At 58.7% G+C, this 40,617-nt stretch carries 36 protein-coding genes and 3 pseudogenes; 23 read left to right on the top strand and 16 right to left on the bottom strand.

The window, feature by feature from the left end:
- Positions 1-194: 194 nt before the first annotated feature.
- The 5 genes from AB9K37_RS02155 to AB9K37_RS02135 form a co-directional block, all read right to left on the bottom strand.
- Entirely contained in the window at positions 195-830 is a 636-nt protein-coding gene (locus AB9K37_RS02155) for an AIR synthase related protein (RefSeq protein ID WP_369835333.1), read from the bottom strand.
- The gene (locus AB9K37_RS02150) at positions 827-1,372 is read right to left on the bottom strand and encodes an MSMEG_0567/Sll0786 family nitrogen starvation N-acetyltransferase (RefSeq protein WP_369835332.1); all 546 of its coding nucleotides are present in this window, start codon (positions 1,370-1,372) and stop codon (positions 827-829) included. The genes AB9K37_RS02155 and AB9K37_RS02150 overlap by 4 nt, the downstream gene beginning before the upstream one ends.
- Positions 1,369-2,472, bottom strand: a complete 1,104-nt coding sequence (locus AB9K37_RS02145) for an MSMEG_0568 family radical SAM protein (RefSeq protein WP_369835331.1) — start codon at positions 2,470-2,472, stop codon at positions 1,369-1,371. Before AB9K37_RS02145 ends, AB9K37_RS02150 begins: the two co-directional genes overlap by 4 nt.
- On the bottom strand, positions 2,465-3,427 hold the full coding sequence (locus AB9K37_RS02140) for a Nit6803 family nitrilase (protein ID WP_369835330.1): 963 nt from the start codon (positions 3,425-3,427) through the stop codon (positions 2,465-2,467). The genes AB9K37_RS02145 and AB9K37_RS02140 overlap by 8 nt, the downstream gene beginning before the upstream one ends.
- A 91-nt stretch (positions 3,428-3,518) precedes the next feature.
- Positions 3,519-4,001 (bottom strand): MSMEG_0572/Sll0783 family nitrogen starvation response protein, encoded by a 483-nt coding sequence (locus AB9K37_RS02135; RefSeq protein WP_369835329.1) that lies wholly within the window; start codon positions 3,999-4,001, stop codon positions 3,519-3,521.
- A 278-nt stretch (positions 4,002-4,279) separates the two neighbouring features.
- On the opposite strand from AB9K37_RS02135, the gene AB9K37_RS02130 reads away from it, so the two are divergent.
- The gene (locus AB9K37_RS02130) at positions 4,280-5,647 is read left to right on the top strand and encodes a PLP-dependent aminotransferase family protein (protein ID WP_369835328.1); all 1,368 of its coding nucleotides are present in this window, start codon (positions 4,280-4,282) and stop codon (positions 5,645-5,647) included.
- 9 nt (positions 5,648-5,656) lie between these two features.
- Here AB9K37_RS02130 and AB9K37_RS02125 read toward each other — a convergent pair whose 3' ends face one another.
- Together AB9K37_RS02125 and AB9K37_RS02120 are read right to left on the bottom strand one after the other, a co-directional pair.
- Positions 5,657-6,031: a DUF983 domain-containing protein gene (locus AB9K37_RS02125; protein WP_369835327.1), complete on the bottom strand. Its 375-nt coding sequence runs from the start codon at positions 6,029-6,031 to the stop codon at positions 5,657-5,659.
- Positions 6,032-6,739: 708 nt separating this feature from the next.
- Positions 6,740-7,909 (bottom strand): LacI family DNA-binding transcriptional regulator, encoded by a 1,170-nt coding sequence (locus AB9K37_RS02120; RefSeq protein ID WP_369835326.1) that lies wholly within the window; start codon positions 7,907-7,909, stop codon positions 6,740-6,742.
- 124 nt (positions 7,910-8,033) lie between these two features.
- On the opposite strand from AB9K37_RS02120, the gene AB9K37_RS02115 reads away from it, so the two are divergent.
- The 9 genes and pseudogenes from AB9K37_RS02115 to fba all read left to right on the top strand — a co-directional run bounded on the left by AB9K37_RS02115 (position 8,034) and on the right by fba (position 16,939).
- Positions 8,034-9,068 carry a TRAP transporter substrate-binding protein gene (locus AB9K37_RS02115; RefSeq protein WP_369835325.1) on the top strand — a complete coding sequence of 345 codons (1,035 nt, stop codon included), beginning with the start codon at positions 8,034-8,036 and terminating at the stop codon, positions 9,066-9,068.
- Positions 9,069-9,148: 80 nt separating this feature from the next.
- Positions 9,149-9,712 (top strand): annotated as a pseudogene (locus tag AB9K37_RS02110) (TRAP transporter small permease subunit); the annotation flags it as partial.
- Positions 9,713-9,886: 174 nt separating this feature from the next.
- Positions 9,887-11,164 (top strand): TRAP transporter large permease subunit, encoded by a 1,278-nt coding sequence (locus AB9K37_RS02105; protein WP_369835335.1) that lies wholly within the window; start codon positions 9,887-9,889, stop codon positions 11,162-11,164.
- Position 11,165: 1 nt separating this feature from the next.
- Positions 11,166-12,083, top strand: a complete 918-nt coding sequence (gene ltnD / locus AB9K37_RS02100) for an L-threonate dehydrogenase (RefSeq protein WP_369835324.1) — start codon at positions 11,166-11,168, stop codon at positions 12,081-12,083.
- Positions 12,080-13,351: a 3-oxo-tetronate kinase gene (otnK, locus tag AB9K37_RS02095; RefSeq protein ID WP_369835323.1), complete on the top strand. Its 1,272-nt coding sequence runs from the start codon at positions 12,080-12,082 to the stop codon at positions 13,349-13,351. Before ltnD ends, otnK begins: the two co-directional genes overlap by 4 nt.
- On the top strand, positions 13,348-13,998 hold the full coding sequence (locus tag AB9K37_RS02090) for an aldolase (RefSeq protein ID WP_369835322.1): 651 nt from the start codon (positions 13,348-13,350) through the stop codon (positions 13,996-13,998). The genes otnK and AB9K37_RS02090 overlap by 4 nt, the downstream gene beginning before the upstream one ends.
- Positions 13,995-14,753 (top strand): hydroxypyruvate isomerase family protein, encoded by a 759-nt coding sequence (locus AB9K37_RS02085; RefSeq protein ID WP_369835321.1) that lies wholly within the window; start codon positions 13,995-13,997, stop codon positions 14,751-14,753. Before AB9K37_RS02090 ends, AB9K37_RS02085 begins: the two co-directional genes overlap by 4 nt.
- A 44-nt stretch (positions 14,754-14,797) precedes the next feature.
- Positions 14,798-15,805 (top strand): class 1 fructose-bisphosphatase, encoded by a 1,008-nt coding sequence (locus AB9K37_RS02080; RefSeq protein ID WP_369835320.1) that lies wholly within the window; start codon positions 14,798-14,800, stop codon positions 15,803-15,805.
- Positions 15,806-15,871: 66 nt separating this feature from the next.
- The gene (gene fba / locus AB9K37_RS02075) at positions 15,872-16,939 is read left to right on the top strand and encodes a class II fructose-bisphosphate aldolase (protein WP_369835319.1); all 1,068 of its coding nucleotides are present in this window, start codon (positions 15,872-15,874) and stop codon (positions 16,937-16,939) included.
- Positions 16,940-17,405: 466 nt separating this feature from the next.
- Here the strand turns inward: fba and AB9K37_RS02070 are convergent, their stop codons facing one another.
- Positions 17,406-18,038 (bottom strand): tyrosine-type recombinase/integrase, encoded by a 633-nt coding sequence (locus AB9K37_RS02070; RefSeq protein ID WP_369835318.1) that lies wholly within the window; start codon positions 18,036-18,038, stop codon positions 17,406-17,408.
- A 239-nt stretch (positions 18,039-18,277) separates the two neighbouring features.
- On the opposite strand from AB9K37_RS02070, the gene AB9K37_RS02065 reads away from it, so the two are divergent.
- Complete coding sequence (locus AB9K37_RS02065) at positions 18,278-18,718, top strand: hypothetical protein (protein ID WP_369835317.1); 441 nt, start codon at positions 18,278-18,280, stop codon at positions 18,716-18,718.
- 252 nt (positions 18,719-18,970) lie between these two features.
- On the opposite strand, the gene AB9K37_RS02060 is transcribed toward AB9K37_RS02065, so the two are convergent.
- Both AB9K37_RS02060 and AB9K37_RS02055 read right to left on the bottom strand, forming a co-directional pair.
- Positions 18,971-19,522 carry a recombinase family protein gene (locus AB9K37_RS02060; protein ID WP_369835316.1) on the bottom strand — a complete coding sequence of 184 codons (552 nt, stop codon included), beginning with the start codon at positions 19,520-19,522 and terminating at the stop codon, positions 18,971-18,973.
- A 130-nt stretch (positions 19,523-19,652) separates the two neighbouring features.
- Complete coding sequence (locus AB9K37_RS02055) at positions 19,653-22,535, bottom strand: Tn3 family transposase (protein WP_369835315.1); 2,883 nt, start codon at positions 22,533-22,535, stop codon at positions 19,653-19,655.
- Positions 22,536-22,945: 410 nt separating this feature from the next.
- Between AB9K37_RS02055 and AB9K37_RS02050 the strand changes: the two genes are divergently transcribed.
- The 5 genes from AB9K37_RS02050 (at position 22,946) to AB9K37_RS02030 (ending at position 26,903) form a co-directional block, all read left to right on the top strand.
- Positions 22,946-23,809, top strand: a complete 864-nt coding sequence (locus tag AB9K37_RS02050; RefSeq protein ID WP_369835314.1) for a hypothetical protein — start codon at positions 22,946-22,948, stop codon at positions 23,807-23,809.
- A 235-nt stretch (positions 23,810-24,044) separates the two neighbouring features.
- Positions 24,045-24,347 carry a helix-turn-helix domain-containing protein gene (locus tag AB9K37_RS02045; protein ID WP_157063830.1) on the top strand — a complete coding sequence of 101 codons (303 nt, stop codon included), beginning with the start codon at positions 24,045-24,047 and terminating at the stop codon, positions 24,345-24,347.
- Positions 24,340-25,560: a type II toxin-antitoxin system HipA family toxin gene (locus tag AB9K37_RS02040; RefSeq protein WP_369835313.1), complete on the top strand. Its 1,221-nt coding sequence runs from the start codon at positions 24,340-24,342 to the stop codon at positions 25,558-25,560. Before AB9K37_RS02045 ends, AB9K37_RS02040 begins: the two co-directional genes overlap by 8 nt.
- A 132-nt stretch (positions 25,561-25,692) precedes the next feature.
- Entirely contained in the window at positions 25,693-26,067 is a 375-nt protein-coding gene (locus AB9K37_RS02035; protein WP_369835312.1) for a hypothetical protein, read from the top strand.
- Positions 26,068-26,145: 78 nt separating this feature from the next.
- Positions 26,146-26,903, top strand: a protein-coding gene (locus tag AB9K37_RS02030) for an IS5 family transposase (RefSeq protein ID WP_369835311.1) whose coding sequence is annotated in 2 segments (ribosomal slippage) — positions 26,146-26,467 and positions 26,467-26,903 — 759 coding nt in all. Because the reading frame shifts where the segments join, the coding sequence is not laid out codon by codon here.
- A 136-nt stretch (positions 26,904-27,039) separates the two neighbouring features.
- On the opposite strand, the gene AB9K37_RS02025 is transcribed toward AB9K37_RS02030, so the two are convergent.
- The 4 genes and pseudogenes from AB9K37_RS02025 to AB9K37_RS02010 form a co-directional block, all read right to left on the bottom strand.
- Positions 27,040-27,831: a TniQ family protein gene (locus AB9K37_RS02025; protein WP_008335465.1), complete on the bottom strand. Its 792-nt coding sequence runs from the start codon at positions 27,829-27,831 to the stop codon at positions 27,040-27,042.
- Positions 27,828-28,751 carry a TniB family NTP-binding protein gene (locus AB9K37_RS02020; protein ID WP_235872058.1) on the bottom strand — a complete coding sequence of 308 codons (924 nt, stop codon included), beginning with the start codon at positions 28,749-28,751 and terminating at the stop codon, positions 27,828-27,830. The genes AB9K37_RS02025 and AB9K37_RS02020 overlap by 4 nt, the downstream gene beginning before the upstream one ends.
- The gene (locus AB9K37_RS02015; protein ID WP_024099411.1) at positions 28,711-30,345 is read right to left on the bottom strand and encodes a Mu transposase C-terminal domain-containing protein; all 1,635 of its coding nucleotides are present in this window, start codon (positions 30,343-30,345) and stop codon (positions 28,711-28,713) included. Before AB9K37_RS02015 ends, AB9K37_RS02020 begins: the two co-directional genes overlap by 41 nt.
- A gap of 142 nt (positions 30,346-30,487) precedes the next feature.
- A pseudogene (locus AB9K37_RS02010) lies at positions 30,488-31,054 on the bottom strand (DUF1403 family protein); the annotation flags it as partial.
- A 126-nt stretch (positions 31,055-31,180) separates the two neighbouring features.
- Here AB9K37_RS02010 and AB9K37_RS02005 point away from each other — a divergent pair.
- From AB9K37_RS02005 to AB9K37_RS01995, 3 genes are all read left to right on the top strand, one after another.
- A complete protein-coding gene (locus AB9K37_RS02005; protein WP_369835310.1) occupies positions 31,181-32,320 on the top strand; it encodes a tyrosine-type recombinase/integrase in 1,140 nt (379 codons plus the stop codon).
- Between the two features lie 302 nt (positions 32,321-32,622).
- Positions 32,623-33,702: a tyrosine-type recombinase/integrase gene (locus tag AB9K37_RS02000; protein WP_083698016.1), complete on the top strand. Its 1,080-nt coding sequence runs from the start codon at positions 32,623-32,625 to the stop codon at positions 33,700-33,702.
- 117 nt (positions 33,703-33,819) lie between these two features.
- Complete coding sequence (locus AB9K37_RS01995) at positions 33,820-34,035, top strand: hypothetical protein (RefSeq protein WP_076626040.1); 216 nt, start codon at positions 33,820-33,822, stop codon at positions 34,033-34,035.
- 502 nt (positions 34,036-34,537) lie between these two features.
- On the opposite strand, the gene AB9K37_RS01990 is transcribed toward AB9K37_RS01995, so the two are convergent.
- Positions 34,538-34,735: a hypothetical protein gene (locus AB9K37_RS01990; protein WP_369835309.1), complete on the bottom strand. Its 198-nt coding sequence runs from the start codon at positions 34,733-34,735 to the stop codon at positions 34,538-34,540.
- Between the two features lie 117 nt (positions 34,736-34,852).
- Between AB9K37_RS01990 and AB9K37_RS01985 the strand changes: the two are divergent.
- The 4 genes and pseudogenes from AB9K37_RS01985 (at position 34,853) to repC (ending at position 39,333) form a co-directional block, all read left to right on the top strand.
- Positions 34,853-35,191: pseudogene (locus AB9K37_RS01985) on the top strand (DUF736 family protein).
- Between the two features lie 228 nt (positions 35,192-35,419).
- Complete coding sequence (locus tag AB9K37_RS01980) at positions 35,420-36,775, top strand: ParA family protein (RefSeq protein WP_172839586.1); 1,356 nt, start codon at positions 35,420-35,422, stop codon at positions 36,773-36,775.
- A complete protein-coding gene (locus AB9K37_RS01975) occupies positions 36,772-37,815 on the top strand; it encodes a ParB N-terminal domain-containing protein (RefSeq protein WP_076626038.1) in 1,044 nt (347 codons plus the stop codon). The genes AB9K37_RS01980 and AB9K37_RS01975 overlap by 4 nt, the downstream gene beginning before the upstream one ends.
- A gap of 234 nt (positions 37,816-38,049) precedes the next feature.
- Positions 38,050-39,333 (top strand): plasmid replication protein RepC, encoded by a 1,284-nt coding sequence (gene repC / locus AB9K37_RS01970; RefSeq protein ID WP_369835308.1) that lies wholly within the window; start codon positions 38,050-38,052, stop codon positions 39,331-39,333.
- 8 nt (positions 39,334-39,341) lie between these two features.
- Here the strand turns inward: repC and AB9K37_RS01965 are convergent, their stop codons facing one another.
- Positions 39,342-40,451, bottom strand: coding sequence for a tyrosine-type recombinase/integrase (locus AB9K37_RS01965; RefSeq protein ID WP_369835334.1), 1,110 nt, complete (start codon positions 40,449-40,451; stop codon positions 39,342-39,344).
- Between the last annotated feature and the right edge of the window lie 166 nt (positions 40,452-40,617).

The following is a 40,617-nucleotide window of genomic DNA, read 5'->3' as shown; positions in this document are numbered from 1 at the left end:
GCCCCCACCTCCAAAGCGCAGAGGGCGACCACCCAAAATCAAAAATGGAGCTGCCAGTCTATAATCCCGCTGACAACCGGGACGCCAAACTGGGGAATTTTAACTTGCCCATTCTGGGGATTTTTGACCTGCCATTGACAGATGCCGACGCCCGAGCATTCTGCCAACATCAGAGCGGTTCCAACGATACCGCCCTAGCTGATGTCCTTCCCCGCACGCACGAGACCCGCCTCGGCGACGGCCGGCAGCAGCGCCAGGTCCCCCCTCAACCGTTCGGCGGGCGCGTCCAGCGCGGCGCAGAAATTGTCGAAGTTGCGATAGCTGCCGCGATGGTCGATGGCGGCAATGAGCAGGTCTCCGGGGGTGGCATCGAAACTGGTGACAAGCCGTTGCGCCCGACCAAAGACCGAGGCCGCGATGCTGAGCTGCGGCGCATTGTAATTGGTGTGCCCGCCCACCACCGGCACCCCGTAGGCGGCAGAGGCGTCGCGCAGGCCATGCAGAAGCGGCGCAGCGGCATCCTCGTCGGGGGCCCAGACCTGATCGACCAGCGCAACCGGACGCCCCCCCATCGCAGCGATATCCGAAAGATTCACCATCATCGCGCACCAGCCAGCGAACCACGGATCGTCGGCCACGAAAGCGGGAATGAACCCTTCGCCCGCCAACAGGTCGAAGCCCCCATCGCGCGGCAGCGGCGCGGCGTCGTCACCGGGGCGGCCATCGGAGGCGGCGCTCAGCCCCAGCGCCTGCGTCGCCTTCGCGATGCCCAACTTGGAGCGGATCGAGGGATGGTCCCGCAGGCCTTGCGCCAGATCTTCGAGGCTCATGCGGTCACCTTGCGGGGCCTATGATACCAGCCCGCCACCGGATCGGCGCAGGGCGGATAATGCGCAAGGTCCGCCTCCATCTTCATGTGGGCTGCGCCGTGCAGGCTGACCTCCTCCAGTGGATGCCAGTGCAGGCGGCGGAAGAGCACCACGTTTTGCATCTGCACATGCGCATGGAAGCGCACGCAGCCACGGGCATTGGCGGTGCAAACCGCCAGCCGGATCAGTTCGGCGCCAAGCCGCCCGACGTTGCGAAACCCGCTGTCCACCGCCAGGCGCGATCCCCACCAGTGGCCGGGACGCTCTTCGTGGATGCGCACCGTGCCCACCACCTGGTCCGCCTCGTGCGCCAAGGTCGACAGCGCAACCAGATGCGTCGCGATGAGGTCGATCCCGTCGCGATCATGGTCCGCGAATATACCCTGTTCCTCGACAAAGACACGGTGTCTGAGGGCCTGTGCCCCCTCCGCCTCGAACCGTTTCGAGGCGGCGCGGATGTAATAGCCCGGGCTGTGATATTCCTTCGGGTCCAGTTCGATCATGCGGGCACCTTCAGCTTCTCGTAGGTGGCCAGCGCCGAGCAGGCACCGCATTTGGCACATCCCGCCTTCTGGTCTTCCGAGCGGATTCCCGCGAGCGCGATCATGTTGCCCAGCGGGCGCAGGATCGTGGCCATGAACTCCGATGTCGGAGCCGGATGGCTTTCGAGCGGCGTGCCCGAAATCGGCACGAAAGGGACCACGAAGGGATAGACCCCCATCTTGCAGAGCCGTTCCGACATCGTGAGGATCGCCTCAGGTGTGTCTCCGAGCCCGGCGAGGATGTAGGTCGAGACCTGCCCGCGCCCGAAGACCTTCACCGCCGCTTCGAAGCTGGAAAAGTACTTCTCCAGAGGCACCGACGCCTTGCCCGGCATGATGCGCGCCCGCACCTCCGGCGTGACGGCCTCGAGATGCATGCCAAGTGTATCAATGCCCGCCTGATGCATGCGCTGGTGCCAGGCGTCGTCATCGGGAGGCTCGCACTGGCCCTGAAGCGGCAGGTCCACTGCTGCCTTGATCGCCTCGGCACTCTCGCACAGGACCTGAGCGCCGCGATCTTTTCCCGCGGGCGTGCCGGTGGTCAGCACCATGTGGGTGACACCGTCAAGCTCCACGGCGGCCTTGGCCACCTCGGCAAGCTGCTGCGGCGTCTTATGTGCGATAGTGCGCCCTGCGGCGAGCGATTGCCCGATGGCGCAGAACTGGCAGGTTTTCTTTCGGCTCTCGTACCGGATGCAGGTTTGCAGAACCGTCGTCGCGAGCACATCCTTGGAATGCAGCGTGGCGATGTGGCTGTAGGGGATGCCGTTCGCTGTCTTCAGCTGGTAGAATTTCACCGGCGTCGGAAACCGGACCACGGCCACCTCTTCACCATGCTTGGTGACCCGCGCCGCGCCAGTGGCGTCCGGCGCTTCGACAAGGAATGGGCTGTCGAAGCTGGGCGCGGTATGAACCGGGATCATCACGGTACGCGCTCCGATGGTGATCGCCTTGTGGTCGGACGGGCCGGCGCCACCGCGTCGGCTCTCCTGCCCGGCGCGGGAATCGACAAGGCGCATTCCATGGGTCTGCAAGTCGTTGATAAGCTGGGCTTCAGACATACTGCTCTTCCTCTTCTGCGGGGGCCTCTGTGACGTGGCGGGTGGGGGCAGGGCGCGCGTCATGGTTGAGCGACAAGAGCTCGGGGCGCGCGTAATGGCCGACGCTGTCCATCATGCGCTTTCGCTTCGCGATCAGGCGCATGTCGAGATCGGCGATCAGTATGCCCTCGCCCTCCGTCAGCGGCTCGACAAGGTGGCGGCCCTCGGGCGAGATGATGCAGGTCATGCAGCCCGAGCGCATCGCGCCTTGCAGCTTGGGATCGGGATGGATCTGCGCGATCTGCTCCTCGGTAAGCCAGCCTGTCGCATTCACCACGAAGCAGCCCGATTCCAGCGCGTGGTGGCGCATGGTGACCTCGATCTGGTCGCGGAAGATGTCGCCCACGAGGCTGCCGGGGTAATGGCCCGCATGGATTTCCTCGGCCTGCGTCATCAGCGCGTAGCGGGCGAGCGGGTTGTAATGCTCCCAGCAGGCCAGCGCGCCGACGCGGCCGACCTTCGTGTCGACGACCTTGAGGCCCGCGCCGTCGCCTTGCCCCCAGACCATGCGTTCATGGTAGGTGGGTGTGATTTTGCGCCGCTTCAGCAACAGAGTACCGTCGGCGTCGAAGATCAGCTGCGCGTTGTAGAGCGAGCCGTGATCGCGCTCATTCACCCCAAGCACGACAACGACGCTGCGTTTGCGGGCGGCATCGGCCACGGCCTGCGTTTCTGGCGAGGGCACGACCACTGCCTCCTTCATCAGCTCCAGATGCGGCGCGCCTTGCTGCACCGGCGGCAGAACAAAGCTGAAATAGGGGTAATAGGGCACGAAGGTCTCGGGGAAGACGATGAACTCCGCGCCCTTGTCCGCGGCCTCGGCGATGGCATTGAGCACGCGCTCGATTGTGCCTGCGCGGCCTGAGAGGTCGGGCGCGATCTGCACGGCTGCGGCCCGGATGGTGTCGGTTCTCATGTCTTTGCCTCTGCTCGTGTTCTGGGGCCGGACCGACATGCAGTGACGTCGGTCCGGCTGACCGGGGGAATGGACCCCCGGCGGGAAGGGATCACACCGTCCAGGTGTCGAGGATCACGGCGTCCGCCTTCTTGTGCAGAAGAATGCAATCCAAGACGTCCTGCGGAGCGATCGGCGTGATGCCGGGCAGCAGCGAGGGTTCGCCATGTCCGTAAAGGGCCTGCAGCGCGAAGCGGCAGGCGTAGACCTTGCCGCCCTCCGCCATGAATTTCTTGAGATTCACCGCAAAGTTCTGATGACCCGGGAAGGCCTCGTCCCCCAGCGTCGGGAAGCCGCGCTGAATGCCCAGCGTGACGCCCGGTCCGTAGAGCAGGATCGAGGTTTCGTATCCCTTGCGGTTCAGGCGGATCGCGTTGAGGATGTTGACCAGACCGATAGAGCCCTCGAAGGCCACGGTGTGGAAGGTCACGAGCGCCTTCTCGCCCTCGTCTGCCTTCACGTCCTCGAAGACCTTTTCCTCGTAGTTGACGAAGAAATCCCCGTCCTTGTGCGCTTCCTTGGTGACTTCAGGCATCGTGCCCTCCTTGTTGAAGATGACACAGGTGTGCAGCAGTCAAATTGATTGCATCAATAGCCAGTTCAATGTGCATACAAAAAAAGCAACATTGATCCGACTACTTTGGAAAAAACGCACTAATACTGAGCGAAAACCGGGCCTGCAGAGCAATTATCGGGCGCAATCCGAACCCGGACGGCAGGTGGAGCGTCGTCCGATTCTGCCCGAGCCATACAATCTTTGCTTCAATTGCCTGGCGCGCCGACATACACATTCCGAAACATGAAAGCAGACCGATGATCGACTGGATCCCCGACACCCTCGAAAACGGCAAGCCGCGCTACCAGGCGATTGCCGACGCCATCGCCAAGGACATCCGCAACGGACGGCTTGGCGACGGGATGCGCCTGCCGCCGCAGCGCACACTTGCTGCCGCCCTAGGGATCGACTTCACCACCGTCAGTCGCGGCTATGCCGAAGCGCAGGCACGCGGCCACGTGGAAAGCCATGTCGGGCGAGGCACCTTCGTAAAGGGCCGCGTGGTGACCGACCACCCCGACCCCTCGCGCACCGCCGAGGCCGATCTGTCGATGAACATGCCACCGGAACCGCAGGATCCCGAGCTGCGCCGCCGCATGCAGGAAGGGCTAGGCTATGTCTCGGCCAATCTCATTGACCTTCTGCGTTACCAAAGCGCCAACGGCTCGCTTCGCGACCGCGTCGCAGCATCAAGCTGGCTATCGATGCGCGGGATGGTGCCCGCGATAGAGCGCGTCGCGGTCACCCCCGGCGCCCATGCCACCATGGCGGCGATCCTGTTGATCATCACGCGCCCGGGCGACACTGTCCTGTGCGAGGCGATCACCTATCCCGGGTTCCGCAATGTGACCGGGCGGTTCCGGCTGAACCTCGTGGGGATCGAGATGGACGAGGACGGCATCTGCCCAGACGCGTTGGAAGCCGCGATCAGCGCACATGGCCCGAAAGCGCTTTACCTCAACCCAACCCTTCAGAACCCCACAACGCTGACGATGCCCGAAGCGCGTCGGCTCGAGGTTGCGGCGGTGCTGCGCCGCCATCAGCTGATGCTCATCGAGGACGACGCCTACGGATTCATTCCCGCCAAATGCCCCGCCCCGATCGCGCTTTCCGCGCCAGACCTGACCTGGCATATCGGCGGGCTGGCGAAATGCATTGGGGCCGGACTGCGTCTGGCCTTCACGATCGCGCCGACGCCGCGCTGCGCCCATCATCTGGCACAGTCGATCCGCGCCCTTTCGGTGATGCCCTCGCCGCTGTCCATGGCTCTCGTGACGCAATGGATCGAAGATGGCACCGCCGACGGGATCCGCCGCTTCGTCCGTGCCGAAAGCGCCGCGAGGCAGGCCCTCGCGCGCGAGGTGCTCAGCAAGATCAGCTACCGAAGCGCCGAGAACGCCTTCAACATCTGGCTAGACCTGCCGGACGGTGTCGGCCGCGCGGACGTGGTGGCGAGGCTGGCGCGCCGCCCCATAGGGCTGATGCCGTCCGACGCGTTCACCGTGCTGGGCGCCCCGCGCGAGCAGTTGCGCGTCAGCCTCGGAGGACCCGCCTCGCACGACACCCTGCGCGAGAACCTGCACCTTCTCGCCAATGCCCTGACGCCTCACAGCTTCATGGGGTAGGCAGGCCTTTCAACCTGCCTTTGCCCCAAACCCGTGCATGCCCTTGGCCCACTGGATTGCAATGACCATGCCCTTGACCGGTGGCAACATCGCCAGTGACAGCACGATCACTCCGGTGCCCAGAATCAAGGCCAGCATCAGCGGGTGATCGAGGAATGACTTGTAGGTGAGGTGAAGCGCGAAGCCGACCAGATGGCAGACGATCAGGATCACGATGTAGGCTGGTCCATCATCCGCACGCTGCGGCGTGAGGTCGAGCCCGCAGTGTTGGCAGGAAGGTGCCACCTTCAGATAGCTGCGAAACAGCTTGCCCTCGCCGCAATGAGGGCAGCGCAGCAGCATGCCCTTGAGGACAGCGTCTTTCGTGTTCCGTTGTTCACACATCACGCGGTTCCCATAGCTTCGCAAGTGTCGAACGGCCTATGTCATGATTCAATGGTGCAATCAATACGGATATTGAATGCATTCAATTCTGCGCCTCGGGGAGGTCCGCTGCCGATGGTCTCGACACCGAGGTATAAACGGGACAGTCGAATGCCGAGCATTGGCCGTTATGCCAGCGGAGGCCACGGTCAACTGCCGTGCAGCTTGCACATATGAACAGCTCGGTGAGGACAGCTGCGCGCTAAGTGATGGTTTTAAATGGCCCGACCGCACCGAACGTGCACAGATGGGGGTTATGAGGAACGCAAAGAGAACACATGATGCAGAGGCCGTTCGCTGCGCGTTGTTCGAACTAGTAATATGCGGACAAAGCCGACCTTGGATTTTAGGCCTTCGCTGACGCAGTATCCCTTCGCGCGTGCGGCGTACTTGTTGCTGCGGTGCAGTGCATTTCACTCGAACGGTCGTTCACAGATATCAGATTTTCCCGTTCCGATATCGTGCTTTCGCGGCTGCTCATTCCGATCATCCAGATGCGGACTATGCGACTCAGTTCTGCCGCGGAGATATACCCTAACCGATCGTATGATGCAGCTCAGATCGGTCGAAACGATTTTGATCTCGCGCAACGGGTCATCTCGACCTCCAAGTCGAGAGGCACCTTTGAAAGTTTGCGAGCAGAGCTATCAAGGTCGTAGCCGGTCAAGGTCAGTCGGGCTTGTCATTGGTCACAGCCAGTTCGCCAAGCGATATTTCTGGCTTCATGATGTGCAGTTTTTCCATTTCGGCAGCAGAGTGTTCCAAAGTCTCAAGGATCGTCCGAGCGGCTTGCTCGCCAATCTGTTTGCGCGCTGTCCGCGAAGTTGCGATCTTGCCGGGAAACCCTTCGATGAGACCCAAACCGTTGAAACCCGCTAGCGCGACGTCACCTGGAACGTCGATGCCTTCGGCAATGCAGTGACAGAGGCCGCCAAACGCAAGATCATCGTTTGAAAAGTAGATGCAATCAAGATCGGGCTGTCGTTTCAGAAGGTCGGCAGTCAAACGGCGACCGCAATCGACAGCTGAAAGCGCAGTCACATCGACCGGCAAATCCGATCCATCAATAATGCCGGCGAAGGCGAGTCCATGTTCGCGCAGTGCGCTTTGGAAACCTTGTTTCCGTTTCGCGGCCCTAAGGTCCTTGTCGAGGTTGCGCCCCACGTAGCCAAAGCGCCGTAAGCCTGTCTCAAACAGGGCGACAGCAATGTCATGGCCGGCCTCGCTATGCGAAAATCCGACACAGGCGTCGACAGGATGGCCGTCGATATCCATGATTTGTACGATCGGAACGCCTGCGTCTTTCAGCAGCTGGCGGGTTTCGGGTGGTTGGTCAATCCCGGTCACGATCAACCCGGCAGGGCGCCAAGACAGCATGTTTCGCAAGGTTTCGTATTCCGTTTCGGGGTCATAGTCGGTGACCCCGAAAACCGGCTGTAGCAAGGTGCCCTTCAACGCATTGGTTACCCCGGACATGACTTGGGGAAACACGATGTTTGACAGGCTGGGCACCACGACGCCGATCAGGTCGGTGTGTTTGCTCGAGAGGGAGGAGGCAAACTGATTCCCATAATAGCCTATCTCGCGCGCAGCCTGTTTTACCCTTTCAATGTTTGCCTGCGAGACGTCCTTGTCGCCACGAAGCGCGCGTGACGCTGTCATTTTACTGACACCGGCAGCGGCGGCGACGTCGGCTAAAGTTTTTCTGCTTTTCATAGGCTTGCCTTCCTTCTGTCTGCCGGCAGGTGGCCCATCGCCAGCAAAATCCGAACCTCTATTCACGCGTCTGTATCGCAAAGTCGACGTCGAAGCATTGACAGAATAGGTCGAATCGGACACTGGTATCAATACCGGTATCGGTACCGGTTGCGATACCGGTGGGTTAATCCGGGCATTGCCGTGGTTTCGGAGGAGGCCACGATCAACTGAAAATTAGCGCTATTTCGGCGCTGTGGGAGGAACCATGACACACTACACTTTCAAATCGCTCGTCCTGAGCGGCATCGCCGCCGCATCAACCCTTGTCGCGACGTCGGCGCTGGCCCAAGACTACCAATGGACGTTCCAGACATCGGCGCAGGCCGGAGACAACTTCTTTCCAATCGAAGAAGCATGGGCGGACCGCGTCAAAGAACTGTCCGACGGGCGCATCGAGATCACTGTTGTTCCGGTTGGGACCGTGGTGGCGCATAATGAAACGCTCGACGCTGTTGGTGCGGGCATCTTGCAAGGCCACATCACCGATCCGTCCTACTTCTCGGGCAAGGATCCTGCATTCGCCATGTTGGGCAACCTCGTCGGCGCATGGTCTGCACCTGAGCAGATGTTCGACTACATGGAAAACGGCGGCGGCAAAGCGCTGTTCAACGAGTTGGTAAACCCCTACGGGCTGCAGTTCCTTGGCGCCTCTGCAACGGGGGTCGAGGCCTTCTTGTCGACAGTGCCGATCTACGGTGTTGATGACCTCAAAGGCATCAAAATGCGCGCACCAGAAGGCATGGTGCAAGAAGTCTTCGCCGCAGCCGGTGCGTCGCCCGTGAACCTGCCCGGTTCCGAGGTCTACACCTCGCTGGAAAAAGGCGTGATCGACGCAGCCGACTACACCGTTTTCTCGACCAACCATGCCCAAGGCATGCACGAGTTCGCCAAATACCCGCTGTATCCCGGCTTCCACTCGATGCCTGTGATCGAAGTGTCAGTAAACAAAGACATCTATGATGGCCTGCCCGAAGATCTTCAGACCATCCTGAACGAGTCTGTTTCCGTCTTTGCGCGCGATATGGTCAGTCAGCTGGACGAGCAGAACGAGGTCGCCGTTGCAGAAGCGATGGCCGATCCAGACATCACCGTGATTAACTGGTCTGACGAAGAGCGTGCCCGGTTCCGCGGTATCGCTAAGTCGCAGTGGGCCAACTGGGCCGAGCGATCTGACATGGCTGGCAAGGCCTATGAAAGCGTTACGTCCTACCTGATCGAAGCCGGTCTTCTGGCCGAGTAAATCCACACCATGAAACGTTGCGAAGGGGCCAGAACCGGCCCCTTCGCCCCACGCATTCGCTCACGTTCCGGGAGGGGACAATGGCACAGTATGAAACGGCGATGACCGAAGCCGAAGTCGAGGCGCAGCTCGAAGCGCTCAAACGGGCGCACGACGAAGACACCGCCGGCCCCCAGAACGTTCTGGATCGCGGTATTGTCTCGCTCGGGACCGTCTTTAGTTTTCTGTTTGCACTCGCAACATTGATTTCACTGTATGAAATCGCCGCGCGGTATTTCTTCAATGCTCCCACGATCTGGGCGCATGAAACCGTGATCGCACTGATCGCCGTTTGTTACCTTTATGGCGGGATGCAATGTCTTGCCGCTGACAAACATATTCGCATCGGGCTGATCTATTTTGGCACCAGCGGCGGCACGCGCAGATTGCTGGACGTGGTCAACGGCATGCTTGCCTTGTTCTTTGCGCTCGCCATTGCCTACGCCGCCTATACCATGGTCGAAAAGTCGTGGTGGACGCCGCAGGGCGACATCCGACTTGAACGCTCGGGCTCGGCTTGGAATCCCATCACACCGGCCCTCATCAAAATGATGCTTTTGATCACGGCGATCGTCTTGGCGGTGCAATCTGTCGGCCATATCTGGACCGCATGGAAGGGCACCGGCTATCGCCAAAGCGCAGGCGAGGCGCCAAGCAAATGGGCCATCATCGGAATTGGCATCGTTTTCGTCATCCTCGCCACTGGCGGCTACCTGCTGTTTTCGCAAGGACGCGGCCTTGGCATTCAAACCGGCTCGCTGCTGCTTGTCGGCTCGATCATGGTGCTCATCTTGACGGGCATCCCGCTGGCCTTTGTCACCGGCCTGATCGCGATCCTCTTCACCATTGCATGGTTCGGCCCGTCCGGCGTGCCGCTGGTATCGAGCCGGATCTATTCCTTCGTCAATGAATACGTCCTTGTGGCCATTCCGATGTTCGTCTTGATGGCGTCGCTGCTGGACCGCTCGGGCATGGCGCGCGACCTCTACGATGCGATGCGCCTTGTGGCCGGTCGCATCAAAGGCGGTGTTGCTGTTCAAACACTGGTTGCAGCCGTGTTCCTTGCTTCCATCTCGGGCATCATCGGGGGCGAGATCGTCCTGCTGGGCCTGATCGCCTTGCCGCAAATGTTGCGGCTTGGGTACAACCGCGCGCTGGCCATTGGGACGGTCTGTGCCGGTGGGTCGCTGGGCACGATGATCCCGCCCTCCATCGTCTTGATCGTCTACGGTCTGACGGCCAGCGTCTCAATTGGCGATTTGTTTCTGGCCACCGTGACACCGGGCCTGATGCTGGCATCGTTTTACATCATCTACATTCTTATCCGCTGTTACGCGAACCCAGAGATGGGCCCGCCCATTTCGGACGAGGAGCTTAACATCCCGATGTCCGAGAAACTGCGCAAGATGCGCGGCGTGATCTTGCCCATCGGCGTCGCGGTCACCGTGTTGGGCTCGATCTATGGCGGCATCGCCTCAGTGACCGAGGCCGCGGCAATGGGCGTGGTCGGCGTGTTCGTCTCGGCCTTGATCCGCCGCGAAGTCACATGGGCCCTGATCCGCGACAGCCTGAAACAAACGCTTGAAACCTGCGGCATGATCATCTGGATCGGCCTGGGTGCGGCAGCTCTGGTGGGTGTCTACAACCTGATGGGCGGCAACCGGTTCATCGAAAGCACCATCCTCGACAGCGGGGCCTCACCCATGGTCATCGTGTTGATCATGATGGGCATCTTGATCGTGTTGGGCCTGTTCATGGATTGGATCGGCATCGCGCTTCTGACCATGCCAATCTTCGTGCCGATCATCATCAAGCTTGGCATGGACCCAGTATGGTTTGGCATCCTCTTCGCTATGAATATGCAGGTCAGCTATCTCTCGCCGCCATTTGGCCCTGCTGCCTTCTACTTAAAATCTGTCGCGCCTAAGGACATGAGTTTGTCCGAGATCTTTCGCGCGCTGATCCCCTTTATCTGCATCCAAGTCGTTGCGCTTGCTATCGTGCTGTTCTTCCCTGACGTTGCACTGTGGCTGCCGAACTGGGTGAAGGGAGGTTAAAATGACCATAGATACCAAGAACTCTACAAATGTCGCGATTATCGGCCTTGGTTCGATGGGGTATGGCATGGCCGCTTCAGCACTGCGTGGTGGGCACAAGGTCTGGGGCGTTGATATCAACCCGGACCAGATCGCCAAGTTTAAAGCCGAGGGGGGGCAAGATGCTCCTCTTTCTGAGGTCGCCGAAACGCTGGATGCCATTGCGGTGGTGGTATTGAATGCCGCCCAAACCGAAAGCGTTCTGTTCGGAGAAGACGGCATCGTTGCGAAACTGAAACCTGGCGCGGTTGTGCTGGCCTGCGCGACCGTCCCTCCGGCCTTCGCTAAAGACATGGCCACAAGGTGCGATGAACGCGGCGTTCACTATCTTGATGCGCCGATTTCCGGGGGGTCGATCAAAGCCGCCAGCGGTCAACTTTCGATTATGGCGTCCGGCTCCGTGCAGGCATTTTCTTCCGCGCGCCCGCTGCTGGACAGCATCGCCGAAACGGTTTTCGAGCTTGGTGACGAAGTTGGGGCTGGTAGCGCGATGAAAGCAGTGAACCAGCTTTTGGCTGGCGTCCATATCGCCACCATGGCTGAGGCTCTGACCTTTGGCATGACCCAAGGCGTGGCTCCTGAGAAGTTTGTTGAAGTTATCAGTAAATGCGCCGGAACCAGTTGGATGCTCGAGAACCGCGCGCCACATATCGTGGCGGGGGACTACACGCCGCATAGTTCGGTCAACATATGGCCCAAGGACCTTGGCATCGTGCTCGATATCGCAAAATCAGCACAGTTCAGCGCACCCATTACTGCGGCGGCGCTACAGCAATTCGTTGCAGCTGCCGGAATGGGACATGGGCAAGAAGACGACGCCGCAGTCGCCAAGGTGTATGCCCGCAACGCTGGATTGACCCTGCCGGGAGAGGACGCATGACCACCATCCTTGGCTGCATCGCCGATGACTTTACGGGCGCAACCGATCTTGCGGGCTTGCTCGCACGAAGTGGTGTACGCGTCTCCCTGCGCATCGGTGTTCCCGATAGCCCGCCTTCTGACACTGCCGCATTCGAAGTCATCGCACTAAAGTCTCGTACTGCACCGGTTGATGAGGCCCTCGCCGAGACCCGAGCCGCGTTGAAGTGGTTGCAGGCAGCAGGGGCGCAGAGGTTTTTCTGGAAATACTGTTCCACCTTCGACTCGACAGCGGAAGGCAATATTGGCCCCGTCGCCGAGGCGCTGATGGCCGACCTTGGCACTGACCAGACGATCTATTGTCCGGCTTTCCCCGAAAACGGGCGCGCCATCTTTATGGGCAATCTGTTTGTCGGACAGCAGCCTTTGGCAGAAAGCCCGATGAAGGATCACCCGCTGACCCCGATGCGTGACAGCAACCTGATGCGGCTTCTGCAGCCGCAGGTCACCCGCCCGGTCGGTCTGGCCGACAGGTTGACCGTGGCGCAAGGAACCGACGCCCTTCGAAATGAACTTGACCAACTCAAAGCCAAAGGCGTGGCGCATGTGGTGGTTGATGCCGTTGCCAATTCGGATCTGGGGATCATCGCCGAAGCCTGTCGTGATATGCCGCTTATGACGGGCGGAAGTGCCGTGGCTATGCCGCTTCCGGCGCTTTATTTGGCCGATGGAACCCTGTCGGCGGACGCCCGCAAGGCGGAGGCGCCTGAACTGGGGGCGGCAACGATTGTGCTGTCCGGCAGTTGCTCCGCCATGACAAACAAACAGGTGGCCGACTACACAAGTCGCGGCGTTCCGGCGTTCCAGTTGGACCCGCTGGCTTTGGCCGAGAACGGCCCGCAAAAAGCGCTTGATTGGTTGTCCAGGCAAGATCTCGACCAAGCTCCGATCATCTATGCAACAGCCAACCCGCAAAGCGTTCGCGCAGCACAGGAAAAACTGGGCGTGGCAGGTGCCGGAGAGATTGTAGAGGCCACCCTATCAGCTTGTGCTGTGGCGGCACGGGATAAAGGTGCGCGCCGTGTCATCGTTGCGGGCGGTGAGACGTCGGGGGCCGTGACCAAGGCGCTTGGTGTGACCCAGCTTGATATTGGGACAGAAATTGCACCGGGTGTCCCTTGGACCTATTGCCAGTCGGGCGGGCATCAGATTGCCCTGACTCTCAAGTCCGGCAATTTCGGGACAGAAACCTTCTTTACCTATGCCCAAGAAAAGCTGGACGCAGTATGACAAGCGAAGCAAAACTGCGCGAGCAAATCTGCCTGCTGGCAAAGTCGATGTTTGATCGCGGCCTGACCGGTGGCAGCACCGGCAACATTTCTGCCCGAACAGAAGACGGCGGGCTTCTGGTCTCCCCTACCGGGACAAGCTTCGGTAGGCTCGATCCTGGTAGACTCAGCCGATTTGACGCGATGGGAAACCACATCGACGGCGACAAGCCGACGAAGGAAATGCCACTTCACACGGCATTCTACGACACACGCAGCACGGCAGGTGCAGTGGTGCACTTACATTCCTGTCACTCGGTCGCGCTGTCGCTTATGCCGGACACCGATGAAGACAATTTCTTGCCCCCATTAACGCCTTACGGAATCATGAAGCTGGGGAAGGTCAAGTTGCTGCCGTTCTTCTTGCCCGGGGATCCGGCAATGGGGGAGGCAGTGCGTGGGCTTGCCGGTAAGCGTAGTGCGGTCATGCTGGCCAATCACGGGCCGGTTGTTGCGGGCAAGGATATCGAAGCCGCCTGCAATGCCATCGAAGAGCTCGAAGACACCGCGCGACTGGCCATGCTCACGCGTGGCATGAACCCGCGGATGCTGACACAGGCGCAGCAGCAGGCCTTGATCACAAAATTTGATGTGGAGTGGGACCAATGAGATTTTCTGCGAACTTGGGGTTTCTGTGGGCGGACCGGCCTTTGCCTGACGCGATCCATGCGGCCAAGGCAGCAGGGTTTAGCGCCGTGGAATGCCATTGGCCCTACGATGTGCCCGCCGGGGATGTGACGGCGGCCCTGCAAGAAACCGGCCTGCGCATGTTGGGGCTCAACACCCGGCGCGGGGATTTAGCGAGCGGCGAGAACGGATTGTCTGCGTTGCCCGGGCGCGACAAAGACGCGCGCGCCGCCATTGATGAGGCGATTGCCTATGCGGTCGCGATCAACACGCCCAACATTCACGTCATGGCCGGGTTTGCGGAGGGCCGCGATGCCCATGAGACCTTCGTCGAAAACCTGCGCTACGCTTGCGAAAAGGCGGCCCCCTACGGGATCACGATCCTGATCGAGCCGTTGAATAGATATGACGCACCGGGCTATTTCCTGACCACGACCGATCAAGCGCTGGCCGTGATCGCCGACGTCGGGACCACGAACCTGAAACTAATGTTTGATTGCTACCACGTGCAGCTGATGGAGGGTGACCTGACCCACCGGATCGAAGCGCTCCTGCCCTCAATTGGTCATATCCAGTTCGCCTCTGTCCCCGATCGGGGGGCTCCGGACAACGGCGAGGTCAACTACGCCCACATCTTCAGCACCATCGCGCGGCTGGGATATGACGCGCCCCTGGGAGCCGAATACAAGCCCGGCGGCGGCACGGATGCGACGCTGAGCTGGATGAACGACGCCTGACACTTGGGCGTCTGTGTCGCCCCTTCAAAGAAAAGGCCTGTACCATGAACGCCAATCAGATCACCTTTCGCGAATTTCTTTTGTCCCAGCGAAGTCAGCACCAACTGGACAAGGATCTGATCTTCCTTATGGAAGACATTGCGACCTCTTGTCGGATCATCTCTCACCAAATTCGCGGCGGGGCGTTCGCTGGCAGGCTGGGAGCTACGAAATCAACTAATGTTCAGGGGGAGACGCAAAAGCAGCTCGATGTGATCGCCAACGATGTCTTCGTACGACACTGTTCGAACTGCGGGCGCGTTGCTGCGCTGGTTTCGGAAGAGGTCGACGAGGTTTATTGGCTGAAAGACAAGCCTGAAGCCGGGGATTACCTCGTCTATTTCGACCCGCTTGATGGGTCTTCAAACCTCGACGTGAACCTCTCCGTCGGGTCGATCTTCTCGATCTCGCAACTTCCCACAGCTATTGATGCCACCGACGACCGGTCCGTGCTGCGCGCCGGCGCGGAACAGATCAGTGCCGGTTATGCGATCTATGGCCCTTCGACGGCTCTCGTCATCACGACTGGCAATGGCGTGCATGGTTTTACGCATCAGCAGGGCACCGGAGAGTTCCGCCTGACCTTCCCTGATATGGTTATCCCCGAGGCCACGGGCGAATTTGCAGTCAACGCCTCTCGTTACTCACTCTGGGATCAGCCGGTGAGGCGCTATTTCGACGAGTGCATCCAAGGTAAAAACGGCCCCCGTGAAAAGACCTTCAACATGCGCTGGACCGCTTCGATGGTCGCTGAAGTGCACCGGATCCTGATCCGTGGTGGCGTATTTCTCTATCCACGGGACGCAGGCAATAATGCCGACGGCGGCAAGCTACGCCTGATGTACGAGGCCAACCCGATGGCGTTGGTTGTCGAACAGGCAGGTGGTTCCGCGTCTACGGGAACCGAACGCATTTTGGATGTGCAACCCAACGCGCATCATCAACGTGTTCCCGTGATCCTTGGTTCGAAAGAGGAAGTAGCCGTTCTGGAGCGATATCACCGCGAGAGCTAACCACAGCCCCCTTGAGCCGCTTTCTTCAATTTTTCTGGCGCGTTGCGCCGCAATGGAGCGCTTGAAATGCCCCTGATTTCCCTTCGCCAACTTCTTGATCACGCCGCCGAGCATGACTACGGCCTCCCGGCATTTAACGTCAATAATATGGAACAGATGCTGGCCATCATGAAAGCGGCCGACAAAGCGAACAGCCCGGTCATTATGCAGGCCAGCCGTGGGGCGCGGGCATTCGCCAACGACATCGTTCTCGCACACCTTATTCGTGCTGCGATTGAGATGTATCCGCATTTGCCGATTTGCATGCACCAGGACCATGGAAATTCTCCGCAAACTTGCCTTTCGGCACTTGTGAACGGCTTTTCCTCGGTCATGATGGACGGGTCTTTGACCGATGATGGCACCACGCCTTCGGACTTCGAATACAACGTAAACGTGACAGCAAAGGTCAGCGAAATGGCCCACCTTGTCGGTGCTTCAGTAGAGGGCGAGATCGGGCATCTAGGCTCTCTGGAAACCGGCAAGGGTGAGGCGGAAGACGGTCATGGATTCGATGGAGAATTGAGTCGGGACCAGCTCGTGACGGATGCAGATGAAGCTGTAGAATTTGTGCGGCGCACCGAGGTCGACGCCCTCGCCGTCGCCATCGGGACCAGCCACGGGGCCTACAAGTTCACCCGCAAACCGGATGGCGATATCCTCGCCATGGACGCGCTCAAGTCGATCCACGCCAAACTGCCGGACACGCACCTTGTAATGCACGGCTCCTCCTCTGTTCCGCAAGAACTGCAGGACATCATCAACGAACATGGGGGTGAAATCGCCCCAACCTGGGGCGTGCCCTTGGAAGAGATAGAACTGGGCATCAAGCATGGGGTGCGCAAGGTGAACATCGACACCGACCTGCGCATGGCCCTCACCGGCGCGATCCGTAAGGTGTTTGCCGAGGACAAGGGGCAATTCGATCCCCGGAAATATCTGGCGCCGGGCGTGGAAGCCATGTCGGCGGTCTGTTTCGACCGGTTTGAACGGTTTGGCTGCGCCGGAATGGCGTCAAAAATCTCGTCCATTCCGCTCTCGGACATGGCCCAACGATACCAATCCGGAAGCATGAAACCCTCTTTAGGACGCTGAGACCTCACCCTTTCGTCTTGATCTCCATTGCCTGCTTCGGGCGCGCAACGACTGCAGGCACGCGACGAGACCATATAGTGCCGCCTATTTTTGTATCAGGATATCCACTCCGTCTGCTTACAACTAATTCGGTATTGTAGGCTGTTTTCGCAAAGAGTTTCGGTTGTCCGCCCTACTTCTAAGTACTTCAGCCGCTGCAGCGATGACCAAGCAGGCACGACGAACGGCAGATTGGTTCGCGACTTGAACTTGGTCGTTTGATATTCACTTCGCCAAGCACGAACAACCGGTGTCCCCCGCCGCTTCGCAGCAGAGAAATTTTTGCACGTGCGGAACCTTTCCTGCCGCGAGCGCATGCAGCAAGATGTCCATAGGTCTGGTATGGGCTCGCTGTCAGCTTTCGCTGCTGCGAGGTCGTAGGTCTGTTCTAAATTGGCGAACGGCGAGTGCCGTCCGCCAACATGGGTCAGATGTCGATCCGCTCAGCGATGCTCAGCGCATCTTCCAGTTCAACACCAAGGTAACGAACTGTGCTATCGACCTTCGTATGGCCAAGCAAAAGCTGCACAGCGCGAAGGTTGCCCGTTTTGCGGTAGATTTCCGAAGCCTTGGTCCGGCGGAGTGAATGAGTGCCATAGGCGCTCGGCTCCAACCCAATCGATGTCACCCAATCACGGACGAGCCGACCGTATTGCCGAGTTGAGATGTGTGGTCGATCGTGGAAACGGCTTGGAAACATGAACCGGCCAGCAAACATCTCCGGCGATTTAACCCATGCCAAGACTGAATCGCGCGTGTTTTCAGTCAGTTCGAACTGCACCGGCTTTTTGGTTTTGCTTTGGATCACCGATACCCGTTCGCGAACGCGATCTTCTTTCACTAGGTCCGTGACGATGAGTTTGACCAGATCACAACCGCGAAGTTTGCTATCAATCGCAACGTTGAACAGCGCAAGATCGCGGGGATAGCTAGCAAGTTCAAGGCGTGCGCGGATCGCCCAGACCTGTTTGGGAAGCAGCGGTCGTTTCTGTCCGATGATCCGCCCTTTGTTCCAGGCTTTGCGCTTAGGGGTGACTGCAGGAAGTTGGACTCTTGGCATAACATGCCCTCCAATCCTCCCTCCAAACCCAGACGTCAGCACCGCGCTGACGCCAAAAACATAGCATCGGATTGAATGACCGGTGTCAGAAGGAACTAATACAGGCCATCTCTGCGAGCGCATTAGGCTGCTCAGAGCCCAATCAAACCGATACTGCGCACTGCATTAATGTCTGCTATAGACAGATTGATCCGCCTGTCGCGAGCAAAAGTTAAGAACGTTTAAGGGACCTGCTACGGATGCTGAAGTTATTCAAAAATTTCAAATACATACTTCTAATGACTATTGTCGGATGCGACACGGTCGGCCCTCTGCAAAACATCGCACCCTTTCCTGATCGCCCAACTGAAATCTATACATTTCAATACACTGCCGTACGCGTCTCGGGCGTCGTTTGGGGATTTGAGCGTAACGGCAGCCCCATTATTTATGGTGGTCCTGTCGGGCTGATTTATGAAAACAGTATAGAGCCTGCTGTTATGATATCCGGGACAGGCATAGACCTTCTGACCGCCTCTGATGTGACTAACACAAACCCCGAACAAATTAATGCTTTTGCGAGGGCAGCGGTTACGTTTTGCGCCAAGGAGAGCTTTACTGTTCGAGGAAGTGGCGCTGTTAACATTTACACGGATCAAGGTGCGTTATACCTCGTCGACTTCTGTGTTCCCGAAACCTGAATATTGCGGCTTCCTGAGTAAGAGCAGCCGTTTGCCAAAAATCAACCAAGGTCAGGAAAGTCCGCAACCTGTGAATCTGCTGTTTTATAATTGCCGCGCTTAGGACGAATGGCCGGAAACGACGCTGCACCGCATCGTGGAAAGTTACGCTTGCGCAGAAAATTTGGTGCTGCGAGCGCATGCAGCAAGATGTCCATAGGTCTGGTATGGGCTCGTTTGTTGAATCCGCCGCGCCCAGAACGAACGGCGGCTTCAGGTTTCGGCATCAGCGAGCGCCCGATAGACCGTCATCCTTGAAACCCCTAGATCACGGGCGATCTGGGCTTTGGGAGTACCCTCGCGCGCCAAGCGTCGGATTTCATCGTCATCAACGGATTTCTGCCTCCCCTTGTAAAGGCCCTTGCCCTTGGCCGCTTCGATTCCTGCACGCTGCCGGTCACGAATGAACTTGAGTTCCATGTCAGCCACCATCCCAAGAACTGTGATGACCATGCGGCCCATGTCCCCGGCGGTGGTGACTTCCGGTTCAAGCACCCGCAAAGATGCGCTTTTGGCATCCAGCTCGTGGACCAGGTTCAGTACATCTCGGGTGGAGCGACCGAGACGGTCGAGGCGGTGAACGACCAACTCGTCGCCTTCCCGCAAGAATTCCATCACCGTTGCCAGCTCGGAACGATCATCGCGAGATGCACCGGAAACCGTCTCCGCGCGGATGACCTCACAGCCCGCCGCCTTCAGTTTGGCTTTCTGGATATCAAGGTCCTGGCTTGAGGAGCTGACGCGGGCGTATCCGATCTTTGGCATGGCAATCTGTCACATTAGGGTGGTTTGGACTCTGATACTGTAACAATAGACATCTTACCACTCATTTGAGACATTTTACGCTGTCACATCTATATGTCTCCTGTGGGTGCACCCTTTTGTGACGCGCGGATCACGCTGCCATTGTCCCAAAGTCGATCCGCTTTCCCAGATCAACATCAAACCGGCCATAGGGATTGATATGAGCATAGATCAGCGGAGAAAGTCCGTTGTAATCCCGATCCGTCAGCCGGGTGGCCCAAATCGGTTCCGCCAGGACCGATTGCATCATGCGGGTGTTTACATAGACCAGTGAAGCTTGAAGCAGGTGCAATGCATGAGCCGAGATTTCTTGATCAGCAATCCGGTTACTGGAAATCTCACCGCCCTTGCCGAAGAACACGAACCCATTAGCGCTGTTCCAGTTCTCGACCACATTTAATCCTTCATGAATCTCACGGCGGAAGTCTTCGGATCGAAGATAACGACACAGAAAGATGGTCTTGATCGCCCTCCCCAACTCAGCGAGCGCTTTATAAGTCGGGTGCATCACATCGGCCCGTGCAAAACGACGCAGAATGGCTTCCGGATCAGCCGTGCCGTGCTGCATGGCTGAGGCGTATTTGACCATTTCATCGTATTGTCTTTCGATCTCTGCCCATTCGATGGTACCAGACAGGATGGGCATGAGATTTGGCAGTTGTCCTCGCATGTCGGCGCTTGGCAAGGCCAGCTTCTGTCGCGCAATGGCCTTCAAGCGTGGGGCCAGTTCGAAGCCTAGAAGGTGACAGAAGGCGAAACCAATAGCACTCTGGCCGTGGCTATCAACATACTGGCGCTGGATTTCCATGTCGGTGCAATGGCGCAAAACCCCTTCGATCATGACTGCCACTTCGGAAGATGAGCAGCGTTTCAGCTGGGAATAGATGCAGGTCGCCTGACGCTCGACATGCCAATAGATCATGACGCCCCGCCCACCATAACGGGCGTGCCATTCCGTCATCAGGTTTCGGTCCCAGGCCCCGAATTTGGTGGAATCTGCCGCGCAGGCTGTTCCTGCATCACCCCATACGGCCGGATTCCGAACCGCTAAAGTGGCATCCGCAACCTTGGCCGCCGCAGCCCGAAGTGAGGCCGGATCGATATACCGGCGGCGAATGTGCAGCAGTTCATCATAGCTGGTCCCGGGTACCCCAGCGGCCACCCGCTTCAAACCGGCATTGGTGCCCAGACCGTAAAGGCACAGAAGCAAGCGCTGGTCTCTGACTTTGCGATCAAGCGCCTCTCGACTCGCTGAGGTTTCAAAAACATCCAGAAACCCAGTATCCAGCGCGGTTTCCTTCAGCGCATCGAGCAGGCCTGTCATCGGCCACCGTCTACCGATTTCTGCCTTCAATGAAAGGAGACCGCGCGGTTCGGGGGCTGGCGCAAAAGGCGTGATGTGAATCCGGTTTTCGCCAGACCATCGAATCCGGACCAGATCATTGGACGGTAAAGTCTCATTCAGTTCACGCAGCTCGAATTCCAATTGCTCACGGACTGAGCTGGAAAACTCCCGCGCATCCTGAGTGAGTTTCAGCCCGGCGTAGTATGCTGCGCGCATTTCTGAGAAATCCTTTGGCAAGTCGTTATCCGGATTGCGGTAGCGGTCCGCGCCTTCGACCCAGATTTCCTTGGCCCGGATACGATCTCGTAACTGCGTTAGGACACAGAGTTCATAGGAAATGACGTTCAGCCGACCCCGATGATCAAAAACGGTGTCACGCCATTTTCGCGGGATGGATCCGTCGGGAGCCAATGATACCGGAGCGACGCGTCGCCCTTCCTCGTTCAGGCGAGCGATCAAAGACAGAGCATCGAGGATTGGGCGCCAGCTTTCGTTGTTCGAACGGAACTTCAGGACAGATAGCAGCGACGGCAACATTCGGCGGTAATGGCTGGCCCAGGACCCCCGCATCACCATCTGGATCCGCGTATCCAGCGGGCCCTTTGCGCGATGTTCGTCGATAATCGCTTTCAGTTTCGCAGCACATGCAATAGGAAAGATCACATCCGAAACCCTGCCATTCGGGGTCATCATCGCAGCCGTGGCGATATCGACCAGCAATCGCTCCTTGCCGTGAACCTTCTCGATGTCGGCAGCAATTCTACCGATCACCTTGCGCCGGGATTTCGTGCCGATCCGGTGAACCACATCAATCAACAGGTCCACCAGCCCATCAATCAGCTGCGATTTGCGAGACATTATATATAGGGCCAGCAGCCCAATCCGTTTCTCCTGGGCATGACGGCGCATTTCATAGGCCGTTTCGCCTTCGACGCGGCGCGCAAAGTGCCTGAGCCAAGATGGATCGGCGGCATCCGATATACCAAATGGAAGATCAAGGCCCTCTATGAAGGCCAGCCGGTCTGCGGCCTCCAGAACATTATCCAGCGTTGCAGCACCAACATCATCTTTCAGCCGCAGAAAACCATGCGCTCCTCGTGGTTCGGCAAGGCATTCTTCCAATGCCACTATCGCTTTCTGCGAAACCTGGCCCGTATACTCTGTCAGAAGATTTTCCTGGAATGCATGCAGCGCAGATCGGGCCGAGCGCTCCATGATTTTCCGCGAGGGTACGAATATCGCTTCCTTCAACGCCCATCGGAAACCTAAATCAATGAGAGGTCCAATGGCTGGGCCTGTTGTGGAACTCGCATGAACAAGGACAGAATGCAGCTTCGCACGATCTCTCTCATTCGCCCGTCGAAACCCCAGATGGCGCAAGATATCATGGCGGTGACGGCGGGCGGCATCAGATTGCAGATCGTATAGATGAACATTGCTGCCCAACTGCTCCTCGACAAAATGGATGCAGTCGGCGGCAATTTCATCCAAAGACCCCGGGAAATACCCGTGACTGCGAAACTGAACCAACTGAAGTGCCAACCCCGCGCGCATCGCACGCCGGTACCCCTGAACAAAATCCAACTCGCCAAACGACAGGCTCCACACCTTCAGCTCGTCACTTTCCATCCAAATGCTCCCCTTGACCGACAGGGTGAACCTCCAGAGAAATCAGAAAACCGTCAAGCGCCCTCTTGTTCCACTATTGTTCCTCATAACCCCGATCTGTGCACGTTCGGGGCGGTTGGGCCTAAATGGAGGCGAGTACCGGAATCGAACCGGTGTACACGGATTTGCAATCCGGAAAATTCCGTTGATTTAAAAGGGAAAAATTGTAAACGGACTTGTTTCGTTCAGGGTCACTTTTCAATAGGTTACAAGGCCCAAGTAAACGGTTTTTCACAGTCTCCCGCTCTGGCGAAAGGGCAAAGAAAAACCGCTGAGGGGGCGGCCACCCACCTCAACGGCATAGAAGAATATTTCCGTCCCAACACCTACGGCATTTCCGGTTTGACCTCAACCCAATTGGCAGTGAGATCATGAGCTGGCGTATCTCGAACGAATGCGCCGAGCGCCGCTTTGGCAGCGCCGCGCGCAAGCAGATCATCATGTTCCTGGCTGATAAGGCGAGCGACGACGGCTCTGGTATCTGGTGTTCGAAAGGGACGATTCAGCGCCACACAGAGCTCAGCGAGAGCACGGTCAAGCGCACCATCATCGACTTCCTGCGCGAAGGCATTCTGATCGAGACGGGGCGGAGGCGGTGCAAGAACGGCTACACCGTCATTTACCGCATCGTTCTGGAGCGCGTGGCCGCGCTCGAACCCACGGCCGAGCCCGATATTGAGACGGGGGTCACTGTGAACCCCGTCCAGCATGAACCCGGTACGGGGTCCACGGTGAACGGGGTACGGGGTTCACGGTGGACCCCAAACCATCCTAAAACCATCCATAAACCACCTACGCGCAGGCGCGAGGCGGCGGAGGAGGTTGAAGATCTTGAAACTGAGAAGATCTTGGCGGCCTACCCTGAAGACAGGATCCGAGACCGGCGGACCAGTCTGCGTTTGATCTCAGGGGCCGTGAAGGCCGGGGTGGAGCCCGATGACCTGCTGCAGGCGGTCAAAGCCTATGCGAAGGAAAGCGAGGGCTACACGCGCAGCAAGGTCTGTTTCTCGGACAATTGGTTCAAGATGCGCAGGTGGGAGAAGGGGCTTGCCCAGGTGCAGGCCGACCGCGAGAAGGCGCGAGAGGCCGAAGCCAAAGGTCGCGCCAGCCTCGCCGAGTGGATCCACGAGCGCCATCCTCTATGCCGCCACATCACAAACCGGCAGCTTGAGGACTTGATCGCGTCGAAGCTGGTGACGCCCGAACAGGTGCGCGCTGCGGGGCTGCAGGCGTGACTTTCGAGGGAAGGGAACGCAATCGTTTCGTTCGAGCAGACGCGTTGGATGAGTGCGGTTAGGTAACCGGATTGTGTTGCGTAATGGTAACCTTAATGCCCCCAATGTTATGCTGAGTTAACATAGGATGTGACTGGTGTGGCGGCGTTGGGTTATGGAGCTAAGCTGTGAAATTTGACATTAATGTTTTCTCAGTGTAACATATGGGCGCTTAGTGTCGCTTGGAGATGTCATTATGGCTGTTTCGATCAAGATGCCCAGGGCGGCGCGCAAGGAGCTCGTGACACTTGGGGAAAACATTCGTGTTGCACGACTGCGCCGCAAACTGACCGCTGAGATTGTCGCGCAGCGCGCTGGCACAACGCGGCAGACCATTGCCAAGGTCGAAAGCGGAAACCCCGCAGTTAAGATCGGCACCTACGTTGCTGTATTGCAGGCGCTCGGCCTCTTGAAAGGTTGGGGGGATATCGATGATCCGGTTGGCGAGCAGATGGCTCTGGATGACCTCCCGCAACGCGCGAGACTGAAAAATGGTTGAGGTCTGGATCGACTGGAAGGGGCTGAAACGGGTCGGCACGCTCCACCGCACAGCGGGACGCGGCCGAGAGCGTGTATCCTTTACCTATCATGACGATTGGCTTGCTAATGAAAACGCCTTCGGACTTTCGCCAGACATGCCTCTCGTCAAAGGGCAATTCGTGCCTGAGGCTGGGCAGGACATGCTTGCACCGCTTGGGGATTCTGCCCCTGATACCTGGGGCAGAACGGTCATGCGGCGTTTTGAGGGGCGCATGGCAGAAGCTGAGGGGCGACGTCCGAGGACGCTGCAAGAAACCGACTACTTGCTTGGGGTGAATGATGAGACCCGTTTGGGTGCGCTGCGCTTCAAGTTTGATGGTGAGTTTCAAGCGCGCGAGGGCATCGGCGTGCCTGCGCTCGTCAGCCTCGGGGATTTGCTTCATGCGTCTCAGCGCGTTTTGCGCGGGGAGGAGACCGCTGAGGACCTCAAGATGCTGTTTGCTCCGGGAAGCTCGCTAGGTGGCGCACGGCCGAAGGCTAGCATCCTTGACCAACACGGACGTCTTTCTGTCGCCAAGTTCCCGAAAGAGACGGACACCTATTGCGTGGAACGCTGGGAAGCCATTGCACTGGAGCTCGCAAGACGCGCCGGAATTACGGTTTCGGATCACACGCTTGAGATGGCTGGCGACAAACCTGTTTTCCTGTCCCATCGGTTTGACCGGAACGAGGGCGGCAGGATCCCGTTCATCTCAGCCATGGCGATGCTGGGCGGCAAAGACGGCGAGAGCTACAGCTATTTAGACCTGGCCGATATTATCACCTCAGAAAGCGTGACGCCCGACCAAGACCGCGAGGAGCTCTACCGGCGGGTCGCCTTTTCCATTCTCGTCACGAACCTCGATGATCACATGCGCAATCACGGATTTCTGCGTGGGCATGGCGGCTGGCACCTCTCACCGGCCTACGACATCAACCCTGTGCCGAACCAGCCGCGTGTGCTCAAGAGCTACGTCGATGATGACAACCCCGATGCAAGTATCGCCCTGCACCGCGCGCAACATGAATCCTATCTTCTCGAAAGCGGCGACGCCGATCGCATCATTGCAGAGGTGGCTGAGGCGACTATGGCTTGGCGTGACGTTGCTCGGGCCTTGGGGGCTCCGGAGAGGGAGATCAAGGAGATGGCGACAGCCTTCGAGCACGAGGAAGCGGATTTGGCGCGCGCGTGAACTGGGGCCGCTGTTGAATTGGATTGACCGAAAGCCGTTTGGCTGCAGCGAGATTTTGAAGTCCTTGGCCATTCCGATGCGTGATGACGTGGCAGGTCGATTTTGGAGTGCCGAACTCAGACCCTCAACGCTGTGTTTCTGATTGCTGAACATAAGCGGGCAGCCGTGCCGGACGCGGGGCAAGCCCCGCTTCAACAAGAAAATTCCCCTGCGCCAGCGGATTCCTCGCGAAGCAAGTTTCTCGCTGACAACCCCTTGGTGCCAGCTTTGGTCATGTTCATCGAAACACTCAAAGTGAGGATCGAGAAAATGGCTACTCAAACTCTGAAACTGAACGTCAAATCAGGCGAAAAAGACGGCAAGAACTTCTGGGACCGCTGCGGCGTCCTCTTCGTCAACACCGACGACAGCGGCAACATCACATCGATCAACGTCAAACGCAGTATGTTTCCCGATCTCGAAATGGTCGCCTTCCCGCGCCGCGATGAAGATCCGGTCACCGAGTGACCTTAGGGTCTGGACCCATTAATCGGCTTGCGACCACCTTGTCGGCGTGATTCACGCTCCCAAACTGATGGGGGCATGATGAGCAATCTTTTCTGGCTGAGCGACGAGCAGATGGCGCAGCTGCGGCCGTTCTTTCCAAAGTGCCATGGCAAACCGAGGGTCGACGATCGGCGGGTCTTGAGCGGTATAATCTTCATCAATCGTAATGGCTTGCGTTGGTCCGATGCGCCCACGGACTATGGTCCACCGAAGACGCTCTACAACCGATGGAAGCGCTGGAGCGACATGGGAGTTTTCGCCCGGATGATGGAGGGGCTTGCTGCCGAGGGTGCCGACCGGAAGACAGTGATGATCGGCGCCACCTATCTCAAGGCGCACCGCACGGCTTCGAGCCTGCGGTTGAAAAAGGGGGGCGTGGCAGGCTGATTGGGCGAACGAAGGGTGGCATGAACACCAAGTTACATGCCGTCACGGACACGAACGGCCGCCCAATCAGGTTTTTCATGACAGCCGGCCAGGTCAGCGACTACACCGGCGCGGCAGCCCTGCTGAGCAGCCTGCCCGGGGCAGAATGGCTGTTGGCCGATCGGGGTTATGACGCCGACTGGTATCGTGAAGCCTTGCAGGACAAGGGCATCAAGCCCTGCATCCCGGGCCGAAAGTCCCGAGGCAAGCCCGTCAAATACGACAAGCGCCGATACAAGCGACGCAACCGTATCGAGATCATGTTCGGAAAGCTCAAGGACTGGCGCCGCGTTGCGACCCGCTACGACAGGTGCCCGAAAGTCTTTCTGTCCGCCGTCGCTCTCGCCGCAACTGTCATCTTCTGGCTTTGAGAATTAACGAGTCTGGAGCCTAACAAACCAGCGCGGCACCAATCGCTGGTCCTACAGGGGCGCGTCAGCGGCCGTAAGGAAGTGTCGCGTTGCCCTTAAATCTGAGACACGACGCGTTCGGGGATATTTTTTGCCCTTAATTATGAGATTCCACTGCCATCGCGCCTATGCTTTTCGCGCGCTGCCGGGCGATGTAAACAACCGCGGCAAGCAGACGTGGCTCCTTATCGAAGGCGCGCAATAGAGCAACCCTTGCATAGTCGTCGATGCCGGAGCTTGAGATGGCCGCTTTGACCAGTGGACGGGATTGGGCTGCATCAATTGCAGCAAGGCCAAACAGCCTTACTTCCAGCCTGTGGCCCTGAAGAGCGTATAACGGATCTCCGCGGAAGGCCTTTAATGATATGGCAAAGGTGACCGCGCGCATTGCGCGCCGAAATTGCTTGGAGCTGCGTAATCGCGCGGCGTATTCAAGCCGCGCGGCGCCGTTGCGCGCACGATTTATCAGCTTTTCGGGCATCTGTTCGCCACTGGCCTTGCCGAGCGTCGGCACAAGTCTCGTCCCACAAACCTGGCAGTCGAATGCCCAGGCTCGCCTCCAATGCTTGAGCGAAAGGCCCTCTCTGGAACATTGCAGGCAATGCTGGAATGGTATCTGGGCCGTCAGCGAGGCTTCTCGTGTCGTCATTGCTGGGAAGGTCAAAGATCGCACAACATCTGGGTCAATCCGTGCGGCGTTGGCAATCTTCGCCGCCGCAGCCGCGTCGACGTTGAAGTTCAAGGCGGTGCCATGCGCGGTATCGATTCTGAGATGAGCCAGTAGTTCCGCATCATCACAGTAGTTGGCCGCCGCCAGCCTAGACAACCAACCTGACAACAACTCGTCGGGCAGCGGCGCGACAGTCTTGGGCAGCGGGTGCGGCTTCACACCCCGGACTTCTCGAGCCGCCGATGGGGGTTCGCATGGCGCGACCAAACCGGCGTCCATTTTGCGATTGCGTCATCGGTGATGCATTCATCACCTGTGACAATGGCGTCGATGGAAAGATCCTTGATCAGGGCGAAGATGCGCGAGGTCACCCCGCCGGTCAGCGCAAGTATCTGCTTTAGTGACTTGACCTTCAGATTGGATTTCTTCTCGAGGGGCATTGCCGCGATGAGTGTCTGGATCATGTCCGAGAACTCGGCGTCGTCGCGCCAGTTTGGAAGGTGATGTTCGTCCAGCCGCCTGGCAAGCTGGATATCACCACGGATGGCATCGACGGCCTCGCTGACCCCCAGGCAGACCAGCGACACTTCGAGTTCATTGCTGAGATACCGCAGAACATTGAGAAAGCGGCGCTGTTCGCGGTGGGTCCCGGCCAAGAGGTTGTGGACTTCGTCGATCATGATCATCCGCAGGCCAAGGTCGCGCAAGAGCGCGACGACACGGACTTCGAGGGAGGCCACATTTTGAGCGCGCGCGCTCAGTGCCGTGGCCGGTGCCCCGACGGTCGCCAGGATGTGCAGATAGAACCGTCGTTCGTCGGGAGCTGGTGGTGCTTGTAACAGTAACAGCGGCGTTCGCGTAATTCCCGATGCTGGGTCATATTCCGGTGCATATCTGCGCGAAAGATTGCGGGCGATCATCGTCTTTCCGATCCCGGACGCGCCATGCACAAGAAGGCCAGGCATACGGGTTTGCCTTGGCGCTTCGATCATACACTGCAAACGGTCCAGAACTTGTTCGGCCCGCGGAAAGCCAATCCAGATATCCGATTGAATGAGGGTGATCCGACCGTCTTCCTCTGTTTTTCCTGCCCTCAATTCACCATCTCTCCACCTTGAACAATGGGCGCGATGTATCACCCGTATCGATCGCGCGCAGCCCTTCGGTTGTCGAGACGGCCGAGTTGGCGCCCTCCAATGTCCCTTTTCTTTCACGGGATCGGCGTTCGGCCCTCGTCAGGCTCCGGCTTTCAGACTCGATTTGGCGTTGCTGTCGGATCAGCTCAGCCAGGACCAGCTCATTGGACCCGGACTTGCCAAGGGCACGGGCATTCCTCATGGCTTCGCGATATTCCCAGAGCGACACAGGCGGAATTTCCAGGTTTCGGTACCGAGCTTCGACGTATCGGTCATTATCCAGTTCGACCCAGATCACCGAGAGGTCGCGAGGGTCGTAGCGGACGACCACCTTTCCATCCCCGCGCCCGATGTGGCCTGCAAGCGCATCGGACCAGTACCGTATCTGGAACAGATGGATGCCGTCACGCCTGACCTTGCGCAGTTCACTTGGCAGAAAGCTCACCCGAAAGGCTTCAATCTCGAAGGGGATATCGCCCATCATTTGCTCTGAGAGCGCCTCCCATTTGGCAACGGGCGTGCAGCCAAGACTTGAATGAATGCTGTTGTTGTAGCGGCAGATTTCCAGAGCAAACCAGCGATCGAAGTCGCTTAAGGTCATCGTGGCCATGCCCTCGGCGTCATAGTCGCCCTTGGCCACGACCGAGGATTGCGTTGTTCCAGGCAACAGGTGCACGGCCCCCATCATCGTGCCGATCAATCGTTCGATGTGCCCTCCGAAATGAGGACTGCCTGGCGGCCGATAGACCAGATCGATCCCCCATTCCGCACATGCCGACCGAAAGGCATGCGACCGGAAATCGCGCCCGTTATCGACGTGGATGCTATGCGGTTTACCCTGCGCGGGCCAAGGAACATTGCGCACCAATTCCGCCAGAAGTTCCGCCTTGGGGGCCACAGCCTGTGTCAGGCAAAGCGCCACCGACAGACGCGAAGGTGCCTCGAGAGAGGTGTAATATCCGGTCACCATCCGCGTTGCGACGTCGATCGCCAGCGTGACCCAAGGCCGCCCAATTGGTTTGCGTTCAAAACTGTCGACGAGAATGATGTCCGCAGGCGTATGGTCGATTTGCACGACCTCCAGTGGCCGGTTTGCCTTGTTGTCGCCTACGACCGGCGCAAATTTCTGGCGGGCCGCCTTTGCGCCTTCGCGTGCCTTGGCAATTTCACGGGCATCCATTGCATCCAGCCTGCGCTGAACCGTCCGACGTGTCGGCGGTTGCAAGCCCTGCTGCCAGCACGCGCTTCGGATTTCTGTCACGATGCGCGACAGGCTTGGGCGTTCCCGCCGTAAGAAATAACGGCGAAGATGTTCTTCGATCACCGCTTCCACCTTGCCGGATATCAAGGTTGTACCAGTCGGGCGGCCCCGTTTCCGAGAAGCCAGCGCGCTGGTGCGCCCACCCTCTTCGGCCAGACGCTTTATCCAGCGCCAGACAGTCGCCCTGCTGACACCAAGCTCCCAAACGGCGTCATTGATGCCACTTTCCAGACTGCCAGTTCCTTTGAGATATGCCTGAACAAGCGGACGCAGAACGGCCGCCCTGCGCGCCTCCTCAGCACCAGCGGCAACGAAGTCTTCGCGATCATCATCCATCAATATTTGCCACACGAAGCTGCGAACCCTGTCTCAGGTTTAAGGGCAAAAATATCGGATTTAAAGGCAAAATATCATATTTAAGGGCAAAGCAAGGCCGTTGATTTCGTTGGATTTCTCATCTCACAATTAAGGGCTACGCGACACCTGCGGCCAGAAGCGGCACGACATGATCCCAACCAAGCGCCTGAGCGAGGGTCGCGTCAGCAAGGACGAGTGCGGGCGCCTCGGCACGGGGGGCATCGTTTAGTACCGCCTCCAGCACCATTGCCGCGCGACTGACCGCTGCCCCCTGCCCGGCATCGAGCCAACGCGCGATCTGATCACCCTGAAGTTCAGGCAGCGCCCGGACCAGAGCTTGTACGGCCACCGGCCTTTCCGTGGCGCGACGCCACGCCAGACAGGTTTCGCCTGCCGGGCCGGGCAGGTCGCCGGGGCGCAGCAGATGCACCACGTCGCGCAGCTCCCTTGCCCGCTCCGGCCGGCCCGAAAACGCGACACAAGCCTCCGTTGCGCGCAACGACAGCCGATCCCGTAACAAGGCTTGGGGGACCGCCTCTCGCCCCAACACAAGATGCAGGTGGCTCAGTGCTGCGCCCGACAAAAACGCCACATCTTCAAGGGTTTCGGCGCGTGCCGAGGTGACCCAGGGCGGCATCCGGGGTAAGCTATCAGGGTCGCTGTCGAAGGTTGAGTGGGCATATGTCATGCCACAACACTATCTTGCGGCGGCGCTTTTGGCTACCATATAGTGTAGAAACCGCCCCTCTTTGCCGAGCCTTTATATGTCCAATAACCTTGTGTTATCGGACGTAAAAATGATATACTCAAAAACATGGGTAGTCTCACAAATAGCAGCACCAAAATCGAGGGTTCGGGCGGGTCAGAGTTCGAGATTTCGAGCTCAGCGTCCTATGACTCGCTGAACAGTGACGAACACGACGAGAGAACCTCTCGGGACCGAGCCTCAATCGCTCTGCCCGCTCATGTGGCCGGCTCCGGCGCGCTCGACCGGCTGATCGACACCGCGCGCGACTACGCCGAGGCCTCAACAGCTGAGAACACCAATAAGGCCTACTCGGCCGACTGGAAACACTTCACCCGTTGGTGCCGGTTGAAAGGGACGGATCCCCTGCCCCCCTCGCCCGAGATGGTCGGGCTCTATGTGGCGGACCTGGCCGCCGCGACTGGTAAGGCCCCTGCTCTCTCGGTCTCCACCATTGAGCGGCGCCTCTCCGGCCTCGCTTGGAACTACAGGCAGCGCGGGTTCACTCTTGATCGCAAGGACCGCCATGTCGCCACCGTTCTGGCCGGGATTAGGCGCAGACACGCGCGTCCGCCGGTTCAGAAGGAAGCGATCCTGCCCGATGACATCCAGGCCATGGTGGGCACCCTTCCCTATGATCTCCGCGGGCTTCGAGACCGGGCGACCTTACTTCTGGGCTATGCTGGAGGTCTCCGTCGCTCCGAGATCGTGAGCCTTGACGTGCACAAGGATGATACACCGGACTCCGGCGGTTGGATCGAGATTTTCGAAGATGGCGCTCTGCTGACGCTGAACGCCAAGACCGGGTGGCGCGAGGTCGAGGTCGGGCGCGGCTCAAGCGACCAGACCTGTCCTGTCCACGCACTTGAGCAATGGCTGTATTTTGCAAAGATCGACTTCGGGCCGGTCTTCGTGCGAACATCGCGGGATGGCAAACGTGCGCTCGAGGCCCGCCTTTCCGACAAGCACGTCGCACGGCTGATCAAAGCAACTGTTCTGAAGAGCGGCGTCAGATCCGATTTGCCGGAAGCCAAACGGCTGGCAATGTTCTCTGGCCATTCCTTGCGCGCCGGGCTCGCCTCGTCGGCAGAGGTTGATGAGCGTTATGTTCAAAAGCAACTCGGACATGCGTCGGCCGAGATGACCCGGCGCTACCAGCGCAGGCGCGACAGGTTCAGGGTGAACCTGACCAAAGCCGCAGGGCTGTGAAGCTCAGGAATCTTGACGCGTTGGTGAAGCGCTAAGATGAAATTCCAGCGCTTCAGTTTCAGCTTACTGCTTCAATTGAAATCAGGAACTAAACGCGACAATCTTGAATTGGCTCCGGATCGTAGATTCCGCACTCGGACTCTTCGCTACCGGCTTCTAAAATATAGGGATGACGCTGCATAATGAGCAAAATAGGAACATATTGATAACTACTCAAGAGTTTTGCAGAATGCAATGCAAGATACGATAAGATACAATTATCGAATGTTGACAGAAACAGCCATTCTCGTCACTCTCAGTGCATGAAACCACGGCCAAAAACACTCAGCGCGACGAGAGAGAGCCCCCTGCCCTACCCGGTTCCGCGTCTCGACGCAGAAGACCGCGAAGCGCTCAATGACCTCTATGCGCGCGGCACGCCTGAAAACACGCGGCGGGCCTATGAACGGGATCTGATCTATCTCTCGGCCTGGAAGAAAATGCGCTTTGCTGATGAACCGGCGTTGGCATGGCCCGAAAGCGAAGATGTCGCGCTGCGCTTCATCCTCGATCACAGTCGCGATCTGAGCAACGATGCGCGGAAGGCCGGTGAGGTTGCGCGAGCGTTGATCGCCATGGGGCTGCGCAAGAGCCTTAGCTGCCCTGCCCCCTCGACGCTGGACCGGCGCATTGCCTCCTGGCGGGCTTTTCACCGCATGCGCAACTTTGCCTCGCCCTTCGAGGCGCCGCTCGTGCGACAGGCCCGTGCGAAGGCGCGTAAAGCCGCGGCAAGGCCCCCTGCCCCGAAATCGGCTCATCCGATCACGAGAGATTTGTTGTTGCAACTCGCCGAGGCAGCAGGTCCCGGTCTTCGCGGCATTCGTGATCGCGCCATCTTGATGCTCGGCTGGGCTTCGGGTGGTCGCCGCCGGTCGGAGATTGTCAGCCTCGATCGCGGCGACATTGATCTGGAGGCGTTTGATGCTTCGGGTATCGTCTGGATACAGTTGCCCAGCACCAAGACGACCGACGCAGGCAACACGCCGAAACTCGTGCTCAAGGGCCGCGCCGCCCGGGCGCTCGTCGCCTGGATCGACGCGGCCGAGATTGAAGACGGGCCGCTGTTCCGCCGGATCACCCGCACGGGTGCGCTGGGCAAGAAGCGGTTGTCGGATGCTGCGGTCAATCAGATCGTCAAGCGACTTCTGGAAGACTCTGGCCTGGATAGGAGCTTTGCGTCTCCACACGGGCTTCGCTCTGGTTTCCTGACGCAAGCCGCTCTTGCCGGCACCCCCCTGCCCTCCGCAATGCGTCTGTCCCTGCATCGTTCGCCAATACAGGCGCAGAAATACTACGATGATGTCGATGTCGCGGAGAACCCAGCGAGTGAGCTGCTCGATTAAATGGTCAATCGACGACATGTTCTGTCGTTGCCGAGAGCTAGTGAAAGGGAAGCCCTGGTGCTGGGCTTAAAAGGATAGAGAGAGTCTCTTCCGGGTCCGGCCTCAAGGTCCCTTGCCATGGCTAAGACCACAAACCACTCGAAGTCTTCCACTGCGAAGAAGAGCGAAATCACCAGATCGGTCGCGCCTGACGGCGCAGTCGACATCCGGATGATGCCGCTCGACCAGCTAGAGCCAAGCCAGTTGAACGTCATTAAATTGGCCGCGAACGCCAAGGACGAAGCAGAGCTTTTGCCAGCAACCGCGAGACTGGCAACCAGCAGAAACCGGTGATCCATGCGTTTAGAAGACGCATCTTGTTGTCGATGCCGGTGGACGTCGGCTCAAGGCTTTGTAACAGTTCTCAGAGAATTGCGTGCTTCCGGCAGATGTGTGACGGGCAGCTAAGAGACCTGATCGAAATGTTGCATGAACGGCTTAGGTTGGGCACGTTTAAGGACGCCTTCAGAAACGCTCATTCCGTTTTCGGCGAAGCCCCCCGGCCTTACCGCACCTCACGAATCTCACTAGTCAGAACTTCCGAACGCAGCATCCTCGAACGCATAGCGCGGGCACGGACACTCGTCGCAGCAGGCAAGCCGGTGCTTGGCAATTTGGCCACGACCAATTTTCAATGGCGTGGGATCACATGGCTTGGTCCAGCTAATTCGCTATCACTTGCGGGCATCTTTGCAGCACAGCGAGGACGATCCTGATTCGCCGTAGTGGGCCTGTGCCCGGCTGGCGATGGTCACCGACAAATCGCGGCTAGTTCGCTGGATGTGCGCGCACCCTACTAGACCCGTCCGCCGGCAGTTTGGCCGCGATCAAGGTCCCCAAACGGATCCTCGGGTAGCTTCAGGGCCACGCAATCCGTTTCTGGTCCGGCAAGCGGCGACCCGATCTCTTCTTCGGCGAAGGTCTCAGGTGGGCCTCCTCGATCGGCAAAGCTATACCGGAGTTTGCGCTCGCCTTCGGCCTGACCGTTAGCCATCTTTGCCCCCTGCTCCGGCCTGTCGAAGTCGAATTCGCACGGCGACGTACTCGAGATCACCATCGGCCTCCTCACGGGCAGTCAGCTGGAATCCGTCTCAATGAGATGCTCTGGTCCTTGACCACGAACTGCATCAAATTCACCAGCGCCGACATCGAAACCGCCAAGGGCACCGGCCCCTTCTCGACCCTGACCTTCGATCTCGACATTACGGTCGAACCCGTCGGGAGCGCGAACTCGATGGCCCCCACACACCGTGTCCTCGACCGCTTCCCGCGCGGCAAGCTGGTCGAGTGCGGCGGCATCTGGAAGAAGCAGAACAAAGAGACCGGCGCCGACTAATACACGCTGTCCATCCGCGACCACTGCTTCAACGCCAACCTCGTCAAGGCCGCGAACCAGGACGATCTTTCCCTGCAAGCGATCATCCCCTGGGGTCCCAAAGACGCAGCCTAAGCCAAGGGCCAGACCGCTCCGGCGGTCTGGCTGCACCAGGCTCCGAGGTTTTTGCACGCGTGCAAAATCACCTCGGCGGCTCAAGTTGCTGTCCGTATTTTCAATCGGTGTAGCCCATATTGTGCGCCGGAAATCCTGTAGGCGTACAATATCTGTACATTTCCTCAAAAACCGTGCTATTCATAACTCGGAGCGATTCCGTGAGAGAGTCGAAATGAGAGCGGTGCAATGGGCGGCAGTATAGAACAGTTCCTTCAAGAGCTCGAGCGGGGCCTTGGCCGGACCATGGTCTCGGTCAACAAGGAGTTGACGATGCGTGAGCGCATCAAGCGCTCTTGGTCGATGCGCCAATGTGCTCGCTTCCTGAACATTAGCCATCAGCATCTGACGAAGTTCGCTAAGGATAATGAGGATTTTCCTGCCGGCAAGCATGTAGGGCGCGAGCGTGTTTTCACCCTAACGGAGCTGATGCACATCCGGGCTTTGATGGCTGCCTCAGCAAAGCGGCCTGAGCATTTTCTTGCTTGGCGCAAACCCGACGATCCTTTGCCCGTCATTTCGTTTGCAAGTCAGAAAGGTGGCACCGCGAAGTCGCTTAGTGCTGCGCACTTCGCTCAGTACCTGAGTCTGCACTACGGCATGCGAGTCGGCGTCATGGACGCTGACCCCCAGAGCACGATCACGCTCTATTTTGTCGGCGGCGAAGAAATGCCAACTTTGCCAGATGACGAAACTCCAACGATGGTTGACTTCGCGGGGCTGTTTCAGACCGACGAATCCATCCCCTACACTGACTATGATGCGGAGACGCTTGACGGGTTTTTCAAGAAAACCTCTTGGCCGGGCGTGCGGCTAGTACCTGCGCATGGCGAAACCTCAGAAGGTGAAATTCAGATCGCGAGGTTGTTGCGAGCGGGAACCCCGGAAAAGCGGTTCTACAGGTTCCTAAGAGACTCCATAGATCGTTGGAAAGAGGGGCATCCACCGGTCACCCGTCCGAATGAACTGGTGAGCAACGGTAGGGTCGACCAAGCGAAGCTTGAAAGTGCCCTCAACGAGACCTTGGACTGCATCATTATCGATTATCAGCCTGCGCTGACACTGTTCCAGCTGAACAATGTGATGGCGTCTACTTCGTTGATTATCCCGCAGACGATGAAGGGTTTCGACATTGCGACCTTGTCCACCTTTGTGACTGGTCTCCTCACCATGCTGCGCCACATTTTCGCGACGGATCGGATCGATATGGGCGGTGCGGCACATATGCTATTGCCCACGATCGTGCAGAGAACAAATGAGCAAGACCTCACACAGGTCGGCAACCTGCTCGAAAACTGCCCAGATGAGGTGCTGCCGGTATTCTATCTTCGCTCTGATGCTATTTCGAACGCGTCGGACGTTTATCAATCCGTCTACGAGTACGACCCAGATACTCCAGGCAAGCGAAAAGGAATCAACAGGTTCATCGAGAATGCTGACGCAGTGAATGACGCCATCGTCTCACGCCTCTGGCCTGGTCTTGAGCGTGGCTATGCCGAGGATTGGATGCAGAACTTCTACAATTTCGAGGAGGAAGCCGAATGAAGCGAACACTGAGCAGCTCGGTCCTCAAGAAAAAGCCCACGCGCCCAGATGAGGATGTGTCTGCGGCTCCTGGATCTGGTGCAAGCGAACAAGTTCACGAAGACGAAGCGAAACTGGTTGGTGGGGTTAAGCCAAGACTGGGCGGCTCTGGCAGTGCTTGGAAGGCCGGAGCGCTTTCAGACGCCAGCCAGATGCTTCACGTTGAGCGCGCGCAGGTCGTGGAGCGCATTCTCGCGGGTCGACATGAGTTGCAGATTGATCCGTCTCAGATCGTGGACGTGATTGGATCGGACCGGCGTGAAGATTGGCGCGACCAAGAGGCATTCGAGAAGCTCAAAGAGAGTATCGAGAAGAATGGTCAAGATACGCCCATTCATGTTCGGCCAGCGGATCCTGATTGGCGACCGGATGAACGTGAGCCCGAGAACGTAGAAGGCGTGACGTTCCAGCTGATCGTGGGTCGGCGACGCCATGCGATCCTTGAAGCTTTGGGATTGCCTGTCCGCGCCATTCTGGTTCCACAATCCCTTCGGGGTTCCCGTGAAGAGCAGTTCGAGATGCTATTCATGCGCTTCCGGGAGAATGAGGAACGTGAAAACCTCAGCGCTTTCGAGCGCCTGGTTTCGATAGGCGAGATGTTTGAGCGGCTACAAGATGCCAAACCGGACGAGAAGATAACTGCAACCGAGTTCGCCAACCGTGTGGGTGTCCATAACAGCGCGGTATCACGTGGTCGCGCTGTCTATACCGCTAGAGCTGAGATTTTGCACGCGTGCAAAGATGTCTACGATCTCAGCCACCGTGACCTCGAAAAGGTTCTTGGTAACCTGACTGAGAAGCAGTCCAAGCCTGCAAAAAAGAAATCGCAGAGCCCAAAGAAACTCACGGTACAGCGAAAGATCGGTTCGCGGAAATTGAGTGTTACAGGGCAGGGCGGGAAGCTCTCGGTCGCTGCCACGGGGCTAACATTGGATGAGGACATTCTCAGAGGTTTGAGTGATGTCATCGCTGAGTATTTGGAGAAGCACGGATCGAAGTAAGAGGCAGGAGCCGCGGAGACGGTGGTCTTCGATCCAAACGAGGTAAGAAACAGGAGCGGATATGCTTTGAGATAACGGCAAAAGAAAAGCCCCCAAGCTGAGGGCCTGAGAGCTTATCAAGATTAGTTTGGTCGCTATCACGATAGTTCTCCGGCGAATCACTGTCAACAGCAACGCTCCTGAGCGAACGGGATTCTTTTGCCCTCCATCAAGCAGAGGAGGCGAGAACTATCCATGAAACATACAGGTTGGCGCAAGCCGACACCGGGACTTGGCGTAGCGGAGCAGCTCGCCCAAGCCGGTGAACGGGTAGCTGTACCCAAATCAACAGCATTCGTGGCAATCAAGCGAGTCGGAGCGCACATCGGCCTCAAAGCCGGCGACCTCCTGCTCCTCGACACACTCGGGGCGTTTACCCAGACCCAGGATTGGGAGGAGGGCAGGCGGCCGATCGTCTGGGCGTCGAACGCCTATCTGATGGAGCAGACGGGCTTCTCGCTGTCTGCCCTTAAGCGTCATGCTCGGCGCCTGGTCGAGGCAGGGGTGATCTCCTTCAAGGATAGCCCGAATGGCAAACGGTGGGGCCGGAGAGATGAGGAGGGCGTCATCATCGAGGCCTATGGCTTCGATCTGTCGCCGCTCTCGGCCCGTGCAGAGGAGTTCGAGCAGCTGCATATCGAGATCCAGGCCGAACGTGCCCTCTGCCAGCGCCTGAAGCGCCAGATCACCGTCTCACGGCGCATGATCCGGGCGCGGATCGAGGCGGCCCTGAGCGGCGCTCTGAAGGGCCCCTGGACGCAGCTCACGACCCTGTTCGAAGATCTCCTGGCGCGGCTTCCACGCCGCCACACGGCGTCAGAGACGCTTGAGAGGCTCATGGACTGGTTTCGGGAGCTGCAGGAGCGGGTTGAGGCAGCCTACCTCAAGGCGGTCCGAGCGGATGAGGTTGTGGAAAACATGGCGGAGCCCATCGAAGAAGTGTCCGAGAAGACTCAAGAAATGAACCCCAGGGTGGTCATTTCCGGACCTCATATACTAACTACAACCAAACTTAATCCTGTAACCAGTAATTCCTCTGAAAAAGAGGAAGAGGCCGGCATCGCGCCAAATGCCCCACCGGAAGAGCGCGTGGACAGGGAGCTGGAAGATTGGGTTGCCGAGGTGCGCAAGAAACGTGGAGCAGCGCTCGATCTGCCGACGGTGATGCAGGCCTGTCCGGAATTCGCGTCCTGGGCGCGCAATGTGGGCGGATACCTGAAGGATTGGGGCGATCTGCACCGGGTGGCGGGGCAGTTGAGGCCGATGATCGGCGTCTCCCAGCACGCCTGGAACCTGGCGCAGGATCGTCTCGGGCCTCAGATCGCCACCGCGGCACTGGTCCTGACCTTCGACAAGCATGCCAAGGGCGAAGTGGCATCGCCGGGCGGCTATCTCCGCGGCATGATCGAGAAGGCCGGGGCAGGGGAGCTGCATCTCGAGCGCAGCTTCTATGGCCGGTTGAGCGGGCAGGCGGCGTGATGGAGAACCTAGAGCCCCGCGGCTTTGGTCATGTTGACCCGGAACCTGTCGCGCCGACGCTGATAACGGCGGGTCATCTCGGCCGAGGCGTGCCCGAGCTGCTTCTGAATGTAGCGCTCATCGACCTCGGCCGAACTGGCGAGCCCAGCCCGAAGCGAGTGCCCCGAAAACAGAGCCAGCCGATCCTTCTCCGGCAGGTCCGCGCGAATACCCGCATCCAGCACGGTCTGCTTGATGAGCCGCGCGACATGCTTGTCGGAGAGGCGGGATTCCAGGGCCTTCTTGCCGTCCCGCGAGGTGCGCACGAAGACCGCACCGAAATCGATGCGTGCGAAGTGCAGCCACTGCTCCAGCGCGTGAACGGGGCAGGTCTGTTCCGACGAGCCGCGGCCGACCTCGACCTCGCGCCAGCCGGTCTTGGCATTGAGCGTCAGGACGGCGCCATCCTTGAGGATCTCGATCCAGCCGCCCGAAACCGGGGTATCGTCCTTGCCGTGATCGAGGCTGACAATCTCGGAGCGCCGGAGCCCGCCGGCGAAGCCGATCAACAGGATGGCACGATCCCGGAGCCCGCGCAGGTCGTGGGGCAGGGTGGCCACCATGGCGAGGATGTCGTCCGGAAGAATGGCCTCTTTCTGGACCGGTGGCCGCGCATGCTGCCGTTTGATACCGGCCAGAACCGTGGCAATGTGCCGGTCTTTGCGGTCAAGGGCAAACCCGCGCTGTACGTAGTTCCAGGCGAGACCCGAGAGCCGCCGCTCGATCGTCGAGACAGACAGGCCAGGGGAGGACCCCGACCCGGCAGCCAGATCGGCGAGGTAGAGCCCGATCATTTCATTGGACGGGGGCAGGGGCTCGGTCCCCTTGAGCCTGCACCAGCGGGCAAAATGTTTCCAGTCGGCCACGTAGGCCTTGTTCGTGTTCTCGGCCGTCGATGCCTTAGCGTAGTCGCGGGCCGTGTCGACCAGGCGATCGAGCGTGCCGGAGCCTGCGACATGGGCGGGCAGGGCGACGGGCGCCCTGTCGGATGTGGCTCTCTCGTCTCGCTCGTTGCCGGTCGACGTGTCGTCGGGCGCTGAGCTCGAAATCTCGGTCTCAGGGACGTCTGAGCCATCGATTTTGGTGCCGTTATTTGTGAGACTAGGGGTCGAGTGCGGCTGAGTGCGGAATCCCCCTTTAAGCGGCTTGGTTGGTGCTTATCCTCCATCGATATTCGCCAGTGAGCACGATATGTGCCCACCCCAAAGGTGAGATGTGGGCGAGGAGGTTTGGCGGACAGTCGAG

Source organism: Donghicola sp. XS_ASV15 (assembly GCF_041224595.1).
Taxonomy (GTDB): Bacteria; Pseudomonadota; Alphaproteobacteria; order Rhodobacterales; family Rhodobacteraceae; genus Donghicola.
This window is presented reverse-complemented; position numbering and strand designations above follow the sequence as displayed.

Bases quoted from the DNA above. Each gene is read 5' to 3' on its own strand.
- AB9K37_RS02155 (WP_369835333.1), bottom strand. From the start codon at position 830: ATGAGCCTCGAAGATCTGGCGCAAGGCCTGCGGGACCATCCCTCGATC.
- AB9K37_RS02150 (WP_369835332.1), bottom strand. From the start codon at position 1,372: ATGATCGAACTGGACCCGAAGGAATATCACAGCCCGGGCTATTACATC.
- AB9K37_RS02145 (WP_369835331.1), bottom strand. From the start codon at position 2,472: ATGTCTGAAGCCCAGCTTATCAACGACTTGCAGACCCATGGAATGCGC.
- AB9K37_RS02140 (WP_369835330.1), bottom strand. From the start codon at position 3,427: ATGAGAACCGACACCATCCGGGCCGCAGCCGTGCAGATCGCGCCCGAC.
- AB9K37_RS02135 (WP_369835329.1), bottom strand. From the start codon at position 4,001: ATGCCTGAAGTCACCAAGGAAGCGCACAAGGACGGGGATTTCTTCGTC.
- AB9K37_RS02130 (WP_369835328.1), top strand. From the start codon at position 4,280: ATGATCGACTGGATCCCCGACACCCTCGAAAACGGCAAGCCGCGCTAC.
- AB9K37_RS02125 (WP_369835327.1), bottom strand. From the start codon at position 6,031: ATGTGTGAACAACGGAACACGAAAGACGCTGTCCTCAAGGGCATGCTG.
- AB9K37_RS02115 (WP_369835325.1), top strand. From the start codon at position 8,034: ATGACACACTACACTTTCAAATCGCTCGTCCTGAGCGGCATCGCCGCC.
- AB9K37_RS02105 (WP_369835335.1), top strand. From the start codon at position 9,887: ATGGTGCTCATCTTGACGGGCATCCCGCTGGCCTTTGTCACCGGCCTG.
- ltnD (WP_369835324.1), top strand. From the start codon at position 11,166: ATGACCATAGATACCAAGAACTCTACAAATGTCGCGATTATCGGCCTT.
- otnK (WP_369835323.1), top strand. From the start codon at position 12,080: ATGACCACCATCCTTGGCTGCATCGCCGATGACTTTACGGGCGCAACC.
- AB9K37_RS02090 (WP_369835322.1), top strand. From the start codon at position 13,348: ATGACAAGCGAAGCAAAACTGCGCGAGCAAATCTGCCTGCTGGCAAAG.
- AB9K37_RS02085 (WP_369835321.1), top strand. From the start codon at position 13,995: ATGAGATTTTCTGCGAACTTGGGGTTTCTGTGGGCGGACCGGCCTTTG.
- AB9K37_RS02080 (WP_369835320.1), top strand. From the start codon at position 14,798: ATGAACGCCAATCAGATCACCTTTCGCGAATTTCTTTTGTCCCAGCGA.
- fba (WP_369835319.1), top strand. From the start codon at position 15,872: ATGCCCCTGATTTCCCTTCGCCAACTTCTTGATCACGCCGCCGAGCAT.
- AB9K37_RS02070 (WP_369835318.1), bottom strand. From the start codon at position 18,038: ATGCCAAGAGTCCAACTTCCTGCAGTCACCCCTAAGCGCAAAGCCTGG.
- AB9K37_RS02065 (WP_369835317.1), top strand. From the start codon at position 18,278: ATGCTGAAGTTATTCAAAAATTTCAAATACATACTTCTAATGACTATT.
- AB9K37_RS02060 (WP_369835316.1), bottom strand. From the start codon at position 19,522: ATGCCAAAGATCGGATACGCCCGCGTCAGCTCCTCAAGCCAGGACCTT.
- AB9K37_RS02055 (WP_369835315.1), bottom strand. From the start codon at position 22,535: ATGGAAAGTGACGAGCTGAAGGTGTGGAGCCTGTCGTTTGGCGAGTTG.
- AB9K37_RS02050 (WP_369835314.1), top strand. From the start codon at position 22,946: ATGAGCTGGCGTATCTCGAACGAATGCGCCGAGCGCCGCTTTGGCAGC.
- AB9K37_RS02045 (WP_157063830.1), top strand. From the start codon at position 24,045: ATGGCTGTTTCGATCAAGATGCCCAGGGCGGCGCGCAAGGAGCTCGTG.
- AB9K37_RS02040 (WP_369835313.1), top strand. From the start codon at position 24,340: ATGGTTGAGGTCTGGATCGACTGGAAGGGGCTGAAACGGGTCGGCACG.
- AB9K37_RS02015 (WP_024099411.1), bottom strand. From the start codon at position 30,345: ATGGATGATGATCGCGAAGACTTCGTTGCCGCTGGTGCTGAGGAGGCG.
- AB9K37_RS02005 (WP_369835310.1), top strand. From the start codon at position 31,181: ATGGGTAGTCTCACAAATAGCAGCACCAAAATCGAGGGTTCGGGCGGG.
- AB9K37_RS02000 (WP_083698016.1), top strand. From the start codon at position 32,623: ATGAAACCACGGCCAAAAACACTCAGCGCGACGAGAGAGAGCCCCCTG.
- AB9K37_RS01995 (WP_076626040.1), top strand. From the start codon at position 33,820: ATGGCTAAGACCACAAACCACTCGAAGTCTTCCACTGCGAAGAAGAGC.
- AB9K37_RS01990 (WP_369835309.1), bottom strand. From the start codon at position 34,735: ATGGCTAACGGTCAGGCCGAAGGCGAGCGCAAACTCCGGTATAGCTTT.
- AB9K37_RS01980 (WP_172839586.1), top strand. From the start codon at position 35,420: ATGGGCGGCAGTATAGAACAGTTCCTTCAAGAGCTCGAGCGGGGCCTT.
- AB9K37_RS01975 (WP_076626038.1), top strand. From the start codon at position 36,772: ATGAAGCGAACACTGAGCAGCTCGGTCCTCAAGAAAAAGCCCACGCGC.
- repC (WP_369835308.1), top strand. From the start codon at position 38,050: ATGAAACATACAGGTTGGCGCAAGCCGACACCGGGACTTGGCGTAGCG.